45 protein-coding genes and 2 pseudogenes (1 of these 47 running past the window's edge) are annotated in these 57,671 nt (G+C 55.3%); 17 read left to right on the top strand and 30 right to left on the bottom strand.

Going from position 1 to position 57,671, the window contains the following annotated elements:
* The 3 genes in view from AC0Z7K_RS00235 to AC0Z7K_RS00225 are tightly spaced (at most 12 nt apart) and all read right to left on the bottom strand, a layout consistent with a single transcriptional unit that may run on beyond the window.
* Positions 1-96, bottom strand: partial view of a DUF2891 domain-containing protein gene (locus AC0Z7K_RS00235; protein ID WP_485612230.1) — the beginning only. 918 nt of this gene lie to the left of the window's left edge; 96 of the gene's 1,014 nt are visible here — the first part of the coding sequence; the start codon lies at positions 94-96; its stop codon lies beyond the left edge, outside the window.
* Positions 97-108: 12 nt separating this feature from the next.
* The gene (locus AC0Z7K_RS00230; RefSeq protein ID WP_485612847.1) at positions 109-1,056 is read right to left on the bottom strand and encodes a DUF979 domain-containing protein; all 948 of its coding nucleotides are present in this window, start codon (positions 1,054-1,056) and stop codon (positions 109-111) included.
* Positions 1,056-1,745, bottom strand: a complete 690-nt coding sequence (locus tag AC0Z7K_RS00225; protein ID WP_413528707.1) for a DUF969 domain-containing protein — start codon at positions 1,743-1,745, stop codon at positions 1,056-1,058. Before AC0Z7K_RS00225 ends, AC0Z7K_RS00230 begins: the two co-directional genes overlap by 1 nt.
* 308 nt (positions 1,746-2,053) lie before the next feature.
* Between AC0Z7K_RS00225 and AC0Z7K_RS00220 the strand changes: the two genes are divergently transcribed.
* The 6 genes from AC0Z7K_RS00220 to dsrB all read left to right on the top strand — a co-directional run bounded on the left by AC0Z7K_RS00220 (position 2,054) and on the right by dsrB (position 6,949).
* Positions 2,054-3,064, top strand: a complete 1,011-nt coding sequence (locus AC0Z7K_RS00220; protein ID WP_485612229.1) for an AI-2E family transporter — start codon at positions 2,054-2,056, stop codon at positions 3,062-3,064.
* Between the two features lie 215 nt (positions 3,065-3,279).
* Positions 3,280-4,338, top strand: coding sequence for an NAD(P)-dependent alcohol dehydrogenase (locus AC0Z7K_RS00215; protein ID WP_413528709.1), 1,059 nt, complete (start codon positions 3,280-3,282; stop codon positions 4,336-4,338).
* Between the two features lie 166 nt (positions 4,339-4,504).
* Positions 4,505-4,849 carry a hypothetical protein gene (locus AC0Z7K_RS00210; protein WP_112165041.1) on the top strand — a complete coding sequence of 115 codons (345 nt, stop codon included), beginning with the start codon at positions 4,505-4,507 and terminating at the stop codon, positions 4,847-4,849.
* 181 nt (positions 4,850-5,030) lie between these two features.
* Entirely contained in the window at positions 5,031-5,906 is an 876-nt protein-coding gene (locus AC0Z7K_RS00205) for an ion transporter (RefSeq protein WP_413528710.1), read from the top strand.
* 298 nt (positions 5,907-6,204) lie between these two features.
* Complete coding sequence (gene cspE / locus AC0Z7K_RS00200) at positions 6,205-6,414, top strand: transcription antiterminator/RNA stability regulator CspE (RefSeq protein ID WP_013575246.1); 210 nt, start codon at positions 6,205-6,207, stop codon at positions 6,412-6,414.
* A 337-nt stretch (positions 6,415-6,751) separates the two neighbouring features.
* Positions 6,752-6,949, top strand: coding sequence for a protein DsrB (gene dsrB, locus AC0Z7K_RS00195; RefSeq protein ID WP_112165037.1), 198 nt, complete (start codon positions 6,752-6,754; stop codon positions 6,947-6,949).
* A 94-nt stretch (positions 6,950-7,043) separates the two neighbouring features.
* Here the strand turns inward: dsrB and AC0Z7K_RS00190 are convergent, their stop codons facing one another.
* From AC0Z7K_RS00190 to AC0Z7K_RS00170, 5 genes are all read right to left on the bottom strand, one after another.
* A complete protein-coding gene (locus AC0Z7K_RS00190) occupies positions 7,044-8,741 on the bottom strand; it encodes a methyl-accepting chemotaxis protein (RefSeq protein ID WP_485612228.1) in 1,698 nt (565 codons plus the stop codon).
* Positions 8,742-8,980: 239 nt separating this feature from the next.
* The gene (rcsA, locus tag AC0Z7K_RS00185) at positions 8,981-9,595 is read right to left on the bottom strand and encodes a transcriptional regulator RcsA (RefSeq protein WP_413528712.1); all 615 of its coding nucleotides are present in this window, start codon (positions 9,593-9,595) and stop codon (positions 8,981-8,983) included.
* A 389-nt stretch (positions 9,596-9,984) separates the two neighbouring features.
* The gene (locus tag AC0Z7K_RS00180) at positions 9,985-11,175 is read right to left on the bottom strand and encodes a glycoside hydrolase family 88 protein (protein WP_413528713.1); all 1,191 of its coding nucleotides are present in this window, start codon (positions 11,173-11,175) and stop codon (positions 9,985-9,987) included.
* Positions 11,176-11,214: 39 nt separating this feature from the next.
* The gene (locus AC0Z7K_RS00175) at positions 11,215-12,501 is read right to left on the bottom strand and encodes an oligosaccharide MFS transporter (RefSeq protein WP_485612227.1); all 1,287 of its coding nucleotides are present in this window, start codon (positions 12,499-12,501) and stop codon (positions 11,215-11,217) included.
* Positions 12,502-12,542: 41 nt separating this feature from the next.
* A complete protein-coding gene (locus AC0Z7K_RS00170; protein WP_485612226.1) occupies positions 12,543-14,381 on the bottom strand; it encodes a DUF2264 domain-containing protein in 1,839 nt (612 codons plus the stop codon).
* A gap of 252 nt (positions 14,382-14,633) precedes the next feature.
* On the opposite strand from AC0Z7K_RS00170, the pseudogene AC0Z7K_RS00165 reads away from it, so the two are divergent.
* Positions 14,634-15,404: pseudogene (locus AC0Z7K_RS00165) on the top strand (helix-turn-helix domain-containing protein); the annotation flags it as partial.
* Here the strand turns inward: AC0Z7K_RS00165 and AC0Z7K_RS00160 are convergent.
* Positions 15,302-16,879: a CoA transferase gene (locus tag AC0Z7K_RS00160; RefSeq protein ID WP_485612225.1), complete on the bottom strand. Its 1,578-nt coding sequence runs from the start codon at positions 16,877-16,879 to the stop codon at positions 15,302-15,304. The pseudogene AC0Z7K_RS00165 and the gene AC0Z7K_RS00160 overlap by 103 nt on opposite strands.
* A gap of 416 nt (positions 16,880-17,295) precedes the next feature.
* On the opposite strand from AC0Z7K_RS00160, the gene AC0Z7K_RS00155 reads away from it, so the two are divergent.
* Positions 17,296-18,951 carry a glucan biosynthesis protein D gene (locus AC0Z7K_RS00155; RefSeq protein ID WP_485612224.1) on the top strand — a complete coding sequence of 552 codons (1,656 nt, stop codon included), beginning with the start codon at positions 17,296-17,298 and terminating at the stop codon, positions 18,949-18,951.
* A 118-nt stretch (positions 18,952-19,069) separates the two neighbouring features.
* On the opposite strand, the gene AC0Z7K_RS00150 is transcribed toward AC0Z7K_RS00155, so the two are convergent.
* Complete coding sequence (locus tag AC0Z7K_RS00150) at positions 19,070-19,252, bottom strand: hypothetical protein (protein ID WP_413528719.1); 183 nt, start codon at positions 19,250-19,252, stop codon at positions 19,070-19,072.
* 391 nt (positions 19,253-19,643) lie between these two features.
* Here AC0Z7K_RS00150 and AC0Z7K_RS00145 point away from each other — a divergent pair, with 391 nt between their 5' ends.
* Entirely contained in the window at positions 19,644-20,741 is a 1,098-nt protein-coding gene (locus AC0Z7K_RS00145) for a glycerol dehydrogenase (protein ID WP_485612223.1), read from the top strand.
* A 163-nt stretch (positions 20,742-20,904) separates the two neighbouring features.
* On the opposite strand, the gene AC0Z7K_RS00140 is transcribed toward AC0Z7K_RS00145, so the two are convergent.
* Positions 20,905-22,191, bottom strand: coding sequence for a DUF445 domain-containing protein (locus AC0Z7K_RS00140; protein ID WP_485612222.1), 1,287 nt, complete (start codon positions 22,189-22,191; stop codon positions 20,905-20,907).
* A gap of 150 nt (positions 22,192-22,341) precedes the next feature.
* Here AC0Z7K_RS00140 and AC0Z7K_RS00135 point away from each other — a divergent pair, with 150 nt between their 5' ends.
* From AC0Z7K_RS00135 to AC0Z7K_RS00125, 3 genes are all read left to right on the top strand, one after another.
* Positions 22,342-24,000: a multidrug ABC transporter permease/ATP-binding protein gene (locus tag AC0Z7K_RS00135; RefSeq protein ID WP_485612221.1), complete on the top strand. Its 1,659-nt coding sequence runs from the start codon at positions 22,342-22,344 to the stop codon at positions 23,998-24,000.
* 30 nt (positions 24,001-24,030) lie between these two features.
* Complete coding sequence (locus AC0Z7K_RS00130) at positions 24,031-24,849, top strand: hypothetical protein (protein WP_413528723.1); 819 nt, start codon at positions 24,031-24,033, stop codon at positions 24,847-24,849.
* 150 nt (positions 24,850-24,999) lie between these two features.
* A complete protein-coding gene (locus AC0Z7K_RS00125) occupies positions 25,000-27,429 on the top strand; it encodes a DUF3772 domain-containing protein (protein ID WP_485612220.1) in 2,430 nt (809 codons plus the stop codon).
* 640 nt (positions 27,430-28,069) lie between these two features.
* On the opposite strand, the gene AC0Z7K_RS00120 is transcribed toward AC0Z7K_RS00125, so the two are convergent.
* The 9 genes from AC0Z7K_RS00120 to AC0Z7K_RS00080 all read right to left on the bottom strand — a co-directional run bounded on the left by AC0Z7K_RS00120 (position 28,070) and on the right by AC0Z7K_RS00080 (position 40,277).
* Positions 28,070-31,210 (bottom strand): efflux RND transporter permease subunit, encoded by a 3,141-nt coding sequence (locus tag AC0Z7K_RS00120; protein WP_485612219.1) that lies wholly within the window; start codon positions 31,208-31,210, stop codon positions 28,070-28,072.
* Entirely contained in the window at positions 31,207-32,466 is a 1,260-nt protein-coding gene (locus AC0Z7K_RS00115; protein WP_485612218.1) for an efflux RND transporter periplasmic adaptor subunit, read from the bottom strand. Before AC0Z7K_RS00115 ends, AC0Z7K_RS00120 begins: the two co-directional genes overlap by 4 nt.
* A complete protein-coding gene (locus AC0Z7K_RS00110; RefSeq protein ID WP_485612217.1) occupies positions 32,466-33,719 on the bottom strand; it encodes a TolC family protein in 1,254 nt (417 codons plus the stop codon). The genes AC0Z7K_RS00115 and AC0Z7K_RS00110 overlap by 1 nt, the downstream gene beginning before the upstream one ends.
* Positions 33,720-33,733: 14 nt before the next feature.
* Entirely contained in the window at positions 33,734-33,991 is a 258-nt protein-coding gene (locus AC0Z7K_RS00105; RefSeq protein WP_485612216.1) for a copper-binding protein, read from the bottom strand.
* A 173-nt stretch (positions 33,992-34,164) separates the two neighbouring features.
* Positions 34,165-34,584 carry a hypothetical protein gene (locus AC0Z7K_RS00100; protein WP_485612215.1) on the bottom strand — a complete coding sequence of 140 codons (420 nt, stop codon included), beginning with the start codon at positions 34,582-34,584 and terminating at the stop codon, positions 34,165-34,167.
* A 166-nt stretch (positions 34,585-34,750) separates the two neighbouring features.
* Positions 34,751-35,758, bottom strand: a complete 1,008-nt coding sequence (corA, locus tag AC0Z7K_RS00095; RefSeq protein WP_413528730.1) for a magnesium/cobalt transporter CorA — start codon at positions 35,756-35,758, stop codon at positions 34,751-34,753.
* A 7-nt stretch (positions 35,759-35,765) separates the two neighbouring features.
* Positions 35,766-37,337, bottom strand: a complete 1,572-nt coding sequence (locus tag AC0Z7K_RS00090) for an efflux transporter outer membrane subunit (protein WP_485612845.1) — start codon at positions 37,335-37,337, stop codon at positions 35,766-35,768.
* Between the two features lie 187 nt (positions 37,338-37,524).
* Positions 37,525-39,093 (bottom strand): DHA2 family efflux MFS transporter permease subunit, encoded by a 1,569-nt coding sequence (locus AC0Z7K_RS00085; RefSeq protein WP_485612214.1) that lies wholly within the window; start codon positions 39,091-39,093, stop codon positions 37,525-37,527.
* Complete coding sequence (locus tag AC0Z7K_RS00080; protein WP_413528733.1) at positions 39,090-40,277, bottom strand: HlyD family secretion protein; 1,188 nt, start codon at positions 40,275-40,277, stop codon at positions 39,090-39,092. Before AC0Z7K_RS00080 ends, AC0Z7K_RS00085 begins: the two co-directional genes overlap by 4 nt.
* 263 nt (positions 40,278-40,540) lie before the next feature.
* On the opposite strand from AC0Z7K_RS00080, the gene AC0Z7K_RS00075 reads away from it, so the two are divergent.
* Positions 40,541-41,452, top strand: coding sequence for a cation diffusion facilitator family transporter (locus tag AC0Z7K_RS00075; protein WP_413528734.1), 912 nt, complete (start codon positions 40,541-40,543; stop codon positions 41,450-41,452).
* Positions 41,453-41,526: 74 nt separating this feature from the next.
* Here AC0Z7K_RS00075 and AC0Z7K_RS00070 read toward each other — a convergent pair whose 3' ends face one another.
* The 10 genes from AC0Z7K_RS00070 to narX all read right to left on the bottom strand — a co-directional run bounded on the left by AC0Z7K_RS00070 (position 41,527) and on the right by narX (position 51,839).
* On the bottom strand, positions 41,527-41,673 hold the full coding sequence (locus tag AC0Z7K_RS00070; protein ID WP_413529014.1) for a DUF2474 domain-containing protein: 147 nt from the start codon (positions 41,671-41,673) through the stop codon (positions 41,527-41,529).
* Between the two features lie 39 nt (positions 41,674-41,712).
* Entirely contained in the window at positions 41,713-42,720 is a 1,008-nt protein-coding gene (gene cydB / locus AC0Z7K_RS00065) for a cytochrome d ubiquinol oxidase subunit II (RefSeq protein WP_485612213.1), read from the bottom strand.
* Between the two features lies 1 nt (position 42,721).
* Complete coding sequence (locus AC0Z7K_RS00060) at positions 42,722-44,146, bottom strand: cytochrome ubiquinol oxidase subunit I (RefSeq protein WP_413528736.1); 1,425 nt, start codon at positions 44,144-44,146, stop codon at positions 42,722-42,724.
* A 329-nt stretch (positions 44,147-44,475) separates the two neighbouring features.
* Positions 44,476-45,582 (bottom strand): iron-containing alcohol dehydrogenase family protein, encoded by a 1,107-nt coding sequence (locus AC0Z7K_RS00055; protein WP_485612212.1) that lies wholly within the window; start codon positions 45,580-45,582, stop codon positions 44,476-44,478.
* Positions 45,583-45,646: 64 nt separating this feature from the next.
* Positions 45,647-46,501 (bottom strand): MurR/RpiR family transcriptional regulator, encoded by an 855-nt coding sequence (locus AC0Z7K_RS00050; RefSeq protein ID WP_413528738.1) that lies wholly within the window; start codon positions 46,499-46,501, stop codon positions 45,647-45,649.
* A gap of 3 nt (positions 46,502-46,504) precedes the next feature.
* Complete coding sequence (locus AC0Z7K_RS00045) at positions 46,505-47,824, bottom strand: MFS transporter (RefSeq protein WP_413528739.1); 1,320 nt, start codon at positions 47,822-47,824, stop codon at positions 46,505-46,507.
* A gap of 221 nt (positions 47,825-48,045) precedes the next feature.
* On the bottom strand, positions 48,046-48,369 hold the full coding sequence (locus AC0Z7K_RS00040) for a hypothetical protein (protein WP_413528740.1): 324 nt from the start codon (positions 48,367-48,369) through the stop codon (positions 48,046-48,048).
* 116 nt (positions 48,370-48,485) lie between these two features.
* Entirely contained in the window at positions 48,486-49,247 is a 762-nt protein-coding gene (gene fhuF / locus AC0Z7K_RS00035; RefSeq protein WP_485612211.1) for a siderophore-iron reductase FhuF, read from the bottom strand.
* A gap of 154 nt (positions 49,248-49,401) precedes the next feature.
* Entirely contained in the window at positions 49,402-50,052 is a 651-nt protein-coding gene (gene narL, locus AC0Z7K_RS00030) for a two-component system response regulator NarL (RefSeq protein WP_112169481.1), read from the bottom strand.
* Positions 50,049-51,839 carry a nitrate/nitrite two-component system sensor histidine kinase NarX gene (gene narX / locus AC0Z7K_RS00025; RefSeq protein WP_485612210.1) on the bottom strand — a complete coding sequence of 597 codons (1,791 nt, stop codon included), beginning with the start codon at positions 51,837-51,839 and terminating at the stop codon, positions 50,049-50,051. Before narX ends, narL begins: the two co-directional genes overlap by 4 nt.
* Positions 51,840-52,215: 376 nt before the next feature.
* On the opposite strand from narX, the gene AC0Z7K_RS00020 reads away from it, so the two are divergent.
* The 4 genes and pseudogenes from AC0Z7K_RS00020 to AC0Z7K_RS00005 form a co-directional block, all read left to right on the top strand.
* Entirely contained in the window at positions 52,216-53,634 is a 1,419-nt protein-coding gene (locus AC0Z7K_RS00020) for a NarK family nitrate/nitrite MFS transporter (RefSeq protein WP_485612209.1), read from the top strand.
* Positions 53,635-53,919: 285 nt separating this feature from the next.
* The gene (locus AC0Z7K_RS00015) at positions 53,920-54,081 is read left to right on the top strand and encodes a hypothetical protein (RefSeq protein WP_485612208.1); all 162 of its coding nucleotides are present in this window, start codon (positions 53,920-53,922) and stop codon (positions 54,079-54,081) included.
* An 86-nt stretch (positions 54,082-54,167) separates the two neighbouring features.
* On the top strand, positions 54,168-56,750 hold the full coding sequence (locus tag AC0Z7K_RS00010; protein WP_485612207.1) for an autotransporter family protein: 2,583 nt from the start codon (positions 54,168-54,170) through the stop codon (positions 56,748-56,750).
* Between the two features lie 571 nt (positions 56,751-57,321).
* Positions 57,322-57,570 (top strand): annotated as a pseudogene (locus tag AC0Z7K_RS00005) (Arm DNA-binding domain-containing protein); the annotation flags it as partial.
* Positions 57,571-57,671: the final 101 nt, after the last annotated feature.

Genomic DNA, 57,671 nt, shown 5'->3' with positions numbered 1-57,671 from the left:
GTGCATAAGTTTATTTGGAAACTCGCGCGTTAAATGATTGAGCGCCAGCGAGGCAAAACGTGACGCCATTTCTGGCGTCAGTTGCGTTGTCGTCATCGTCTTTCCTTATCAGAAGCGGAACACAAAGAAATACATGAACGCGGTATTAACCAGCAACAGCAGCACGCCGGTTTTCCACTGCGCCTTAATCACGCCGTTTTTATCCTGTAATTCGAGCAGAGCGGCGGGGACGATATTGAAGTTTGCCGCCATCGGCGTCATCAGCGTACCGCAGAAACCGCACAACATCCCGATAGCGCCCATGATTGCCGGGTTACCGCCCAGTTGATTTACGATAAGCGGCAGCCCGATACCGGCCGTCATCACCGGGAACGCGGCAAATCCGTTACCCATGATCATGGTGAAGAGCGCCATACCGAAGGTGTACGCCACCACAATCGCCAGCGGGGAGCCAAGCGGAATAATGTTTTTCACCAGATCCGCCACCACGCTGCCGACGCCGGCCATCGCAAACAGCGCGCCCAGCGCAGCAAGCATTTGCGGCAGGATTGCCGCCCAGCCAACGGTGTCCATTGTCTGTCCACCGGCTTTAATGGCTTTCACCGGCGAATCGCGCAGCATAATCAGCGCGGCAAAAAAGGCGACCAGTGTTCCGATCACCAGAGAAATCAGCGTAACGTTTTTAGCTTCCACGAAAGGCGTGTATTTCAGGGTCAGCGTGCCAATAAGCGTCACAATCGGGATCAGCAGGGCGGGAATGAACAGTTTGCTGCTAAAACGTCGGGCGCCCGCTTCGCGTTTTTCAATCATTTCCGGTTGTTCGCTGTCGGTTTTGCCTTTACCCAGTTTGCCGGTACCGGCAATGACTGCCAGCAGGATCGCCAGACAGCCGGTGACAAAGTGCGGCAGCTCTCCGCCAAACAGGAAGGTTACGCCGTAAACGCCCCAGAACAGCGCGTTCACATAACGGCGGGAATTGCTTTTATCGCGCAGGTTGAAGAAGGCATAGGCGCAGAACATCAGGCCTGCGAGGATATACACTGACTGAAGGTTGATCATTTCGCTGCGCTCCCGTGTTGGCTGTCAAAACGTTTAGCCAGCGAGCGGTCAAGCAGCCATAAACGGATAAAGTGAATAATCAACGCCGCGATGGCGGTCGGGATCGCCCATACCGACAGGTGCAGCGGCTCGACGTCGATACCGTACTGCGCGAGGAAACCTTTGATAAGCAGGATGGACTGCACGGCGATAAAGATATCTTCGCCGAAGAACACCGCCACGTTGTCCGCAGCGGCCGAGTGGGCGCGGATCTTCTGGCGCACATCGTTGGGCAAATCACCGTACTTGGTGGTTGCGGCGGCTTCAGCCATTGGGGCGATCAGCGGGCGCACCATCTGCGCGTGTCCGCCCAGCGAGTTCAACCCCAGCGCGGCCGTCATCTGGCGCAGGAAGAAATAGAGCATCAAAATACGGCCAGTGGTCGCGACGTGAATTTTGGAGATGAGGTGTTTCGCCTGTTCTTTCAGGCCGTTGCGCTCGAGTAACGCGATAACCGGTAATGTCAGCCAGATAAGCCCCATATACCGGTTTTCGGTAAAGGCTTTGCCGAACGCACTGATGATTTCAATGGTCTGCATACCGCCGGCCAGTCCGGTCGAAATCCCGGCCACGGTCACCACCAGCAACGGATTAAACCGCAGTGCAAATCCCAGCACGACGATCGGAATACCAATTAACACCCACATATGACTACCTCTGAACGAATGAATACGATGTTGTGTTTTTTTGTTTTAAGTGCGGTTCAATGCGAAATACACCGGAAATAACGGTGGGTTATTTCTTATAGCGATTTCGCATAAATAAAACCGAGAGGCGGAAAGTAACAAGCGTTCTACTGGAGCGCAAGATGCAAAACCGGCGGAGATCATAGGAAATTGCTCTGCAAATCAGAAACTTTGTTATTGGACAAAATAAAAAAACGGCTGATGTTCGATGCTATGATATTAACAATATCCGGGGCGAATCCCGGTCACGCAGTTAAAGGATGCAGGCAATGCAAATTATGAGATCGAATCACATTCGCTGGCTCAGTTTGTTGATTGTGATGGGCGGGTTATTGTTGATTCTTCCTCTTCATTTACTGGCGTGTTTTATCGCCGGTTTTGTGGTGTACGAACTGGTCAATGCGCTGACGCCACACTTTCAGAAAATTATCAGTGGTGAACGGGCGCGCTGGGTCGTTGTGGCATTTATCAGCACCGTGGTGGTCAGCTGTCTGATCATCTTTGTCGCAGGTATCGCGGATTTCCTGATGGAAGACATGAAAAACCCGGTGGCGTTTAACGCCATGGTGTCACGGCTGCTGACCGATGCGCAGAGCCGGTTATCGCCGGTGTTACTGCATTATCTTCCGGCCAACATCGAGGAGTTGCAGCGCACTTTCCTGCAATGGCTGCGTGAGCACATCGTGATGATTCAGACATTCGGCAAAAATGCCGCACACGTGTTTGTTACCATGCTGATCGGTATGATTCTGGGCGCGATTATTTCGCTTCAGCGCCACACTAAGGGCGAACACCACGCCCCGCTGAAAAAAGAGCTGCTGGATCGCGTGAACTTGCTGAGTGCCGCGTTTCGCAACGTGGTGTTCGCACAGTTCCAGATTTCGCTTATCAATACCGTGTTGTCGGGCCTATTCCTGTTTGGCATTCTGCCGCTGTTTGGCATCCATCTGCCGCTGGCGAAAACGCTGGTCGCGCTGACCTTTGTTTGCGGTCTGCTGCCGGTGGTGGGTAATCTGATTTCCAATACGCTGATTTTCATCGTCGGGCTGTCGCTCTCGCTGTGGGTGGGGGCGCTGGTGCTGGGTTATCTGATAATCATTCATAAAGTGGAATACTTCCTCAATGCGCGCATCGTGGGCAACCGCATCAAGGCAAAATCCTGGGAAGTACTGCTGGCAATGGTGGTATTCGAGGCGGCGTTTGGCATACCGGGCGTGGTCGCGGCACCTATCTATTACGCTTATCTGAAAAGTGAACTGAAAGACGCCGGTTTGATTTAATCCTTTCCACATCTCTTCTCAAAAATGGCGCTGCCAGTCGGCGGCGCCACCTTCTGGCTATCGGAATGTCCTGATTTAAAACTCCTGAAAAAAACAGATTCAGGCAAGTAATGGCGAGGATCGTTATATTTGTTCTTCGCCTGAACGCGTCATACTTCTGCGGTGCCTGCCTTTTGCAGTGCGCAAGTATTCCGTCAGCCCTTCAGGAGAAACAAATGACTCTTAACGTTCGTGGTTTCGCTGCACTTTCAGCGGATGCGCCTCTTGCGCCTCATAATTTTGTTCGCCGTGACCCGCGTGATACCGACGTTGTGATCGACATTCTGTACTGCGGCGTGTGCCACTCAGATATCCACCAGGCGCGCAACGAATGGCACCAAAGTATCTATCCGATGGTGCCGGGACACGAAATTATCGGCCGCGTGAAGCAGGTCGGTGCAAAAGTCAGCAACTTTAAAGTCGGCGAGTTTGTCGGTGTCGGTTGTATGGTCGATTCTTGTCAGCACTGTGAGTCCTGCGCGGAAAGCCTGGAACAGTACTGTGAAGAAGGCGCAACCATGACCTATAACAGCTACGATCGTCATGACAACATGATGACCTACGGCGGTTATTCCGAACAAATCGTGGTAGCAGAAAAATTCGTTCTGCACGTTTCCGAAAAACTGGACATCAAATCCGCCGCACCGCTGCTGTGTGCCGGTATCACCACCTTCTCCCCGCTGAAGCATTGGAAAGTCGGTAAAGGCCATAAAGTGGCAGTTGTCGGTCTGGGCGGTCTCGGGCACATGGGTCTGAAATTCGCTAAAGCGCTGGGTGCAGACGTGACATTGTTCACGCGCTCTAAGGGCAAAGAGCAGGAAGCTTACCGTCTTGGCGCTGACCACGTTGTGTTGTCTACCGATGAAGAGCAGATGGCGGCCGTGAAAAGCCACTTCGACTTCATTCTCGACACCGTGCCAAACGCACATGACCTGAACCCGTATCTGGATACCCTGAAACGCGATGGTACCCACATTCTGGTTGGTCTGATCGAGCCAATCGAGCCTGCGCTGCACAGTGGCAAACTGGTCATGGGCCGCAAAACCGTTGCCGGCTCCCTGATTGGCGGTATCGCTGAAACTCAGGAAATGCTGGATTTTTGTGCTGAACATGGCATCACCAGTGACGTGGAAATGATTGACATGCAGGATATCAACGGCGCTTACGAACGTATGCTGAAAAGCGACGTGAAATACCGCTTTGTTGTTGACATGGCTTCACTGAAAAACGCTTAACCCCCTGATTTTGGTTAAATAGCGACCTGATGCGCCTGCCAGCCCGCGAAGCAATCCTCACCGGCAGGCGCATTGTGGCGAAATTTGAGCATAACTTCTTTCTGTGGCTTCTCGGCTTGTAACGGCAGTGGTATCCTGCTGCCTTTCGCATGGCGAAGGAAAACCAGTGGCTAAGAGTTTTGATGAACTCATCAGAGATATGGATCTGATGATTGAACATGTGGACAGCCTGAAAAGCCTGCCTCCGCGGGCTGCAGAGCCAAGTTCGAGGGCGGCTGAGAAACCGGCATACGACTCCTTTGGCGAGATTTTTGCGCTGAAGGCCGTGATGCGCGCCTTTATCTCGTCCGTCGATACCATCGTAAAAGTACAGATTGCGAAGAAAGTTGAGCAGGACATCGGTCATCTGGAAAACACCGTGCGATCTATTGGCGGGGGAAGTGCGAATGCTGAAGACGTCGCGCAAATCACTGCTTATGTGCGCAACGCCGTTTCTGAATTAATGGACTAACGGCACGGGTCACCGCGTCAGCGAACGAAAAATTTCTGCAATGTTCTGCAAATACAGGCCAATAAACGCCGATCACCTTGAGTGACCGGCGTTTTTTTTGGTGGAAAGGGTGAGGGCAGCCGATAGGCGCGCGGACGAAAAGCGTTTATTCTTCGCTTATTCTTCATTGCTGGCGTTTGTTATGGCTCAGGACTATCGCTTTTTCGCGGCAACCCGCCGCCGATGTTTTGCCCTTTTGTTTGAACACCGCACCCGCAGCGGCCGCCGGATGGAAGCATTCTGGATCGCCGCGTCATTACTGAGCGTGGTGGTATTGTTTTTCGAATCCAGCGCGAGCGATCTCTTTCCCAATACGCCGGACATTCTCTGGCGCTTCGGTTTGCTCGAGCTTGGTTTCACGGCGCTGTTTAGCGTGGAGTATGTGCTGCGCGTGCTGTGTTCGCCGCGCAAAACCCACTATCCGGTGAGCTTCTTCGGCATTATCGATCTCTGTACTGTTTTACCGATGTACATCATATGGATGATGCCGTCACTGGCCGGAGCTACCGATCTGGTGGTTCTGGTGCGGTTGCTGAGGGTTCTGCGCGTCCTGCGCGTCCTGAAACTCCTGCGCTATATGAACGATGCCGGCATCCTCTGGCGCAGCATGATGCGCGCGCGGCGCAAGCTGGGCATCTTCTTCGGTTTTGTGGCGATCATTCTTTGCCTGTTCGGCGGTCTGATGTTTGCGGTGGAAGAGGGCAAGGATGGCTTTACGTCGCTGGGCGCGTCAGTGTACTGGGCGGTGGTCACGCTGACCACGGTGGGTTACGGCGATATCACCCCGCATACGGCGACGGGCAGAATGCTGGCTTCTGTCCTCATTCTGTTAGGTTATTCCATCATTGCTGTACCGACCGGAATTCTGACGGCTTATATGTCACAGGAGTTGGAAAAGGGGCGTGCGGCCCGTTCTTGTCAGAATTGTCTGCATTCCGGGCACGAATCTGATGCAAAATTTTGCGCGCATTGTGGTGAAGCTCTTCAAGCAGAAAGATCTCAACCTGTTGATAAATAGACCTATAATTGCTCAATGATTGTACTAGCTGGTTCATAAAAAGACTATTTTTCGGCTTTCCCTCGACATTGCGTTAAAAAGAGTTGCTATTAAATGGCAGTCATGAGTAAATACGTCTCGGCCTGTGGTACAGACCTATTTATGCACGACATCCTGAGTAAAGTTGTTCCAATTTAAAGCGTTATCCATGATAACCCTGCTCTGACGAATTTCCTTCTTAGTGCCTCCATAAGTAACGACTGAAATCCGGCTATAACATGCCCATGGTGGCGAAATTTATTTTTAAAAGGTAATTCTTATGTCAATGATGAAAGGTCAGGTTAAGTGGTTTAACGAGTCTAAAGGCTTTGGCTTCATCACTCCTGCTGACGGCAGCAAAGATGTGTTCGTACACTTCTCCGCTATCCAGGATCAAGGTTTCAAGACCCTGGCTGAAGGCCAGAACGTACAGTTCACTATCGAGAACGGTGCTAAAGGTCCGTCTGCGGCTAACGTTACCGCTATCTAATTTTGCTTCCTCACTGTTTCAGTGACAAAGCAAGATGACAAAAACCCGCTCATGCGGGTTTTTTTACGTCTGTCGTTTGGGCAACGGGCAAAAAAATGCCCGCGACGTGGCGGGCAAAAATATTTCTTATGACATTCATTACGTACTCCCTCGGGGGTGAGCACGTTAGAAGTATAAAAGAAATAACCGTCAGGATTCTGGCGCTAAATGGTTAAGAAATTGAAAATGAGTTTCCCTGCGTTATCTTCGGGTTTTTCACCCGCTTTCACCTCCCACCGTGCCTTTCTCCGGCTGTCTGTACTACAATAAAGACAATTGAAAACCATGGGATAACCTGATGAAAGTTAATGATCTTGTCACAGTAAAAACAGACGGCGGGCCGCGTCGCGAAGGTAAAGTACTCGCCGTAGAAGAGTTTTACGAAGGTGTGATGTATCTGGTCGCGCTGGAAGATTATCCGGCAGGTATCTGGTTCTTCAATGAGGGCGATACCAAAGACGGTACCTTCGTCGTACCGCGAGACAGCGAAGCCTGAACCACACCGTTTGCGTCACTTCCATAAAAAAACACCGGAGCCATTGCTGCCGGTGTTTTTTTTGACGTTCAGTAAAGCACAGTGCCGTTAAAAATCAGAAGGTTTCCCAGTTCGCCTCTGCGCTGACCCCTTTGCCTGAACGCAGTGTCGTTCCCGGCAGGGCACGTGCGGTGGAAGTGTGATGCACTGACGGACGCTGTGCAGCATCAATCTTAAACACCGCCACCGCCTGCGTCAGGCGCGCAGCCTGTTCTTCCAGTGATGCCGCAGCGGCAGAGGCTTCCTGCACCAGCGAGGCGTTCTGCTGCGTGACGCCATCCATTTCTGACACCGCCAGGCTAACCTGACTGATCCCCCGGCTTTGCTCATCGGATGCCGAGGCGATTTCGCCCATAATGTCGGTGACGTGGCTGACTGCCGTCACAATTTCAGACATTGTAGTGCCCGCATCGCCGACCAGAATGCTGCCTTCGCCAACAAAATCCACCGATTCTTCGATCAGTGATTCGATCTCTTTCGCAGCCTGGGCGCTGCGTTGTGCCAGATTACGTACTTCGCTGGCGACCACCGCAAAACCGCGACCTTGCTCACCGGCGCGCGCCGCTTCTACCGCAGCATTCAGCGCCAGAATGTTGGTCTGGAAGGCAATGCTGTTGATCACGTTGGTGATTTCGGCAATTTTGGTTGAGCTGCGGGAAATATTTTCCATGGTGCTGACCACGTTGGCGACAATTTCTCCGCCTTTCTGTGCTTTATTCGATGCCGCTGCGGCCAGTTTACTGGCGTGATGTGCGTTCTCTGAGTTCTGTTTCACGGTAGCGGTGAGTTGCTCCATGCTGGCGGCGGTTTCTTCCAGCGCGGCAGCCTGTTGCTCGGTGCGGGAGGAAAGGTCGGTGTTGCCGGAGGCTATTTCGGTCGACCCCTGATAAATAGACACCGCGCCTTCGCGCACGGTCAGCACGGTGCTGGCCAGAGAATGCTGCATGTGATCGACGTTGCTGCTCAGCACGCCTATTTCATTGCGTCCGTTGTTCTGCGCGGGTTGTGTCAAATCGCCTTCGGCTATCTTCTGGATACGTACCACCAGACGGTTCAGCGGATTGATGATCACTTTACGCATCACCAGATAGGTGATGAAAGTCAGCACCAGTGCCATAAGGAAAGCCCCACCCATCAGGGCATAACCCAGCGTGGCATTACGCTGTGCTTTATCATTGATTTTATTGGCAGTTTCAGTGCGGTAAGCAATCGCAGCCAACAGCGGAATATTGTTGGCCAGATCCAGTTCGCGTACGGTTTCTGCTTCCTGAGAAATCACTTCCTCAAAATGTGCCTGCTGCGCAGATTCCATCATCGGCACCATGCCTGACGTCATATAGGCCTGGTAGGATTTTTTCAGCGGTTCATCGAGCGCCAAATCGGTGGCATTTTTGCCCGGACGGTTGATGTAAGTATCAAATGCCGCCTGCGATTGTTTAAGACGGCTGGCGGCGTCGGTCAGGTTCTTTTTGAAGACGTCCTGGTCGCCGACGCGCGCAGCCGCAGCCGCCTGAATCAATAGCAAACGTGCCGTGCGCAGGTGGTTGGAACTGTTCGACAGCGCCAGACGGATTTGCAGCTCCTGCGTGGCATTGGATAATGCCGCATTACTTTGTTTGAGGAAGAAGCTGGAGGTGCCGATGGAAACGGCAAACAGAAACAGGATCCCCACCAAAATCTGGCTGATCAGAGTGATGAGGCGAATATTGCTGATAAAAGAGGTTCTGGTATTTAAATTTAAAGGAGTATCCATTTTTTTCCGCTCTGTTAATCCTGTTCACCGGCGGTAGAGAGTCGGTGAGTGACAGCGATATAGGGTCTGCCTGCGGGCAAGTCCTGTCGTGACGAAAACACGCCATATAAGGACATCGGCAAATCAGCGCGGAGATTGAGTTTATATTTGCGACGCGGATCTCATTTCGTAACTTTGTGTAGCCTTCTACAGGCTATGCAAATGCACAGCCTGTGGGAATAGCAGCAAAAGGGCGAAGACTATCTGACATAAATTCCGTCGGTAAGTTGATCACATAAACGAACGACATGATAAATAATATGTTTATTCGGTGATTTGATTTTCCGCTTTATATTTCCTTTATATGACGACACCGTTTTGGTTTTTATCTGCAACTTATCCGAGATTTCAATGGTGCCATCGCCCGACATCCACATTCTCAGCATCGCCGATTCAGACCGGCTCAGCATCACGGGGCGAATATCCAGTACGCCGCTGCTGGCGGGGTTCTGCGCCTGCGGTAGTCGCGGATGATTCAGCAGTTGTTTGAGGGTTTCAGCCTTAATGGATTTCGAGGTGATAATCACGTTCTTGCGAACGAAAACGTATTCTTCAAAATGAATACGTGTGCTGGACATAAATATAAAAAAAAGCGTGTCGGAATATTCAGTAATCAGCGCTCGCAGGCGAGATTTACTGTCCGCATGGGGTTGCATGCAATCTTCATTAATGAACACCACTGACGGATTCAGCTTACTGCAACTTTGATGTAACTGATCAAAGTGGCTGACGTAACTGATGTCCTGGTCGTGGGCGAGAAATTGCTGCAATCCAATGCGGGTAAAACGGCAGGGATCCAAGATTATCGTTTGCATAGTGAGTCCTCACAGGACGTCCTTGTTCGGCATAATGATTGGATTCGAACGTAAAAAATCTTAAAAGCACACAGTATGTGCTGGCACTCTTTTTCTCATGAAAAAACCGCCGTTTCAAAGTTTTTTTTAGCGTTTAAAGACAGTTAGCGAATTAGATTAATTTGGTTTATGTCAGGATTTACTTTGTGACTGAACAAAGATGCGGGGTAATTAAGACTAATCCTAAAGGATGTAAGGACATAGCAGGAATACTTATGAGCAGCGGTGTAATTATAACGTCTGGGAATACTTAGCAATCATATGAAGAGCCGCAAAATGCTTCAAAACAATTCACGCATTGTAAACGGCAAGTTAACAGGACGCGATGCTGGGCACCGCGTCCACAAAACTTACCAGTACGACTGCCAGCACTGCGTCAGGCGTACCAGGGCTTCGACGTAAAAATAGTCGCCCCAGCTGCAGCATTCGTCCACGCCTTTACCACTCGCCATGTGATAGACCGAATGCTTAAGCAATCCGTCACAATCTTCTTCATCACGGGCGAGATAATTGTCGGTCAGTGAATCCATGATGCGCAGCGCCATTTCTTCATAACAGGCACGCTTATCATCGGTGGCGGGCAGGGTAGTGGCCAGATCCAGCAGTCCGCAGACAGCAATCGCCGCGGCCGAACTGTCGCGCACGGCATCGGTGCCGAGCAGGGCTAAATCCCAGTGGCACACGTCGTCTTCGGGTAAACGATTGAGGAAGTAATGTGCCAGCCGCCGCGAGAGCTCGACCTGACTGTCATCGCCAGTGTAGCGATAGCTGAGCAGGAATCCGTAAATTCCCCACGCCTGTCCGCGCGACCAGCAGGAGTCATCTGCGTAACCCTGATGCGTATTGCCGAAACGCGGTTCGCCGGTCACGGTATCCATGTAATACGTGTGGTACGTCGAGGCGTCCGGGCGAACGATATATTTCGCTGCCTGTTCAGCATGTGCGCGTGCGGCCTCGGCGAAGCGTGGTTCGCCGGTCTGCTCACTCGCCCAGTACAGCAGCGGGAGGTTCATATTGCAGTCAATGATCATTCGCCCGGCCTGTTCCGGATCCTGCAAATCGCCCCATGCCTGAATGATTTTAGCTTTGCTGTTGAAGCGTTCCATCAGGGCTTCAGCGGCCAGCAGCGCGAAGCCGCGTGCCTGACGGTTACCGGTCAGTTTATACGCGCTGACGCAGGATAAACTGTAAAGGAAGCCCAGATCGTGCGTCGCGGTATCAATGCGGTTGGCGATCCGATTACCAAATGACGTCACCTGTTTTTCCGCTGCCTGACGATAGCGATCGTCGCCAGTCATCTCCCACGCCAGCCAAAGCTGACCGGTCCAGAAGCTGGTAGTCCACTCGACGTTGTCGGTCAATTTATAGTGGCCGTTTTCGCAGGTTTCTGCCGGGAACTTGTCACCAAATTTTTCCAGATTGCGTGAAATTTTGCTCAGTACCGTCTGGCGCGCCCGCTGCATTTTTTCTGCAAAGGCGATCCTGTCTAACTGATTCAGTTCGACCGGCAATAAATTTTCTTTCGCGATGTTCATCGTCATACTTTCTCCCTTTTTCTTTTCATTCAGAAATTCGATGCTTCAGTGTTTGGCTGGCGTCAGTTCGGTCAGATCATCCGGTGATTTTACCGGGGCCGGGGTGCCGTCGCGGCGGCTCTGGCATGCGGATAACGTAAAGGCTGATACCAGTGTGAAGAACAACGCGATGCCGCCCATAATCAGATAGGTGTGTTCAAACCCGATGCGCTGATACAGGTAACCGGCAGGCGGAGCTATTACAATCGAACCGACATAAATCATCGCCTGATAGCCCAGCAGATACATGGTGGCATTGACGCGTTTGCTGAAATGCTCGGCGATATATTTGAAGACCGAAATCAGCAGCAGTGAAATCTCCAGCCCGTAAAAAGGTTTTATGATGGAGATAAGCAGCGGGTCGTTAGTCAGTCCGGAGGCAATCAGGCGAATGCCCACCAACGCGCCGACCATCAGCAGGCCTTTTTTGGCGCCAAAATAGTTCACCAGGAACGGGATCGCCATCATCATCAGGAATTCAAAACCAGACTGCACGGTGCTCAGATAGCCGTACCACGCATTGCCTTGTTCTTTGGTCTCAAAGAAGGTGACGAAGTAGCGAGAGAATTGCTGTTCGGCCACAAACATCATCCAGGCAACGCCGGCAACGTACAGCGAGAACATCCAGAATTTGCGGTTTTTTAGCAGCAGGATCACATCACTGAACACGATTTTCTGTTGTGCGATCACATCGTTATTTTTCAGCTCTTCACTGCCTATTTTCAGCGAGAGAAGCACGCCCAGCATGACCAGCGACGTTGCGCTGCTCAGGCCGAAGTTCCACGCCGGAGAGAGGTTAAACAGCACGCCGGAGAATGACGCGGCCAGCGCCCAGCCGAGCGATCCCCACATACGGACCTGCCCGAATTCCATGTGATACAGACGGCTGAAGCGATCGGCGTAGGACTCGGACGCGGCGACACCCGCGTACCAGCCGAGGCTGAGATACAATGCGCCGACGATAATGCCGACCGTCAGATGGCTTTCAAGCAGCGGCTGATAAACAAAGATAAAGAACGGCGCCATCAGCGCGGATACAAGCACGACAAAATAGAGCAGGGATTTGCTCATGCCGATCTTGTCCATAATGTAGCCGTAGACCGGCTTCATGATCACCGCGAAAACGCCGTTGATGGCAAAGACGGTACCGATGCTGATGCTGTCCAGACCGGCCTTTTGCCCGAGCCACAGGGCGTAGAGCCCGAAGCTTGAAGACCATGTGAAGAAATACAGGAATATAAAGCTACTCATTTTATAGTAAGCCGATTTACTGGCTGTTTTTATGGCTTTCATAGTGACTCCTGAAACGACCTGCCGTTATTTACTGAAGAATGTCAGACCAGAGAAACCAGCCCGCTCTGCCCCTGATATTGCCAGTGCAACCGATCGCCCTCTCGGGTGATTTCCGGCACGGCAAGCGTGCTGATGTCCTGACTTGCCGAGGCGCATACCGCGCTGACCAGCCAGTGCGAGCCCGCAGGGTAAGACGCTTTGAGCTGCGGAATGACGGCCGTTTCAGCAAACATCATGCTGCTGTTTGGTGGCGTCACGACCTTGGCGGCCTCGCGCGTTGTCCTGTCATCTGCGCTGACTATCCGGCTGATGCCGTTGTGCGCGGTCACTGTAATCGCCTGCTGATCCGCAGAAATTTCAGTTTTCGTTGTGTGATCCTGGATCACCGCAAAGCCACCTTCGGCGGTATCGAGAGGACGCTGGTTTTCCAGGTGGTGAATACGCAGATGCCAGTCGCCGCACGGAACCAGCCAGGTGCGCACTGAAACGTCATGCCACGGCAGCCAGCGGGAATAAATCATTGATGCATCAATGCGTGTTTCCTCACAACCACGACGCCCGCGGAAATACCCGTCACCTTCGGACAGCATAAGCATCGAGTCGCACCCGGCGTGATTCAGTCCGTAACGGCCGCGATCGATCGTGAAACCGAACTGGCTGGAATAGGCAAATTTGGTGTATTTGGCTTCGGTGTTGACGAAGTTATTCAGCTCCAGCTGCCCGGAGGTAAGCATCACCACGTGCTGACTTTCGTCGTCGCGCATCAGGATCTGATTCGCGTGAGGAATGCAGTGCGTACGCGGAAGTTCTGGCAGCGGCGATTCCTCCGCCTGCCAGAAAGCATTCTCCTGAGGCAGCGCGAGGATCAGGAACAGTTTGCACGCCCAGTAAGGTGAGCCAGGCGCGTTATAGTCTTCAGCCATCACCAGATTCGGCGTGTGATAGCCAATGCTGAGCACACCGTCACGGTCGAAAATCGGCTGTTTCAGCCAGTGGCGCAGATGACGCAGGATGAGCCCTTTGATGACGCCCGGCGTAAATACCTCGAGCTGGCTGTAAGCCGCCGCACTCCAGAAAGCCGCTTCGGCAAAGCGATAGGTCAGGCTGCGGCCAAACGGCACTGCCGCACCGCCTGCGGAGAACAGGGTGATGAAGTCATGGGCAAACAACTGAGCACGCCCGCGCAGCAGTTCTGCGCGTGGCGCATCCACATCCGCCATATTTTGTGCGTACAGCAAGCCGTAATAGTGGAAGGCCATCGAAATATAGTAATCGCGCGGACGACCCGGACCGTCAGAGTACCAGCCATCGCCCAGATAATAGGTTTCCATCAGCTCGAAACGGGCGGCGACAGCCTCGCTGTCCCACGGCAAACCAGACTTTTTAAAGCCCATCTGCACCATAATCGGGAAGAAGTTCCAGTTGTTATTTGGGATCACTGCATCACGCCCCTGATTCAGCCATTGCGCCAGATTTTGCTGTTCCTGCGGCGTAAAATGCTGCAACAAACGCTTATCCAGTAGCGCCAGCCCGACGCCAAATGCGGCCATTTCGACGCAGCGCTGATCGAAATCGCGGATTTTTCCCCAATACTGCGGATGTTTGGGATCAGTACCGTAACGGATAGCATCGAGATAGAACGGCAGGTCGGCGCATTCACCGCCGCCGGCCAGCAGCGGGAAAATTCCCCACAACATGCGCGACAGCGCTTCCATTTTGGCAATCTCTTTGCCGTAGTGAGTGGTGGAATTACCAAGGTCGATGCCGCTTTCACCTTTTTTGGTATAAGGCGACACCGCCGAGAGCAGGTCATTCAACAGATGTTGTACGTCATCGCGGGTACGCAGCGGATTATCGGTATTCACTTTATTTTGCGTCATAAAAACTCTCCCGGTGAGTAGGTAAGGGACCGGTGATTAAGGTTTTTTATTATTTGAAATATTATTTCAATTCTCTGTGTCGCGATTGAAATATAGAGAAATGGAAAATGCTGATTGTTACGGGGCTCACAGAATCATGCGAATTTTTAAATTGCCATGACGGATTTGGCGGCAAAACGGCTTAAATTATAAAAAGCAGACCGAAAATTGTGTTTTGTTGTCATCCGCAATATCGATGAAAGGAATGAACGAATGCCGGTATCAGATTATCTGGAACGTATTGCCCTTAATGAACGTCAGGTTTCTTTTAACCGCATGAGCCGTGGCAGCGCGAATTATTTCCACTGGCATCAGTGTCTGGAATTGCTGTTTGTCAGCCGGGGCTATGGCATCGTGATCGTCGATAATCAGCAATACACGCTGAGGCCGGGCAGGCTGTTTGTCTTTCCGCCGTTTAAGCTGCATAAAGTATTTGTCGAAGCGGGCGGCAACAATGCCTACGAGCGCACCACTATTCATCTCGACCATCAGTTACTCGACGGCTGCCTGCAATCTTTCCCGCAGCGCCGCGCCCGTTTCGCGCGGTTATGGGATGCGGATCGTACCGCGCATATTTTTGACCTCTGTGAATTCGCTCCGCACATTGAAATCATCCTCGAGCAGTTCAATCAGCTTTCCGAGCAGCAGACGCATCAGTGGGAAGAGATCGCCATGCTGGTATTACAGCTGATGGCGTTTATGCCTGCGCAGGAGGACACGCCGAAAACCATCAGCCGTACCACGGCGTCAAAAGTGATGCAGTGGATCGAAGAAAATTACCAGCAGAAGTTTGCGATGGTCAATCTTTCGGCGGCGGTGGGGCTGTCAGAAAGTTACATTTCGCGGGTGTTCAGCCAGGAAACCGGAGGATCGATTCAGGATTATCTCGCCACCCGTCGGGTGAAACGTGCCTGCGAACTGCTGCGAACAACCGACCAGTCGGTCGAAAGCATCGGTCTGCAATGCGGATTCGCCGACGCGCCGTACTTCATCACCCGTTTCAAAAAGATGATAGGAAAAACGCCGCTGCAATATCGCAAAGCGGCGTTTTCGTTGTTGCAGTGAGATAAATACACTTTCTGCCAGCTGGCCGGGGAAGAGCCGAGCGGAGACGCTGGCAGACTCCAGCGCCATAAGGTTCCGGTGAGCGAAACAGGGGAAAGCAACCGCCAGCCTGCGCCCCAGACGGTGTGCTCAGGTTGCGGCGAAAAGTCATCTGCACGTGCTGCGTCAATCAGCGGTTGCTGCGCAGCATCATCCACATCGAACGCCGTCAGTTCACGCGCTGTCCGCGCCAGCGATAACCGCGTTTCACTGCCCTGATGCGTTTCAACGCGCTGCGCCAGCCCCTTAATCACCGCCGCCGCCATCAGGTATCCTGTAATGTGGTCCAGTGCCTGAACCGGCAGTGGCACCGGTTTATCTCTGCCCGATTCCCGCATACCGTGAGCCGCAATTCCGCAGCTCATTTGCACCAGACTGTCGAACCCGCGACGTTCGCGCCACGGGCCGTTCCAGCCGTATGCGTTCAGACAAACATCCACCAGACCAGGCGACAGCGTACGCCGCTGCTCGCTGCCGTAGCCGAGTTTGTGCAGCGCCCCGGCGCGGTAACCGTGAACAATCACGTCGGCCTCACGCAGCAACGCTTCAAAGCGATGTCTGTCCTGCGGATTATGCAGATTCAGCCGTGCGCAGTGTTTACCCAGCGTGACGTCCGCCTCCTGACCCGGTTCGTCCCAACCAAAGGGATCGATCCGCAGCACATCCGCGCCCAGCCCGGCCAGAAAACGTGTGGCGACCGGACCGGCGATAATTCGTGTGAGATCCAGAATGCGAACGCCCGCCAGCGGCCGCTCGCGATCTAATGCCCACTTTGGCGAAGCGGCGGGTAGGGAAAGGGAACGCTGAAACAACGGCTCAATTCCCACAGATTTTCCTTGTACATGCTGTTGCCATTCCTCTGTGCTAAACATCTGCGCCGCACAACCTCCGGCCTGTACCACAGCCTGTTCCAGCTCCGCTTTCTTCCACTTCGCCACCCGCGGCTCCAGCTCCTCGCGGTTGTTCGTTTTACCCAGCACCGTTTCCACCACTTTGCGATGCGCTGGCGCGTTGGTGTGCAAACGGATCCATCCGTCGGCGGTGGCGTAGTCCCCCGCCAGACTGTCCCACGCAGGAGGAAGCGCCCAGCCATCAGGTTTCAGGCTGCTCTTACACCACAACGACGCCAGCCGCCGGTCAACGGTTACGGCATCCGTGCTGCCGTCGCGAAGGGACAGTAAATGCGATAACGCCTGTGCTGCCACCGCGACCGAAGCAGAGACCAGTGGCGTCACCGGATAGTAAGACGGCAGACTTCCATCGCCGGTGACAGCCAGTGCGGCGGGCAGGGACTGCACACCGGTCAGCTGTGCGTAAAGTTCGCGGGTCTTTTCCCGGATGATCTCACTGGACATGCTGGAACTCCTGAGTGCGGGGCAACTGTTTTGAGAGATTTGCATTTACAAATTTATAACATTTTGAGCAGTGTGCGCCAAATAAGGGAGTGAGTAGTTAAGAATTAAGCGGTAGATCCCGGTGCCCACCACAGAATGCTCCTAAAACACCCGCTTTCTCCGCACCAAAACAGCGCACATGAGATGCTTTAAACCAGCGTTTCTGAAAATACGCTCAGCCCCTGACGCACGGGGGCTGAGCGCTGTGTGATGCGCTTACTTTTACAAGCAAAATATTAGCTGAATGCATTCAATTTCTTATACTCGGCGTGTGAATTTTACGTTAGCCTTAGGGTCGAAATTTTCGAACACCGCGGGGGCGGCGCCCTGAGGCGATGTCCCCAGATTTTTTGCCCAGTACAGGAAACGATTCTGGCATGGAACGAAGAGCATTTATTCAAGCATCAATGGCATTTGCCGCCTGGTGCGGTGTGCCGGCTATGTCCACACTGTTCACCCGTTCCGCTGAGGCGGCAGAGGCGAATGTGGCTGACGGTGGCGAACTGCCGTTTGATTTCAACGCCCTGCAAAAGATGGCGAAGGACTTAGCAGACAAACCTTACGGCGGTGCGCCGCTTCCTTTACCTAAAACGCTGGCCGAGCTGACGCCGCAGGCGTACAACGCCATTCAGTACGATCACGCCCATTCGCTGTGGAACGGTCTTCAGGACCGGCAGCTGGACGTCGAGCTGTTCCACGTGGGTATGGGTTTCAAACGCCGTGTGCGCATGTATTCTGTCGATCCGGTGAAGCATCTGTCGCGCGAAATCCATTTTCGCCCTGAACTTTTCAACTATCACGATGCGGGCGTAGATACCCAACAGCTTGAAGGTTTTTCCAACCTCGGCTTTGCCGGTTTTAAGGTGAACAAAGCGCCTGAACTGACGCGTCGCGACGTAGTGTCTTTCCTGGGGGCCAGTTATTTCCGTGCGGTGGACGATACTTATCAGTACGGTCTTTCGGCGCGCGGCGTGGCGGTGGATACCTTTACCGATCAGCCAGAAGAGTTCCCGGATTTCACTGCATTCTGGTTCGATACGCCGAAACCGGGCGACACCACCTTCACCGTGTATGCACTGCTGGATGGCCCGAGTATCACCGGTGCCTATAAATTCGTGATCCACTGCGAACCTACCCGCGTGGTGATGGAAATTGAAAACCATCTTCATGCTCGTGAAGACATCAAACAGCTGGGTATCTCGCCAATGACCAGCATGTTCAGCTGCGGCACCAGCGAGCGCGGTCGCTGTGACACCATTCATCCGCAAATCCATGACTCTGACCGCCTGCAAATGTGGACCGGCAACGGTGAATGGATCTGTCGTCCGCTAAATAACCCGAAGCGTCTGCAATTTAATGCCTTCGCCGATAACAGCCCGAAAGGGTTCGGTCTGCTGCAACTCGATCACGAGTTCAACAATTATCAGGACGTGATTGGCTGGTACAACAAGCGTCCAAGCCTGTGGGTTGAGCCGGTGGGTGACTGGGGGAAGGGCGCTGTTAACCTGATGGAAATCCCGACCACTGGCGAAACGCTCGATAACGTCGTGTGCTTCTGGCAACCGGAAACACCGGTCAAAGCCGGAGCCGAGTTCAGTTTCAGCTATAAACTGTTCTGGAGTGGTACGCCGCCGCACCGCAGCCCGCTGGCGAACGTACTGGCAACCCGAACCGGTATGGGCGGATTCCCCGAAGGCTGGGCACCGGGTGAAAACTATCCGGCGGTCTGGGCGCGTCGTTTTGCCATAGATTTTGTGGGCGGTGAGCTGAAAGCCTTTGCCGACAAAGGTATTGAGCCGGTGATTAACGTTTCGCACGGTAAAATTCAGAATATCGAAATCTTATACGTGCAGCCGTTTGACGGTTATCGGATCCTGTTCGACTGGTATCCGGACAGCGATTCTGTCGCGCCGGTTGAGCTGCGCATGTTCCTGCGCTCCGGTCAGACCGCGCTGTCTGAAACCTGGCTATATCAGTATTTCCCGCCAGCGCCGGAAAACAGAAAGTATATTGATGACCGACAAATGCGCTAAGGCGTATTGAGTTCGACAAAAACAAAAAAGCCCCGATTCGCTCGGGGCTTTTTTGCTTTCTACCTTCTTGTCTTTGGGTAAAACAAGAGCACTGCACTGACTAAGGCGAAGACGGCAATCAGAACGCCTTAACCAGCATGCCTGTTTGCGGTTGTTGCTGAGGATTTCTCAGCGCCGCGTCGAAAGACTTTTCGACTTCTTTCAGTTGTTGCAAGAATTCGTGTGGCGAGAAATCGTGTGGTTTGCTGCTCATATAGGCCAGGGCCAGTTCTTTGGCGTTGTAACGCTGAAAGTTATACATGCTGTTCCTCATTCATTTCAGAAGTTAATAAAGGTGTGGCTAACAGCAAGCTGGCTGACTTGAAACGACTTACCCTTGCTTACGACGTGCTGCCAATGAAGTGCATTCTACGGGAAAGATTGATAAGTGAAAGTGGGTGGTGTTTATGCATTTGATAGTTAAAACCTAACAAAGTAAGTCATATTGGTTGCAAATTCGAATAGTCCTTTTTGGTGATTAATTCATCAGTTGGCTATTCTGAGCAGCGGCATAAATCATCCTGATAACAGATAAATTTTCTTTGCGAGTCATGCTGTTAATGTGAATTAAAAGGGTGGGCGCGGCGCGCGGGCTGCGGTACTCTCGGAAGAGTCATTCACATCAACATTGTCTACGAAAAGAGGTTTTTATCATGAGTAAATTTATCTTTTCTTCGCCAGGAAAATACGTTCAGGGAAGTGGTGTGCTGGATGAGTTAGGAAGATATCTGCCAGCGCTTGGCGGCAAATCTTTCCTGATTGCTGATGACGTGGTCTGGGGCATTATCGGCGAGCGCGTCAAGGCGTCACTGAAAAAAGAGCAGGTCGAATTCCATTACGAGCGTTTTAACGGTGAAGCCTCTGCCAGCGAAATTACCCGCCTTGCCGGCATTGCGCGTGATGCCGGTACGCAGGTGGTGGTCGGTCTCGGGGGCGGTAAAACCCTTGATACCGTAAAAGCCATCGCCGATGAGCTCAAACAAAACGTGGTGATCGTCCCGACCGTCGCCTCCACCGATGCGCCATGCAGTGCGCTCTCGGTCATTTACACTGATGAAGGTGTGTTCGACTCCTACCGTTTCTACAATAAAAACCCGGATCTGGTGCTGGTCGATACCCACGTCTGCGCGCAGGCTCCGGTACGTCTGTTCGCCTCCGGTATCGCTGACGGCCTGGCGACCTTTGTCGAGGCGCAGGCGGTATTACGTTCCCATTCACACTCAATGGTGGGCGGTGACCCGACCATTGCCGGCATGGCGATTGCCGAAGCCTGTGAAAAAACGCTGCTGACTTATGGCTACAGCGCCTATACCGCTGTCGAGCAAAAGCTGGTCACGCCTGCGGTGGAAGCGGTCGTCGAGGCCAACACGCTGCTGTCGGGTCTGGGCTTTGAAAACGCCGGTCTGGCTGGCGCGCATGCGATCCACAACGGATTTACGGCGATTTCCGGTGATATTCATCACCTGACGCACGGTGAAAAAGTCGCTTATGGCACGCTGACGCAGATGGTGCTCGAACAGCGTCCGGATGACGAAATCGCGAAGTACGTGCGTTTCTACCGCGCGATCAAAATGCCGACCACGCTGAAAGAAATGCATCTGGAAAACGAATCTTTCGCCAATCTGGTGAAAGTGGGGGCGCTGGCTGGCGGGGATGGCGATACGCTTGGCAACCTCAATCACAACCTGTCACCGGAAGACGTCGCCAATGCGATTCTGGCCGTGGATGCGTTCAGTAAGTCTGTGAAGTAGATTTACGGGCTTTTAAAAACTCACCCCGAAAGTGAAGACAGGCAGAAGAGTAAAGCGTCCGCGCCATGGATGGCGCGGTTCGAGCCATCAGGGATGATTTCACGGCGTCTTTACGGTCTGCCTGTTTTCACCGCAGCGGACACGCTATGTGTGACTTCAATGTCTAAAATCTTGCCATCACCCATGGCAATACCACCGGCAGCTGCGAGAGCAGATACAGCACCAGCCCGATAAATGCACCGACCAGCGTGCCGTTAATGCGGATAAACTGTAAATCCTTGCCGATGTTCAGCTCAATCTGGCGTGACATATCGCGCGGATCCCAGCCTTTAACCGTATCACTGATGTGGCGGGTGAGGAATGCGGCGAAGTCCGGCGCGACTTTCCCGGCGATGGTTTCCATTTGCAGATTCAGCGATGATCGCAGTTTTTCATCCTGCGCCAGCGCGTTACCCAGCCACTGGCCGGACTCGGTGACTTTGGCCAACACCCGCGAATCCTCACTTTCTAAATCCTCTTTCAGCCAGTTGCGCATATCGCCCCACAGTTGCAGTACGTAGGCGTTCAGCTTCTCATCATCTTTCAGATATTGTTTAATTTCCTCGGCTTTCTGCGCGGTCGCCGGATCGTTTTGCAGTTTCCAGATAAAGCTCTCAACCGAGCGATCAAACCCTTTGCGGAAGGCGTGGGTTTTATCGTTACCCATATCGTCGAGCACCGAATTCACCGCATTAGAGACCATATCCGCGCCGTTGCGCCCCAGCCAGCCGGTCGGCAGAAGTTTGGCCGTCAGCGGATGTTCGCGTTTCATCCAGCCTACGATCTGCGCAGAAATAAACGCCCGTGTACTGTCTTTGGCCAGCAAAATCTCCAGCTGATCCATTGCCTGATCCAGCAGTTCCTGATGGCGGCCATTTTTGGTCAGGCTTTCCAGCAGCGTGGCAATGGAGGCCGAGAGGTCGATTTTGTCGATCACACGATATATCGCGCGGCGAATGAGCTGTGCGATGCGCTGGTCATCGGTAACATCCAGAAAGCCACGGATCATCTTCACCGCATATTTGGCGAAACGCTGCGCGTTGTCCGGCGCATTCAGCCAGTCGGTGAGCATCTGCGCCGGGTCATGCTGGCGTATCAGATTAATCAGGGTCGCGGGCGCGAGGAATTTTTCCTGCACGAAGACCGCCAGATTGTCGGCGATTTTGTCTTTATTTCTGGGGATGATCGCCGTATGTGCTGAGACAAACGGCACCGGCACACGGCGAAACAGCGCCACAACGGCGAACCAGTCGGCCATGGCGCCGACCATTGCGGCTTCGGAAATGGCTTTCAGCCCGGAAACCCAGAAGTTCGGCGGTAAAAAGAGGGTGATGACAAACAGGGCCGCAGCAATCAGCAGCAGCCCCAGTGCGTTACGTTTACTTCGGCGAAGTTCTTGTTCTTTATCCATTGCCCCAGTGTAGGAAGCGAAAAGCGGGCTGTCAGCTTTTTTTCCGGATGTGGCAGTAAGTTGATAAAATGAGAATTATTCTTGATATGACACAAGGTCTCATTAAACTGCCTGCAATCCGTTTTCCGGCATTTATAATGAGAGCATTTCATGGAGTTGTTACGCGTCGTTTTTAAGCAGTATCGCTGGCCTTTTTTAGGCGTCATGTTGCTGAGCCTGCTCAGCGCCGTACTGGGCATTGGCCTGATCGCTTTTATCAATCTTAAACTGATTGAAACCACGAACGCTTCACTGATGGTCTTACCGGAGTTTCTCGGATTACTTTTGTTGCTGATGGCGGTGACGCTCGGCTCCCAGCTTGCCCTGACCATTCTCGGACATCACTTCATCTACCGCCTGCGCGGGCAGTTCATCAAACGTATTTTAGATACCGATATTGAGCGCATTGAGCAGATCGGCAATGCGCAACTGCTTGCCAGTCTCGGCAGCGATATCCGTAACATCACACTGGCATTTGTGCGTCTGCCGGAGCTGGTGCAGGGGATTATCCTGACCATCGGCTGTGCGGCGTATCTCGCGTGGCTGTCGCCGGAAATGCTGCTGGTGACAGTCGTCTGGCTGATCATCACCATTGTCGGCGGCTTCAAACTGGTCTCGCACGTTTACAGCCATCTGGCGAAAGTGCGCGATGCGGAAGACAAACTGCAAACCGATTACCAGAAGGTGATCGAAGGGCGCAAAGAGCTGGCGCTGAACCGCGAGCGCGCCCGCCACCTGTTTGATGATGTCTATCGTAAAGACGCCGAAGAGTATCGCCATCACATTATCCGCGCCGATACCTTCCACCTGAGTGCCGTAAACTGGTCGAATATCATGATGTTGGGCGCGATAGGCCTGGTATTCTTTATGGCCAATACGCTCGGCTGGTCGAATACCGACGTCGCTGCAACCTATTCCCTGACGCTGCTGTTCCTGCGTACGCCGATGTTGCAGGCGGTGGGCGCACTGCCGACGCTGCTCAGCGCTCAGGTGGCATTCGGTAAACTGAAAGCCCTGAAGCTGGCGGAGTACGACGAAGCGTTTACGCCGCCGTTAGCGCCTGCGCGCTGGCAGTCGCTGGAGCTGCGCGATCTGGTCTTCAGCTATGAAGGCAAAGAAGAAAGCGCCGGTTTTGGCGTCGGCCCGCTCAATCTGACCATTACTCGTGGTGAACTGGTATTCCTGATAGGCGGCAACGGCAGTGGAAAATCGACCATGGCGATGCTGCTAACTGGCCTCTATCAGCCGCGTTCCGGGCAAATTCTGCTCGACGGCGTGCCGGTCACGGCGCAGAACGTCGAACAATATCGCCAGATTTTCTCAGCGGTGTTCACCGATTTCCACCTGTTCGGCCAGCTGATGGGCCCGCAGGGGCAGACGCCGGATCCGCTGCTGGTCGAAGACTGGTTGCAACGCCTGAAAATGAAAGAAAAACTCCAGTTCAGCGGCAGCGAAGTGACCAATCTGCAACTCTCCGCCGGGCAGCGTAAACGTGTTGCGCTGTTGCTGGCAGCGGCAGAAGGGCGTGATTTCCTGTTGCTCGATGAATGGGCCGCCGATCAGGATCCGCAGTTCCGCCGTACGTTCTACCGCGAACTGTTACCTCAGTTGCGCGATATGGGCAAAACCGTACTGGCAATCAGCCACGATGATCACTATTTTGAACACGCCGATCGTCTTCTGGAAATGCGACAGGGCAAACTTAAAGAGCTGCACGGGCAGGATCGCGCTGACGCCAGCCGTGATGCAGTCGCACAAATCGGCCTTTAAGCGCCGTTTTTTCGACATAAAGGAAAAGTCATGAACTGGAATGAAGTGATGGTGTGGGGCATCAGCGGTGTGGTACTGGGATCGTTGATCAGCCTTTTACACAAAAAAGGAAAAATAGGTCGCCTGCCCGGTATTATCCTGTTTTTAGTGCTCATCATCGGCGGCAATATTCTGTGGGGTGCAGTGATCAAACCGCGCGTTATGGGGGAAAGTGAAGAGCAGAAAATCGATCAGGCACTCGCTGAACTGCCGCTGTACGGCACCATCAAAGCGCAGGAACCGGCGCTGTATACGCAGATCCGCAGCCACATTCTGACCATGAAAAAAGACGGCAAACCGCAGCAGGAAGCCATTGATACGGTAAAACCGATGGTGTCCGAACTGCTGTCGAAACGCATTGCTCATGCGCCGGATGCCGCTGTGAATGCGGCCATGCAGGTCAATCTCGAAGAGATGCAAACCCTGCTGGCGCGCAAAGACGGCACCTGCTTCAAGTTTCTTTATCCGCAGGTCAGCGGCGGGGTGAACACGGCAGAAGTGCTGCCGCCGGCGTTATTCCGTAAAGATCTCAGCACCATGAATGATTTACTGCTGGCGACCGGCCCGGATCAGAAAGAGTTCCCTGCCGCCGTCAGTACCGAAAAAGTCATCCTGATGATGGCGCCGGTGCGTCAGGCGCTCGGAAACATGTACGGCGACCAGTTGCAGATGTTCAGCGACCTGACTAAGCCGGATGTTGATCGTGAGAAAGTGTGCGAGATTTCCATCAGCCTCTATTCCGGTATTCTGGCGTTACAGCCTGCCGATTCCGCCGCGATCTTAAGACAAATGTTGGGTAAACCGAACTGATCCGCACGGACAGTGCGCGCCTGCGTGCTGTCCGCTTAATTATCAACGCTGACAAACAGACAATCCCTACTACTTTTCCCACTAAGAACAGGTATTCTTAGCCGCAGAGTCAAAAACAATAATCCCCCGAACTTCCGGAACCCTTTTTCTATGCAAAAATTGTTAAGAATGCCGCTGTTACTGGCATTGTTGTCATGTCTGATGATGACCCCCGCGCTGAGTCAGGCTGATGAAGCGACCGGGCAACCGGCGGCGGCTCAACCGGTCAAAGTGAACGCCAGTACGGCGTTGCCTGCGCTGCAAAAACGCCTGGATCAGCTGAAACAACAGGTCTCGGCAGCCAAAACCGACAAGAAATTCACCGGCCTGAACGACGCCGCGCAAAAGCTCGCCGAAGATGCTGACAAACTGGCCGTGGCGCTGACCCCGCAGCTCGAAGAAGTGCAGGCGCAGCTGGACGTTCTCGGTCCGGCTCCGGCGGCAGGCACACTGACTGAAACGCCTCAGGTGGTCAGCCAGCGAAACAAGCTCAATAACAGCAAGACGCTCCTGACCACGCAGATCGAACAAACCAAAGGCATCGCGACCGGTGCGCGGAACCTGTCTTCCCAGATTTCCGGCATGCGCCGTGATGCGCTGAAAACCCAAATCGCACTTAATACCGGCAGCATTCTTGGCGGTAATTTCTGGTCACCGCTGATTACGCCTAATGATGACGATGCCGCGCGTTTCGATGATTTCGGTTCACAGGTGCATGACGCCTGGACGCAGGCATGGAGCGAAGACTGGCGGGTGGGCACCGGTATTTATCTGCTGCTGGCACTGGTGATTGGCCTTTTCGGACGCAAGACGCTGGATCGTCCGATGAACTGGATCCTGCCGCGCTGGTTGCCGCACGGGCGTTTTCGCCGCAGTTTCCTCGCGTGTTTTACCACGCTGAGCACCACTTTTACGCTGGGCATCAGCGTGCAGCTGCTTTGTTACATCTTCACGCGTCTGCCTGATACTTCACAATGGGTGAATGAGTTTGCCGAACAACTGGTCGAGCTGACCTATTTCTCCGCGGTGATCGCCGGTCTGGGGATCGCGTTGCTGTCGAACAGCCATCCTTCATGGCGTTTGCCAGGTATTGCCGATCCGCTGGCGAAAACGCTGGGGTTATTCCCCGTCCTGCTGGCGTCCTTTATTTTCCTGTTCGGCATTATTGAACAGCTGAATAATCTGGTCGGGGCGAGCATTGCTGCCACTTTGTTTGGCAACGGCTTAGCGGCGTTGCTGGTGGCACTGAACTGTCTGATTGCGCCAGTTCGTGTGAACCGGATGCGCCGCAAAATGCGTGCTGAAGGAGAGCAGACGGAAGCACGTTCAACGATCGCCGGGCTTATCCATCTGCTGATCAGCCTGACTGCGTTCGTCATTCTTATCGCGCTGCTGATTGGTTACATTCCTCTGGCGCGTTTCGTGACCTTCGAACTGCTGTGGATCGGTCTGGTAGTCAGCAGCCTGTATCTTCTGATCCACTTCTGGGTGGATTTGTGTGAAAGCGTATTTTCCGACACCACGCACAGCGGCAAAATCCTTAAAGGCACGCTGAGCGTTAACGACCGTCATCTGTCGCTGGCTGCCACGCTGTTCTCGGCGATAGGTAAAACCGCACTGTTGCTGATGGCCGCCGTCGCGCTGCTCAACGGGACTTTCGGGACGACCACGCCGCTGGAATTGTTGAGTAAAATCGTCGACATTTGGGGCGGTAAAGGCCTGGAAAGCCTGAACATCATTCCGGCCCACGCCGTGAATGCCGTGCTCTGTCTGGTGGTTGGGTGGTACGTGCTGCGTTCGGCCAAACGCTGGCTGGACAATGATTTCCTGCCAAAAACCATGATGGATCGCGGCATGCGCGCCTCGCTGGTGACGCTGTTCACCAACGTGGGTTACGTGCTGATCATCATGCTGACGCTGTCGTCGTTGGGTATCGAGTGGAATAAACTGGCGTGGATCGTCAGCGCCTTATCGGTCGGTATCGGTTTTGGCTTGCAGGAAATTGTGAAGAACTTCATCTCCGGCCTGATCCTGCTGACCGAGCGTCCGGTGAAAGTCGGGGATTTGATCAGCATCAGCGGTGTGGAAGGGGATATTCGTCGGATCAACGTTCGCGCCACGGAAATTCAGCTCAGTGATAAATCCACGGTTATCGTCCCGAACTCGCAGCTGATTTCGCAGAACGTGCGTAACGCCACCATGGGTAACGCGCAGGGCGTGGCGACCATCGTGCTGACCTTCCCGCTAGACATCGATCCTGAACAGGTACGCACGCTGTTACTTGAAGCCTACAACCTGCACGAATCTATTCTGGAAAATCCGCCACCGTCTGTGAGTTTTAAAGAGCTGGGCCCGACCGGCATTGTGTTGAGTGTCACCGGCTACGTAAACAGCCCGCGTATGGTAGGTGGAACGCGCAGTGACTTGTTGTATGAAATTCTGAAGATGTTGCGGGCTGCGGAGATCAGTTTGAGTCAGACGCAGACGATGGTGCTGGAGCAGCCGCTAGCGCGGGTTACCGCGGCGGCGGAGGAATCGTAGTTTAAATTCAAAACCTTGGGCTGCCGCCCAAACCGGCCTTAAGGTCAACACCTTGGGCTGCCGCCCAAACCGGCCTTAAGAGGCGCCTATCGCCGCGCCTCTTAAGAATCTCCGGCTCTTTAAAACACGTGCCATGCATCCCGGCTCTGTTTCAGAAATTCCTCCTATTGCCGCAAAATCCCGCCGCTGCGCGGTACCCTCCGGTCGGGTTACAACCCGCGCAGAAAGCCGCGCGGTTTTCCACCTCTTCCTCCGGCGTGATTTTTGAAAGCGGCCACAGGCTTTGTAGGTCACAACTTCACCCGCTCGGATCATTTCAAAAAACCAAACACTTTGCTCAATCTATATTTGTTTTCAAAAATGGTGAGATGGCGCGATCAAAAAATCCTGCTGAACGAAGCGGCTTCGAGACCTATGGCTCGAAGACCGAGTGAAGGCACCGCGCAGCGGCAGGGTTTTGCGCCACATGCGGGCGCTACAGAACATGTCCATCGACCCAGCGATAGCGCGTGTTTTAAAGAGCCTGGGGGGTCTTGGGGGGTGGCGGCGATAGGCCGCCCCCCAAGTCGGTGTGGGACGACGCCCACGGTGTTGACCTTAAGGCCAGTTTGGGTGGCAACCCCAAGGTCTTGATGTTGATTCAACCCCGCCCGCCGGCACCCCCCCGATGCCGATGTATCAACAAATACACCGCCGGTACTACCAGCATCGACAGCAGCGGTGCACTCAGCATCCCGCCGATCATCGGCGCGGCGATACGCTGCATCACTTCCGAACCTGTACCGCCGCCCCACATGATCGGCAATAAACCGGCCATAATGGTCGCCACCGTCATGGCTTTTGGCCTGACGCGCAGCACCGCGCCGTGGTGAATGGCGTCGCACAGTTCAGCTTCCGTCAGTTCGGTTTTGCCTTTCAGCTGGCGCTGCACCGCCTGATTCAGATACAGCACCATAATCACCCCGAATTCCGCCGCTACGCCAGCCAGCGCGATAAAACCTACGGCGGCAGCGACCGACAGATTGTAACTGAGCAGATACAGCAGCCAGACACCACCGGTGAGTGCGAAGGGCAGCGTCGCCATGATCAACAACGCGTCCCGCACGCGGCCGAAAGTGACGTACAGCAGCACGAAAATGATCGCCAGCGTAAATGGCAGAACGATTTTAAGCTTAGCCGTCGCGCGCTCCAGATATTCGAATTGCCCCGACCAGCTCACCGTCACGCCCTCCGGCAGTTTCACCTGCTGATTTACCGCCAGCTGCATCTCTTCGACGGCGGATTTCAAATCCCGGCCGCGCAGATCGACATAAATCCAGTCTGACAAACGGGCATTTTCGCTTTTGAGCATCGGGGGGCCGTCGGTGACGTTTACCGTCGCCAGCGCCGAGAGCGGCACCTGTGCGCCAGAGGCCGTCAGCACCGGTAAATCCCGCAACGCCTGCACGTTGTCGCGTAACTCAAGCGGGTATCGAAGATTAATGGGATACCGCTCGCGGCCTTCCAGCGTTTCTCCGATATTTTCACCCCCCACCAGAGTGGAAACTAACGATTGCAACTCGGCAACCGTGACACCGTAACGTGCCGCCTCACGCCGGTTGATATCAATATCGACATAGCGCCCGCCCTGAAGTCGCTCCGCCAGCGCGGAGGTGACGCCCGGCACGGTTTTGACGATGTGCTCAATCTGCTGCGCCACGGCCTGGATTTGTGCAATGTTATTGCCATTCACCTTGATGCCGACCGGGCTTTTGATACCGGTCGCCAGCATATCCAGCCGGTTACGGATCGGCGGCACCCAGACGTTGGCAATACCCGGTAACTTCACCGCGTTATCCAGCTCGGTGATGATTTTGTCCGGTGTCATGCCTGGCCGCCACTGGTCACGCGGTTTAAAGCGGATGGTGGTTTCAATCATGGTGAGCGGCGCGGGATCGGTGGCGCTGTCAGCGCGTCCGGCTTTACCAAATACGCTGGCGACTTCAGGCACGGTTTTGATCAGACGATCGGTTTGCTGTAACAGGCGCGCGGCTTCGCGGGCGGAAATACCCGGCAGCGTGGACGGCATATACAGCAAATCCCCTTCGTCGAGCGCAGGCATAAATTCGCTGCCGAGCTTTGCCAGCGGATACAGCGAGACCAGCAGGAACAGACCGCTGAAGAGCAGCGTAGTTTTCGGGTATTTCAGCACCGCTGAAAGCACCGGCTGATAGGCTGCAATCAGCCAGCGGTTGATTGGGCTGGCGTTTTCATCAGGAATTTTACCGCGAATGAAATAACCCATCAGCACCGGCACCAGCGTGATCCCAAGCCCGGCGGAAACCGCCATCGCGTAGGTCTTGGTGAACGCCAGCGGTGAGAACATCCGGCCTTCCTGCGCCTCCAGTGATAACACCGGAATAAACGACAGCGTGATGATAAGCAAACTGCAAAACAGCGCCGGACCGACTTCCGTAGCGGCGCGCTCCGACACCTGCCAGTAATCGGCAGATGTCGGCTTTTGCCCCGGATGGTCGTGCCGCCATTGTTCGAGCACTTTGTGCATATTCTCGATCATCACAATCGCCGCATCGACCATCGCACCGATGGCAATGGCAATACCACCCAGCGACATAATGTTGGCGCTGACGCCCTGATAATGCATGACGATGAACGCGCCCAGAATGCCGAGCGGCAGGGTGATGATCGCCACCAGCGCCGAGCGGAAGTGGAACAGGAACAGCGCGCAGACCACGGCGACCACCGCGAATTCTTCAAGCAGTTTATGTGACAACGTCACGATGGCGCTTTCGATCAGCGGCTGACGGTCGTAGACCGGCACAATTTCCACTCCGGCGGGAAGCGTGCGCGCCAGGGTATTCAGCCGCCGTTTCACCGCTTTCAGCGTTTCCAGCGCGTTCTTACCCGAGCGCATCACAATCACGCCGCCGGCAACTTCGCCTTCACCGTTCAGCTCCGCCACGCCGCGCCGCAGTTCGGGGCCGGTGCGAACGGTGGCGACGTCAGACAGCAGCACCGGAATGCCGCCGCTGGCCGTCACCACTACGTTGTTAAAATCCTCAAGATTTTTCAGATAACCGGAGGTGCGCACCATGTATTCGGCTTCACCCATCTCCAGCAGCGAGCCGCTGCTTTCCTGATTGGCGCTTTGCAACGCTGTCACCAGCTGCTGATGGGTGACGCCACGGGCGCGCATCCGCTGCGGATCGGCGACCACCTGATACTGGCGTACCATGCCGCCAATGCTGGCGACTTCCGATACGTTGGGTACGGTTTTCAGATCATAGCGCAGCGTCCAGTCCTGCAACGCGCGCAGCTGTTCCAGACTGTGTTTACCGGTTTTATCGACTAACACGTATTCGTAAATCCAGCCGACGCCGGTGGCATCCGGCCCGAGCGACGCTTTGGCACCGGCCGGTAGCGTGGATTGCACCTGACTGAGGTATTCCAGTACCCGCGACCGCGCCCAGTAAGGATCGGTACCGTCGTCGAACAGCACGTAAACATAAGCGTCGCCAAACATCGAAAAGCCGCGCACGGTTTTGGCGCCCGGAACGGAGAGCAGCGTGGTGGTGAGCGGATAAGTCACCTGATCTTCAATGATTTGCGGTGCTTTACCGGGATAACTGACGCGCACGATCACCTGCACGTCGGACAAATCCGGCAGGGCATCGAGCGGTGCTTTCTGCAAAGACCAGATGCCCCAGACGGCCATCATCAGCGCGGCCAGTAAGACCAGCAGCCGGTTGCGCAGCGACCAGCGGATCACGAAAGCAATCATAAATGACCTCCGTGCGCAGGGACGTTTTGCCCGGAGGCGGCTGGCTCAGAAGCGGAAGCCGCAGGCAGCGCGCTGCGCAGGCTGGCTTCGGAGTCGATCAGGAACTGTCCGGAGGTCACCACTTTCTGGCCTTCTTCAAGGCCGGAAAGGATCTGCGTCCAGCCATCGCGCGTCGCGCCGATATTTACCTCCTGCGGCGTGAAATGCCCGTTGCCGTCGTCGAGCAGCACTGTGTTCCGGCTGCCGGTTTGGATCAGTGCTTCCTGCGCAATAGCCAGCACCGGTGCTTGTTGCCCGGCGGCCAGCGTGAGAGTGAGATACATGCCAGGGCGCAATTTTTGCTGCGGATTATCCATCACCACGCGGGCTTTCAGCGTGCGGCTGACCGGATCGACATCCGGCAGCAGTTCACTGACCGTGCCATGAAAGAGATCCCCCGGCTGGCTTTCTGTTCCGGCGGTAACGGTACTTCCCGCATGAACCTGACTGGCGGCCGACGGCGGATAATCCATTACGATCCACACCTGTTTCAGGCTGGTCAGTTCGAACAGCGGCTGGGTGGCGCTGACCTGCGCGCCTTCACGCACGCTCAGCAGGCTCAGGTAACCGTCTTCCGGCGCGGTAATGTCGATACGGGTTTGCGGTTGGCCGGTGCTGTCCAGGCGTTTAAGTACGTCTTCCGGCATAAACTGTAACGCCAGCCGCTGACGGGCGGCGGCGCTCAGGGCGTGATCGCCGAGCTGACGTACGGCCAGATATTCCTGCTGCGCGGCAGTCCAGTCGGGGATCCACAGCGTTGCCAGTTTCTGACCCTTCTTCACCTGCTGCTGGCTGGCCGCGACGTAGAGTTTTTCCACCAGACCGCTGGCGCGGGCGGCGACGGTGCGCAGGCTGCGTTCGTCGGCGGTAACCGTGCCATACACGTTCAGCGGCGCAGAGATTACGCGGCGTTGCACGGCTTCGCTGCGCATTCCCAGCTTTTGCTGCTGGCGCGCGCTGACCGTCACGCCGCCGTCGTCCGTTACTTCATCGGCGTAACGCGGCATCAGATCCATGTCCATAAACGGGGATTTACCGGGCTTGTCAAAGCGCTGATCCGGCGTCATCGGGTCATACCAGTACAGCACTTTGCGTCCGGCGGGCGCGTCGGCGCTATGTGCCGCAGCGGGCTGGCTGTGACGCCCGAGAAGATAACCGGCGGCGAGGGCAGCCGCGATGGCCACGGCCAGCAGGCTGTAAGTTTTAGCAGAGGTCATCAGTGATTCTCCTGTGGCGCGAGATAGCGCAGGGCTGCCCAGTAGCGGGCAACCTCAAGTTCGGCATTGCGCTCTGCCAGCTGGCTGTCGAGCAGGCTACGGCGGGCATCGAGAACATCATTCAGGCTGCTTTTTCCGGCGCTGTACTGCGCCTGAATCACGCTGATGCGCTGTTGTTGCAACGGCACGACGTCATTTTTTTGCCGCTGCCACAGGGTGCTGGCCGCCTGATACTGCGCGATAAGCGTGGTCAGCTGCGCCTGATGATCCCGTACCAGCTGCGCCAGCCGGTCGTTACTTTCCATAGCCATCGATTGATCGGCGGCGTGGTCTTTGTCCTGCCGGGAGGCGGTAAACAGCGGCAAATCGACGGTAAACATCACGCCCGCCATATCGTCATAGTCATCGGCACGGTGCGCGTAATACACCTCAACGCCGACGTCGGGCAGTGCGGCAATCGCAGATTCCGACGATTTCGATTGTGCGACTTCCGCCTCGCGCCGCGCCTGCAGGATTTCCGGATGCTGATCAACGCTGTCTGCCCGCTGAACTTCCGCCGGTAGCGCGCCGACCGGCGGAACAGCGCCGTTGATTTCCGGCTTGTCGATGCCCGTCAGCTGGCTCAGGCGGGTGCGCGCCAGCTGGACGTCGCGCTGCGCTTCGGTGAGTTTGTCCTGCATGCCGATGAGCGTCAGGCGCGCGTCGAGCACCGAGGCAGGCAGTGCGCTGCCGCTGCTGACCCCGCCGCGTTGCACGCCAATCTGCCGCTGGCTTTCATCCACCAGCCTGCGGATTTGCAAAATGTTCTGCTCGCCAATCGCCAGCGCCATCCAGGCCAGCGCGGCGTCCCTTTGCAAACGGGCACGGATACTTTGCGTGGAAGCCGCCACCTGCCGCGATTCAGCACGCAAGGTATCGGCTTTCCGCTCGCGCTTACTGCTACTGACGTAATCCTGCATGATGCCGATGCGTTGCATGGTCATGCCTTCGCGGGTAAAACGGCGGTCGTTGTTGCCGCCGACCGGCAGGTTTTCGATACCAAATTTCAGCTTCGGATCCGGCAACTGCATGGCCGAATCGGCGCGGTTATCCAGCGCATTAATCTGATGGCGGCTGGCAGAAAGCTCGGCGGAATAATCCTGCGCGGCGACCAGCGCCTGCGGCAGAGAAACCGGTGTGGCAATGGCGCTGACGGGCATAAAAGCCAGCAGCCATTGCCACGTCACCAGGGGGGGACGCGGTAAAATAAACATGGTGAATCTCCCGGTCAGCGTGTCAGCGGCGTCAGCGTCTGTAACTGATAAGCGGACTCAGTTTTGACAAAGGTGAACGCCACCGGCGTGCCAGCGGGCAGGGAGTTGGGGCTGATTTCGGGCGGCAGACGGAAATTCATGGTCATCGCCGGCCATTTCAGTGCCGGGATGGCGTGATGAGAAATACCGACGCGGTCGGACTGCCATTGGGTAATCACCCCTTCGGAACCATACGTTTGCAGGTTTTGCATCGCCATGTGGTCGTGTGCCATTGGCATGGCATCGGCAAGAGAATAAGAAGATATAAAGAAAAGACTAAACAATAATGATGTAAATAAAATACGCATGGGAAATACTCCAACTGTCGTTAGATGAAAAATGACATTATTTTGATAAATAAATTTCATTTAATTCGGATGCAGAAAAACATCCGTGACAGCGGGACTTATTCTCTAAATCGACAGAACCGGACTTCGGCTGGGGGGGCGGTGACAGGCGGGGCGATCCAGTCGGCGGTGGTGACGGCGGCACGCGCATCCACGGTGGTCAGGGCGAGTGCTTGCACGACGGGCAACGCCAGCAGTGGTAAGGAACTGCCGTCGGACTGGGTTCTTTCCGGTACGCAATGCTTCTCGCACAGCACCGACTGACTCTGCATATGCTCCGTTGAATCAGGCATTTGCATAAATTCGTTGTGCTGCATCTGCGTATTTTCCACCGGCGGACGCATGTCACACTGATGGCTGGCGAGCGCCAGTTGGGCATTCAGCATGAGCCAGCATAATGCGAACAGCAACGCACTGACCCGCTTGCCGGGCAAGCGAAGTGAATGCATAAACTGTGAAATCGCGAAGCGGACTGACATGGCTGAAATATTTTCCGTCGGGAAAGATGCGGATGAGTATATAAGGAATGGAGGGGAGCAGGGAAGCGAAAATATAATAAAGACAGGTTTACATAGTCAGGAAAATTAAAGGCAGCGAATAACAGATGAATATGTTATTCGCTTGTGAACGTTATTCGATGATTATTTATAACCAGCCGGACTTTTTCAACTTCCAGTACAACCACACGCAGCCGACAAAGGTCACGCCGAGCGTCACCGGATACCCCCACCAGTCATCCAGCTCCGGCATGTTTTTAAAGTTCATGCCGTACAGGCTGAAGACCACGGTCGGGATCGCCAGAATTGCCCCCCAGCCCGCCAGCCGCTGCACCACTTCGTTCTGATGTACCGACACCAGCGCCAGATTCACATGCATGGCGTTGGAGAGCATTTCGCGCATGTCGTCAGTGGTTTTGATCACCTGATTGGCGTGGTCCTGCACGTCGCGGATATAGGCGCGCAGGCCTTTTGGCACCAGTTCTTCGTAATGATGGCTGAGCTGGTTACAGATATCTTCCATTGGCACGGCGGAGTTACGCAGTGACAGCAAATCGCGACGCAGCTTGTACACCTGCTGCACTGCCTGCTGGTTGAAGGTGTTCTGGAACATCAGCTTTTCAATGGCATCAAACTCTTCGGTGTACTGGTGCAGAATTTCCAGATAGTTATCGACGATGGAATCCAGAATGCAGTACAGCGCATAGGCCGGGCCTTTCACCAGCATGTCCGGGCGTTCTTCGGCGTGATTGCGCACCTGCAAATAGCTCGACGATGCGCCGTGGCGAATGGTTATCAGGAAGTTTTTACCGAGAAACATGTGCGTTTCGCCGTACTCGATGGTTTCCTTCACCTTCTGCGCGGTATGCGCGACGATAAACAACGACTCGCCGTACTGCTCGATTTTGGGCCGCTGGTGGGCGGTCAGTGCATCTTCAATTGCCAGGTCATGCAGGCCAAATTCCTCCTGAACGCTGCGCATGTAGCTGTCTTCCGGCTGCCACAGCCCAAGCCAGACAAAAGTGTCCGGCTCTTTCAACACTTCGCTGATGTCCTCAACGGTCACATCCTGCAACCGCTTGCCGTCGCGATAGGCAACGCTGTTGATCACTGAATCGCAGCTGGGCTTTTTCTCTTCTGTTGCAATATCGTTCATGCTGCGGTTATTCCCCGGCTGTGGTTTTTATTTTTACGTCCGGCGTCGCCGCCGGGCCAAACACGGTGTAGGTCGGTAAATCCACGTTCTGATACGGTTCCCAGCCGCCGCCCAATGCTTTGTACAGCGAGACCAGATCGGTGCTGGTTTTCACTTTCGCTTCGGCGGATTGCTGATGCGCCTGCGCCAGCTGGCGCTGGGCATCAAGCACGTTGATAAAGGTCGAGAGCCCCTGACGATAGCTGTCGCTCGCCAGATCAAATGCCGTCTGCAAGGCTTCGGTGGTTTGATCCAGTCCGCTGACCTGATCCTGATCGGTACGGTAGCTGACCAGCGCATTATCCACGTCCTGCAAGGCGGTCAGCACCGTCTGGCGATAGTTCAGTGCGGCGTTGGCCTGCTGGGCGCGGGAGAGATGCACGCTGGACACCAGCCGTCCGCCCTGGAAGATCGGTACGGTGACGGAAGGGCCGACGGAGTAAAAATGGCTGCTCCAGTTATCGAGGTAGCTGGCGTCGGTGTTACGCATACCAAACTGGCCGGTGAGCGAGATGCTCGGGAACAATTGCGCAACCGAGACGCCGATATTGGCCGTCGCGGCATGCAGATCGGCTTCGGCTTTGCGTACGTCCGGACGACGGCGCGCCAGCTGCGAAGGCACGCCAACCGGCACGGCGGCGGGCAGCGTAGGCATCGGTTTCGGCGCGGCAAGTTCGCCATCGAGGGAACCCGGCGTCTGGCCAAGCAATACTGCCAGCCCGTTCATCGCCTGACGCTCCTGCGCCTGATACTGCGGCAACTGGGCGCGCAGGGACCCTAACTGGGCACGGGCGTTTTCTACGTCGAGCTGTGGCGAAAGACCGTTTTGCTGACGATTTTGCGTCAGATCCAGCGTCTGCTGCGCGACGTCGATCTGTGTTTGAATCGACGCGGTAATACTTTGCGCACCGCGCAGTTGCAGATAAGCGCGGGCTACTTCGGCCTCCAGCGAGACCAGCGCATCGTTACGCTGCTCGACAGAGGACTGGGTCTGCGCATTGGCGGCTTCGACCTGACGACGGGTGCCGCCGAACAGATCCAGCTCCCAGCTGGCGTCGAAACTTCCCTGATACAAATCCACCGGCCGCGTGGCGGTGTCGATAGCTCCCGAGGCTTCCGGGCTGAGATCGTTAAGCTGCGAAGAAGCACCGCTGGAATCCAGAATACCTTTCAGGCCGAGCTGCTGCCGGGTGACTTTGGCGTTGCCCTGTACCGACGGCAGCCACGCGCCTTTGGCCTGTGTCACCTGTTCGCGCGCCCCGGCGATGCGTAACACCGCCTGTTGCAGGGAGATATTCCCGGCAATAGCGCGGGTCACCAGACTGTCGAGTTGCGGATCGTTAAAGGCTTTCCACCACAGCGGATTTGGCTCGGAAGGCAGTGCCACTGAGGCGCCGTCGGCGTCTTTCGGCTTGCTCAGATCGTTAAATGCTCCCGGCGTCGCGGTCTGCGGTTTCTGATAGTCCGGGCCAACGGAGCAGGCGGTGAGGGCAAGAGTCAGGGCTGAAAAAGCCAGTAAACGGGAGCCGGTATGCAATATCCCCTCCCAGCCTCCAACTTCACAGGGGGAGGCGCGAAATGCCGAAGTGCTCTCGCGGGAAATGCAGAATGACGGAGCGCTCCCTCCCCTGCGAAGGGGAGGGTTGGGGTGGGGTATAGCCGATTTTCCCCAAACTATAATTTGCAACAATGAGGTGTTTTTCTCTAACTTCCGGGTCGTATTCAACTTAGTGTGCTCCGGCATTACCTTCGCTCTTAACTGGCGAAAGCAGGAAACAAAATGGGATCAAAATAACGGCGACGATTGCGCAATAGCCGAACACATCGATGTAGGCCAGAATGCGCGACTGCGACACCATCTCCTGATACATCCGCGCGGTGGCAAGCTGCATCGGGTCGCCCAGCACATGGGCAAAATCGCGGATAGCGGCGGCGCTTTTGGTCACGGCCTGGTTAAACTGTTCGTTGAGCGGCGACATGTTGTGCACCATGTGCGCGCTGTGCGCCTGCGTTCGCTCGGTCACTCCGGCGGTCGCCAGCGAAATGCCAATCGATCCGGCGACGTTACGGAACATGGTGAACAGCGCGGCGGCATCGGCGTTCATGCGCTGCGGAATGGTGATAAACGCGATGGTTGTCAGCGGCACAAACAGGAACCCGAGGCCGATTGACTGCGCGCTGCGGAACAGCACCAGCGTTTCGAAATCAACGTTTGGCGTCAGCCGCGCCGAATAAATGAACGACGCAGCCAGCAGGAAGAACCCGAAGGCGATGATATAACGCGTCTGAATAATCGGCATCAGTTTCAGCACCAGCGGGATCGACAGCACGATCAGTATCGCGCCGGGCGACATCACCAGCCCCGAAAGTGTTGCGGTATAACCCAGCTGTTGCTGCGCCAGCTGCGGGATCACCACCGAGCTGCCATAGAGAATCATCGCCATACCGGCCATCAGCAATCCGGCTACTGCAAAGTTCTTATCCTTCAGACAGCGCAGGTCGACCACGGGCTTTTTGGCGTACAGCAGCCAGTAAATTGCCCCGACGATCCCGGTCGCCGCCAGTACCGCGAAAGTAACGATAAAGCCGGATTTAAACCAGTCGTCATCCTCGCCGCGGTCCATCATCACCTGCAAACAGCCCAGCCCCAGCGCAATCAGCCCGATACCGATGTAATCAATACTCAGTTTACCTTTGGCTTTACGCTCCCACGGCGGGTCTTCCAGCAGTTGATAAATCGCCAGCAGGGCAATAATTCCCACCGGAATGTTGATCAAAAACACCCAGCGCCAGCTGAAGTGGTCGGTGATGTAACCGCCGAGCGTCGGGCCGACTACCGGTGCCACGATGATGGCAATCGAAGAGAGCCCAAACGCCTTACCGCGATCGGCCGGTTTGAAGTAATCAAGCAGCACCGATTGTTGGATCGGCTGCAAACCGCCGCCGAAGAAGCCCTGCAAAATGCGGAACAAAATCATTTGCCACAGTTCGGTGGCGATCCCGCACAGGAATGAACAGACGGTGAACATCCCGATACAAATCAGGAAGTACGTTTTACGCCCCATCACGCGGCTAAGGAATGCGGAAATCGGCAAAACGATGCCGTTGGCGACTAAGTAGGAGGTCAGTACCCATGTCGATTCGTCGTAGCTTGAGGAGAGCGAACCGGCGACGTGCGGCAGCGCCACGTTGACTATCGTGGTGTCCAGAATTTCCATGAACACCGCGATGGTGACAACGGCAGCAACCGCCCAGGGATTAGCCTTGGGTTTCCAGTAACTGCGGTCTTCGGTCATTCGACGGTCACCGTCGGATCAACAGACAGGCCGAGTGGCAGAGGTTGTTTCGGATCCAGACCACTGTCGATGACGATTTTGACCGGCACGCGCTGAACGATTTTCACGTAGTTACCGGTGGCGTTTTCCGCCGGGAAAGCTGAGAAGCGTGAGCCGGTACCCTGCTGAACGCTGTCAACGTGGCCCTGCAATTTGATATCGGGATAAGCATCCACGGTGATTTCAACTTTATTGCCCGGACGCATGCGCTCAAGCTGAGATTCTTTAAAGTTAGCCGCCACCCAGATGTCTTTAGAAACCACCGAGAACAATGACGAACCGGCCTGCACCAGCGTGCCGAGCTGCACATTACGCTTGGTGACGTAGCCGTCGAACGGTGCGCGTACCTGCGCATAAGACAGGTTCAGCGTGGCGCTTTCCAGCTGAGCTTTCGCCTGTTCAACCTGTTGCTGACGGGCTTCGACGTTGGTTTCGGCCTGACGGATTTGCAGCTGAACCTGAGCGGCAACCTGCACCTGCGCTTTGGCATTCTCTAAATCTGCCGCCGCAGAACGCACCTGCGCATTAGAGGAATCGATATTCTGTTGCGTGGTGGCACGCGGATCGACGCCGCGCTGACGGCGGAAATCGGCGGTGGCATTCATCAGGCTGGCTTCGGCGCGCGTTTGCTGCGCTTTGGCCTGCGCGAGCTGTGCGGGATATTGTACTTTTGCCAGATCAAACTGAACCTGCGCCTGATGGAGTTGTGCGACGGCCAGCCCGAGCTGAGCCTGCGCCTGATCGCGCTGCGCGGTGGCGTCACGCGGATCAATTTCCACCAGCAGATCGCCTTTTTTGACGAACTGGTTATCTTTCACCGACAGGCTGGTCACGTACCCGGCGATTTTCGGCGCAATGGTGACGGCATCGCCTTCGATAAAGGCATCATCAGTGTTGACCTGATCTTTGGTCATCAGCCACCAGACCAGCGCGACAATCAGCATGATCACCACGACAATTCCGAGAATAATCAGCGGTTTTTTACCGGGACCTTTCCCTTTTGCCTCCGACTCATCGCTGTCTTTAGCGTCTTTTTCGTTGTCGGGATCTTTGCTGTGGCCTTCTCCCGATTTAATCTGGCTGGAATCATATTCAGTGTGTGCGTCATCCGACGCGGAAGATTGTGGCTGGTTATCGTTTGTCATAATGCTCTTCTGATTATCGGCGGGGCTGACCGGAACAAGGAAATCTTGTTTTAACCTAGAGTGTATTGATGTAAATGCAAGTAAATATAGGTCAATAAACCTCAGTGAGGGCACGAAGATCCAAACCATAGGGAAGCTCCGAAAACGTCAAAAGGATGTATAATGCAGGGCTGGTATTTGTATTTTTCAAATAAAGTTGATTCTCTGCTTCAGGAACTTCCTGTGATGACTTCCCAAACTGCTGTACTTCCGTGGGGCAAACTATGAGCCGTCCTGCACCTTCTTATAAAGGACTGACACGTATTGCGTCGCTGGTGTCGCTGTGCGTGGCGCTGATTCTGGTCTGCGTAAAAGTGTGGGCCTGGGCGGCGACCGGCTCGATTGCGTTGCTTACCTCGGCGGCTGATGGACTGGTGGACGTGCTGGCGTCGATGGTGACGCTGATTGGCGTACGCTACGCGCTGCGCCCGGCGGATAAGGGTCACCGGTATGGTCACGGCAAGGCTGAGGCCGTGGCGGCGTTTGTACAGGCACTGCTGCTGGGCGCGGCGGGGCTGGTGCTCGGCGGCGAATCCATCGGCCGTATCATTAATCCGCAACCGCTGGCGCAGCTTGGTTTAGGCATCTGGGTCATCATCGGCAGCTCGATTGCCGCGACCGGTCTGGTGCTGATGCAAACTTACGTCGTGAAACGCACTGGCTCGACGGCCATCGCCGCTGACCGTGCGCATTACATCACGGATGTCGCGGTGAACATCGCGGTGCTGGTGGCGTTGATCCTCGAGCGTCATCTCGGCTGGACCCGTTCGGACTCCATCGGTGCACTGCTGATTTCCTTTTATATGATCTGGAACGCGCGCGGCATGGCGGCGGATGCGCTCAAACAGTTGCTGGACCGCGAACTGGATATTGTGGATCGCAAACGGGTGAAGGCGGCGGTGCTGAGCGTTGAGGGCGTGCGCGGCGTGCATGATATCCGCACCCGTAACGGTGGTGACCGCGTATTCGTCGAGTTCCACGTTGAAGTTGACGGTGCGTTATCGGTCGATATCGGCCATGAAATTGGCGACGCCGCTGAAATGGCTGTCAGTAAACTGTTTAAATCCGCTGACGTTACTGCCCATCTTGAACCTGACGGCATCGACGATGACCGGCTGGATAACGTGCTGCTCTGATTCACTCTGTGCCTCACTGAAAACAAAAACCTCCGCCAGTGATGACGGAGGTTTTTTTATCTTACGAATTTCACTCAGTGCGTGCGCATACCCGCTGCCGCCATCAGCAGCTTAAACACTGAGGCAACGGCAAACAGCGCCAGCACGCTGCAAAGCCAGATCATCGCCATCCAGCCGACGCGTTTCCAGAACGGTTGTTTGATGACGGTATCCTGGTCCATTTCTCTGATCAGCTTTTTCATTTTTTCACCTCGCTTTCATCAATGATAGCCCTGATCCGGCGTCACTTTTCCGCGGAATACGTAATAGCTCCAGAAGGTATAGACCAGAATAATAGGAATGATAAACAGCGCGCCGACCAGCATAAAGCCCTGACTCTGCGGCGGCGACGCGGCTTCCCAAATGGATATCGACGGCGGGATAATGTTTGGCCAGATGCTGATCCCAAGGCCGGTATAACCGAGAAATACCAGCGCCAGCGTCAGCAGAAAAGGCGCGTGGTGAGCCTGACGGTTTACTGCCCGCAGCATCCATACCGAGACCAGCACGACCAGCACCGGCACCGGCAGGAACCAGAACAGATTTGGCCGTGTGAACCAGCGATCGGCGATGTCGCCATGCGTCAGCGGCGTCCAGATGCTGATAATCGCCAGCACCGCCAGCAGGGTGAACAACAGCGGTTTGACGCGGCTGTGCATATTCTCCTGCAACGCTCCTTCGGTTTTCATGATAAGCCAGGTACAGCCGAGCAGGGCGTAAGCGACCACCAGACCCAGTCCGCAGAACAGATTGAACGGCGTCAGCCAGTCCAGCGCGCCGCCCGCGTAAGCACGGTTGACCACCGGAATGCCGCTTATCACCGCTCCCAGCACCACGCCCTGACAGAACGTCGCCAGTACCGAGCCGCCGATAAATGATTTATCCCACACATGGCGTTTTTCCGCGCTGGCCTTGAAGCGAAACTCAAACGCCACGCCGCGAAAAATCAGGCCAAACAGCATCAGCGTCAGCGGGATCGCCAGCGCGTCCAGAATCACCGAATAGGCCAGCGGAAACGCGCCGAACAGCCCCGCACCGCCGAGCACCAGCCAGGTTTCATTACCGTCCCAGACGGGGGCGACGGTGTTCATCATCACGTCACGCTCATGCTCTTCTTTGACCAGCGGAAACAGCAGGCCGATCCCCAGATCGAAACCGTCCATCACTACGTACATCATCACGCCAAAGACGATGATCAAAAACCAAATCAGCGGCAGATCGATACCCATATCAGACTCCTTTACCTTCATCGTCGAGCGATTCTTTGATGGCCGAGAGCGGACGCGCCGGTGTGCGATGCTGCCCCGGGCCGCCGTGCTCACTGCTTTGTCCTTCATGCGGTTGCGGGCCTTTGCGGATCAGTTTCATCATGTAGATGTAGCCCACGCCGAACACTGACGAGTAAATCACCACAAACAGCAGCAGGCTGATGCTCATCTGCATCGCTCCGTGATTCGATACGGCATCTTTGGTGCGCAGCAGGCCGTATACCACCCACGGTTGCCGCCCGATTTCTGTGGTAAACCAGCCCGCCAGCAACGCGATAAGCCCTGAGGGCCCCATCCATAAGGCAAAATGCAGGAAGGCTCTGTTCTCATACAAATTGCCGCGCCAGCGCAGATACAGGCTCCACAGACCCAGCACGATCATCAGCATTCCCAGTCCGGCCATGATGCGGAAGGTATAGAAGATGATGGTTGAGTTCGGGCGATCTTCTTTCGGGAAGGACTTCAGCGCCGGAATTTGCTGCGACAGGCTGTGGGTCAGGATCAGGCTGCCGAGATAGGGGATTTCGAGGGCATAACGGGTTTCCTCGCGGTTCATGTCCGGATAACCAAACAGGATCAGCGGCGTCGGTTCGCTGTCTTTATTCTCCCAGTGGCCTTCAATGGCGGCGATTTTAGCGGGCTGGTATTTAAGCGTGTTCAGCCCGTGTGCGTCGCCAAGAAACGCCTGGATCGGCGAGACGATCAGCGCCATCCACATCGCCATTGACAGCATGGTGCGCATCGCCGGCGTATTGCGGCCTTTCAGCAGATGCCAGGCGGCAGACGCGCCGACAAAGAACGCCGAAGACAGAAACGCGGCGGTGGTCATGTGCAGCAGCCGGTAGGGGAAGGATGGATTGAAAATCACCTTAAACCAGTCTACCGGGATCACCTGGTTGTTAACGATTTCATAACCCTGCGGCGTGTGCATCCAGCTGTTGGACGCGAGGATCCAGAACGTCGACATCAGTGTCCCGAGGGCCACCATACAGGTTGCGAAGAAGTGTAGCCCGGGGCCGACGCGGTTCCAGCCGAACAGCATGACGCCGAGAAAACCGGCTTCGAGGAAGAAGGCGGTGAGCACTTCATAAGTCAGCAGCGGGCCGGTAATACTGCCCGCGAACGAGGAGAAAAAGCTCCAGTTAGTGCCGAACTGGTAAGCCATCACCAGCCCAGAAACCACGCCCATCCCGAAGTTCACGGCAAAAATTTTCGACCAGAAGTGGTAAAGATCGCGATATTCCTCTTTCCTGGTTTTCAGCCACATCCCTTCGAGCACGGCCAGAAAACTGGCCAGCCCGATGGTGATAGCCGGAAATATAATGTGGAATGAAACGGTGAAGGCGAACTGTATACGTGCCAGCTCAAAGGCATCCAGACCAAACATAAAACCTCTTTTTTTGCAGGTGAGCCCTTTAACCAATCATAGGTGGTTGAACCAGGATGGTTAAAATTTATTCAAAATAGGGAATTTAATGAGGGGAGAGATTGAAACATGGAGAGCGGTTGTATAACAGATACAGTATGGTGATGAATATATATAACAGTTTGGAGGGCTCGCCGACTTTTGGACTCGCGTCTTTTTCCACTTCTTCCTCCGGCGTGATTTTTGAACGCGGCCAAAGGCTATGTTAAGCGGTACTCGGCCAGCATTTAAAACCGCCAGTATCTGGCGCTGATATGCCGACGCTCAAAATCTTGACGTTGATCTTGAGTTTAATCTCCGTCCTTCGCTGCGGCTCCCCGCAAAGATAACTGTTCGACCCTGTCTATTGCGCGCCGAATTGCGCCAAATTCAATCTCCCCCGGCATGTTCCCCATATCCGGAGTGCTCAGGCTCCGGTCAATAATTACTGCCAGGTCCTCCTCCGTGATCCCCCCGGCAAGCTGAGATAACTGCGTCGGAACGGCACTGGCCTGCGCGAGGGCAATCGCGGTCAGCAACTCTTCGTCGCTGCGGCCCTCCAGCGCCAGCAGGCATAAATTCCCATAGCCGACCAGCAGACCGTGTGCGACGTGGCGGGTTTTGTCGCAGGCGGTGAAACCTTCGTATAAGGCATGTGCCGCGCCGGTGTGCGCGCCGTTGCTCATGATTGAGGTGAGTCCTGCATAGAGAAAAATCGCGTCAAGAACCTGCTCGAGCGCGTTGTTGGCTTTGCCTTCCTGCACGGCAAAACAGGCGTCAGCGGCGAAGTGTTCGATGAGGGTGTAGCAAAGTTCGCTGTTGGTGCGGGCAACGCCCGCCAGGCCGGTGAGCTGGCTGAGATCGCTGATGGCGCGGTATTCGTACCACTTCGCCAGCGTATCGCCGATGCCCGCTGACAACCAATGTAGCGGGGCGGTGGCGAGAAGATCGGCGTCGATAACCGCAGCGGCAGGGCCGCAGGGGAGAGGGTACATATCGCGAAACTGGCCGTCCTGATGATAACGAAACGTCAGCGACGTAACGGCGGAACAGGTCCCCGCAATACTCGGCAAAGTGACGACCGGGACATTGCAGGCAACGCCCGCCGCTTTGGTGGCATCGATGGCTTTGCCGCCGCCGGTGGCAATGATCACTTCCACCCCTTGCGTGCGGAAAATGTCGGCCAGCCGGTTGATCTCTTCCTGACAACATTCGCCGTTAAACACTTCGTTGCCAAGATAACTGACCATCTGCTGTTCCAGCTGGTCGGCGACTTTCGCCTCGACGCTGGCAATCGCGCGTTTGCCGCCGACCAGCATGGCGCGCTGTCCCAGACGTCCGCACATCGCGCCCAAATGCTTAATCGCCCCGCGCCCGCGCAGGACGCTGGCAGGAAATACCAACCGGTGGGTGAACATAGAAGCCCTCAGAAAACGCAGTGTTTTAAGAAGTATAGAAGGCCTCTTAAGGATCGCCGGAAATTCAGCGGCGGCGCTGACGGACGGCGTCGTGGGTTTTGCGCAGGGCATCGCGCGCGCCCGGTAACCGCTGGGCGATACCGATGTAAAGACAATCGATGATCAGCAACTGGCTGGTGCGGCTGGCCATAGCGGCGGCGCGGAAACCCAGCTCGCGCCCGCTGGTCAGCAGCACGGCGTCGGCTTTGCGGGCGAGGGGAGAACGTCCGCCCGCGGTGATCGCCAGCGTTTTGGCACCGGCGGATTTCGCCTGCAAAAGCGCATCGAGAACGCCGGTGGTTTCGCCCGAGTGGGAAATCGCCAGCGCGACGTCGGCAGAGGTGAGCTGACAGGCGCTGACCAGACTTTCATCGGTGCTGCCGTAAGTCTGGGCGATGACGCCAACGCGGCGCAGCTTTTGGCAGAAATCCTGGGCGACCAGCGCCGATGCGCCTGCGCCGTACACATCGATGCGTCTGGCCTGCGCCAGCACGCTCACCGCCTGCTCCAGCGTTTCACCGCTGAGCAACTGCGCCGTGGCACTTGCGCCTTCCACTTCAAATGCCAGCAGTTTATGCAGGATCTGTTTCGGCGTGTCGTCCTCGCCGATATCCGCCACCAGCGGCTCACCGGCAGGCGCTTTGCGTGGAAGTTCGGCGGCTAATGCCAGCCGCAGCGCGGGATAACCTTCGAAGCCTAACCGTCGGCTGGCGCGCACCACAGTGGCGGTGCTGGTCGCAGCACGTCGGGCCAGTTCCGCCACGCCGAGCCGGGAGATGCCCGGCGGATCGCTGATAATAAGGGTGATCACCCGCTGTTCAGCCTGTGAAAAACTTCCCTGTAGCGCCGCTAAGCGCGACTGTAAATTCATCACGCTCATCGGTTATTTATCCAGTTCGCGCAGATGGTCATCTTTGCGCAGCGTCATGAGCGCAAACAGGCTGACGATGCAGGTTGCGACCACGTAATAGGCCGGAATATCCAGATTGCCGGTTTCTTTGATAAGACCCGTGATGATAAGACCCGCGCAGCCGGAGAACACCGCGTTTGACAGCGAATAGGATAAACCAAGGCCGGTGTAACGCACGCGGGTCGGGAACATTTCCGCCAGCATCGCCGGGCCGGGTCCGGCAATCATGCCGATAGTTGCCCCGGCGATCAGCACCGCAACACCTTTCGCCAGCAGGCTGCTATCCGGATTTTGCAACAGATGCAGCAGCGGGAAGCTGAGGATAATCACCGCCAGCACCGCCGCCATCATCACTTTTTTACGGCCAATTTTGTCGCTCAGCCAGCCAGAAGGGAGGATTGCTATAGCAAAACCGACATTCGCCAATACCGTCGCGACCAGCGCCTGTAAAAACGTGGCGTGCAGCGAGGTTTGCAGATAAGAAGGCATTACGACGAGGAAAGTATAACCGCCCGCCGACCAGCCCATCATGCGGCCAATCCCCAGCGCGATGGCTTTGGCGGTGGCCACGGCAGAGGCTTTCTCAGCAGCGGTTTTTTGCGCTTTCACTTCCGGCTTTTTACTCGCCACAAAACTTGGCGTTTCATCGAGTTTGAGGCGCAGCCACAGCGCTACCAGCCCCATCGGCAGGGCGAGCAGGAACGGAATACGCCAGCCCCAATCTTTCATCTGCGCGTCGGGCAGTGTCTGAACCAGAATCGCCACCAGCCCGACGCCGGTCAGTAAACCTAAGGAGACGGTGAACGACTGCCAGGCGCCGTAAATCCCGCGTTTGCCTTTCGGGGCGAACTCGGTCATCAGCGAGACTGCGCCGCCGAATTCACCTCCGGCGAATAGCCCCTGAAACATCCTCATCAGCGTCAGTAAGAGCGGTGCCGCGACGCCGATCTGGGCATAAGTCGGCAGCAGGCCAATGATGGCGGTGGCGACGGTCATCAGTAAAACCACGGCGATGAGCGTCGGTTTACGACCAATGCGGTCACCGATGCGGCCAAAAATAATCGCGCCAATCGGACGGCAGAAAAATGCCAGCGCGAAAGAGGCATAGGTGAGCAGCAAGCCGGTCAGGCCGGTCTGGCCTTCCAGCGTAAAGAAATTACCGGCGATAAGCGTCGCCAGATAACCATACACACCGAATTCGTACCATTCGATAAAGTTGCCGACGGAACCGGCAACAAGTGCCCGACGGGACTGACTGGCGCTGGCTACAGCAGGGGAAGTCTGGCTGGTCATCAATAACCTCAGGTCATGAGCAGATAGGAAATGTAAATAATTTTCTAAATTCAGGTGATCATTATGTCAATAATTTTCATCTACTGAACAAAATAAAAGCGAAATCTGTGGGGTTGAACCGAATTTAAAGAGGAATACGCAGATGAAACAAAACAGGCGATGCCCGGAAGCATCGCCTGTCTGCGGAATGTTTGTGCAATAAAAGGGGGGAGTGAAAAGGGTCAGAGCGTGTGGATGTCGATCCCATCGCCGATGTTACTTTTCTGGTAATAAGCGCGTGGCACTTCTACCTGATACTGCTTGTCGGCGTACGCGACTTCCAGTATGAAACGCTCGTTTTCATAAGATTCCACCGGGATAAACCCGAAGAATCCCTCCGCCACGCTGATGGTGCGCGAAGACGGAACGGCATAACGGTGAACAATCCTTGCTCTGAGCGGCTGCTGAGTGCCAGTTAACATATTCCATACGCGGTTAACGGGTTGCGACAGCGTGTCAAGCACGTCTGAGGCCAGCGAGTTGAGCGTCGATTTCTTCATAGTCATGATGAATACCTCCTTGGTCTATATAACCTAATTCTTATAATTATCTGCGGTTAAGATCCAATGATTTTTAACGCTAAGCTTAGTCAGGTTTTGTAAGCCTTTGGCGGATTTAGAAATTACTCCGCCATCGTTTTGCGTCTTTTGCCGGATTTACGTTCTGCTAGCAATAACGGGCAGGAAGGACACATCGCGTGATCTGCCAGATCGTAGCGCAGACAGCACTGTTTACGGTATTGCGGGCTGTCGGGATCGGCAGGGTTTTCCGGGCGCAGCGGCTGGAACAGCGGATTTTTACCGCCCCAGCGCAGCTCACGGGATTCCATCAGCGCCATGCCGTCAGAGATATCCGCGTTCGCCAGCTCCGCCTGTTTAACGCCCCAGCCGACGCGGATCGCCGCGTTACTCCAGTAAATACCCGGCTTGAGACCGGAGAATTCTGCCAGCGCTTCACACACAGGGCGCAAATGCTGCTCGATCATCACATCAAACCGCGCCATTGGCTCGGCGGACGTCAGCGCTTCGCCCTCGCCGTCGAGATAAATTTGCGCCGGTAATCCCTCTTCCTGCATGCACAAATAGACATTTTGCGCAGCGATAGGCAACTGCCAGCCGTGGCGCAGGGAAACGATGACCCAGCTCGGCAACAGGGTGGCGAAGTACCATTGTGACCACATCGAAATCCGCGCACGGCGTTTGTCGCACTGCGCGGCGTCGGCAGCGTTGGCATCCAGATAGCGTTTGAGCACGCTGGCGCAGCCTTCGGCCGTGGTCAGGTGCGACATCGGCACTGCGTTGGTCACCAGCGGTGTCAGCGGTTTGAAGGTGTCCGCCACCCAACTGACGGGCGTATCGCGGAAACTGTCGAGAAGTCTTTGCATTGTCGGTGTCGAATGGGATTCGGCGCTATAAATCATGGGGGTAGAGTAGCGAATATTGAAGCGGAATAGTAATGATTTCGATTTAGATTGCACAAAACGCCACACCGCGCACGCAGCGGGGCGCAATGGCTGTGCCCCGCCGTAAAGCAAAGGCTTACAGCACGTTACTTTGCAGTACCCAAACTGCCGCCTCGACACGGGATTTAAGTTTCATTTTTTTCAGCAGATGCTTAACGTGGACTTTCACCGTGCTCTCAGTGATGTTCAGACGGCGGGCGATCATCTTGTTCGGCAGACCTTCGGCAATCAGCTTGATGATGTCACGCTCGCGCGGCGTCAGTGACTGAATATCCCTGTCTCCGCTTGGACGGCTTTCGCGCAGGCTGGCGGCCAGCACTGGCGTCAGGGCTTCGCTCAGTACCATCTTACCGGCGGCGGCGTTGTGCAGCGCGGTCAGCAAATCTTCCGGCTCCATGTCTTTGAGCAGATAACCGTCGGCACCGCGCTTGAGCGCCGTCACCACGTCATCTTCATGATTCGACACGCTGAACACCACCACACGCCCGGAAAGCGAGGTCTGGCGCATCTTATCCAGCGTATCCAGCCCGTTCATGCCGGGCATGTTTAAGTCCAGCAAGATCAGGTCGGGATCGAGCTGTTTCGCCAGCTCGACGCCCTGTTCGCCGTTGCTGGCTTCGCCGATGACTTGCAGGCTGGTGTCGAGTGCTATCAGCTGTTTGACGCCGTTACGCAGCATAGGATGATCGTCAATCAGCAAAATGGTGGAAGGGGTGATGTCGTTCATACTTGCTCCTGGGGATTGATGGGCAGGGCTTCCGGGCGGAAACGCACCACAACTTCAGTGCCGCCGTCCGGGCGCCGGTCAAACCGGCAACTGCCGTGTAAGGTACTGGCGCGATCCTGCATGATGATCAGGCCATAATGATTTTGCCGTTCGGCGTGTTGATCAATGCCCTGACCGTTGTCGCAGATGCGCATGGTGATCTCTGTGTCATCGCAATGCAGGGAAAGCGAAACCTGCGTTGCTTTGGCGTGTTTGTGCGCATTGTTCAGCGCCTCGCGGGCGATGTGCAGCAGATGTATGCCCTGATTGGCGGGTACGGAACGTGGCGGTATCTGATAATCAAAACCGACCGTCAGCCCCATGCGGCGCGAGAATTCATCGACGGTATGTTGCAGCGCGGCACGCAGGCCGGGCGTGTTGAGCGTCAGGCGGAAGGTAGTCAGCAGTTCACGCAGCTGACGGTACGCGGTGCTCAGCTCATCACGCATTTGCTTTAACAGATTTTTGTCGTCTTCGGAAAACGATTCGGCGTGCATCTGCAGGCAGGCGACCTGAATTTTCAGGCAAGACAGCGACTGCGCCAGCGAATCGTGCAGCTCGCGGGCGATGGCCGATCTTTCTTCCATCAGCATCAGTTGCTGCTGATGTTCTGCCTGCCGCGCCAGCATCAGCGTACTGGTCAGCTGTTCGAGCAGGGTCATCACCAGCTGTTGCTGATCGTCGTCCAGATGCTGGCCCGGTGGCAGCTGCGCCAGCAACACGCCGTAGTTCTCGCGCTCATCGCGCAAACTCCAGCTCAGTGATTCGCCGTTTTCATCCGCGTGTTCCCCGACCTTCGGGCTGACCGGCTGGCGCGGCGATGCGTTACTGAATTCGTTAAAAACTTCGGCGCTGTTGTTCTCATACTGACGCAACTGAACTCCGCTCAGCGGGGTCAGAGACTGCAACTCTTTCAGCACCGGCTCCATCCGCACGTCCAGCGGTTCGCTGGTGTGCAGCTGGCGGCTGACGCGGTACAGATAATCCAGCACCTGATTTTTTTGTTGCAGATCGGCGGTTTTTTCCGCCACGCGCTGCGCCAGATTATCCACCATTTCCGCCAGCGCCAGGGACATGCTGTTGAGCGAGTCGCCCAGAATATCCATCTCGTTGTGCGCATCACCATTTGCCACGCGTTTGCGTTGATAGCGATGGCTGAAATCGCCGGCGGTGATGGCGCTGGCCTGCGATAACAGGTTGCGCCACGGCATCAGCAGGTGGCGGCGCAGGAACCAGATGGTGACGGCGAGCAGGAACAGGGTCACCGCCACCAGCGCACGCTGGATAAGCGATATCTGCTGTAAATGGTATTCGGTTTTGTGTTCGAGAGTGGCGACCAGCACATCGAGCTGGCCGACAAACACTGCGACGTTGGCGGAAATATCCTGCGGACGTTTGGCCGTCAGCACCTGATCGCGCAGCGTGGTTTGCCAGTAATTACGCAGTGCAAGAAACTGTGGTTGCAGGTTTTCACGTTCGACCGCCTGCAACAGATCGGCGCTGTTCTGATCGACTTCCATCTGACGAATGTAAGCGGTGTTTTTCCCGCTGAGCGGTACTTCCGACAGCAGCCGGTAACTCTGCATACGCAACGATCCGGCCTTATTGATAGCGTGTGCGTTGCCTTCGATACTGCCCGCCATCCACGCTGCCATGCTCATGCCGCCAATGCCCAGCAGGCCGAGCAGCAGCATCAGCAATGTAATCTGGCTGACCAGCGACAAAGAAGGCAGGGCGCGTTTAAGCATGGATCGGGTTTCCGGTGGCTGTAAAAAGCGTTAAGTAATTGGTTATATACCGCTTAGTGCTGAGATAACCGCAGTGTAATGGGGGGCATTTTTTATGATCCGGATGACTTTCCCTATACCTCTTTGTGATTACTCCTTTATTTCCCTGCAAGTGCTGCCTGAGGGGGCAGGCAAAGGATTAAGTCATCAACTTGATGAATAGTAGCAGTTTATTGGAAAGCAGCCCGATACTCACAAAGGGTCTGGGATGATTTTAGCGCCTTTTTCCACCTGCTGTTGCGTTGATTTGCATCAACATCCCTAAGCGGTGCTCTACCTAGTGTGTGCGACATAACTCAACCATTACAACAATAACGCGCTTCAACTCGAGGTTCTTATGTCACACACATCCGCTTCACCGACGAAAAAACCGTCCCGCCTGTTGCAGGACTGGCGTCCGGAAGACCCGGCATTTTGGGAAAAGACCGGCCATAAAGTCGCCAGCCGAAATTTATGGATTTCCGTGCCGTGCCTGTTACTGGGTTTCTGCGTCTGGATGCTGTTCAGCCTGGTTTCCGTAAACCTGAACAAAGTCGGGTTTAACTTCACCACCGATCAGCTGTTTATGCTGACCGCCATCCCGTCCGTGTCCGGCGCACTGCTGCGCGTGCCTTATTCCTTTATGATCCCGTTGTTTGGCGGACGTCGCTGGACGGCGCTTAGCACTATCTTCCTGGTTCTGCCTTGCGCATGGCTGGGCTTTGCGGTGCAGGACATCACCACCTCCTACAACACTTTCTTAATCATCGCACTGCTGTGCGGCTTCGGCGGCGCGAACTTCGCCTCCAGCATGTCTAACATCAGCTTCTTCTTCCCGAAAGCCAAACAGGGCGGCGCGCTGGGTATCAACGGCGGTCTGGGTAATCTGGGCGTCAGCGTGATGCAGCTGGTTGCTCCGCTGGTTATCTCCCTTGGCGTGTTTGCTGCGTTCAGCGATAAACAAACGCTGGCTAATGGCTCAGATATCTGGCTGCAAAACGCCGCGTGGATCTGGGTACCGTTCCTGGTTGTCGGGACGATTGCCGTGTGGTTTGGTATGAACGATCTGGCGTCTTCAAAAGCGTCGATCCGCCAGCAGCTACCGGTGCTCAAACGTGGTCACTTGTGGATCATGAGCGTTCTGTATCTGGCGACATTCGGCTCGTTCATCGGCTTCTCCGCCGGTTTCGCGATGCTGACCAAAACCCAGTTCCCGGACGTTAACATCTTGCAATTCGCCTTCTTCGGTCCGTTCTTCGGTGCACTGGCGCGTTCTGCAGGTGGCATGTTGTCCGACCGTCTGGGGGGGATCCGTGTGACGCTGGTGAACTACATCCTGATGGCCATCTTCGCCGGACTGCTGTTCCTGACCCTGCCGGTCAACGGCGTGGGCGGTAACTTCCCGGCCTTCTTCGCGGTATTCATGGTGCTGTTCCTGACGGCCGGTCTGGGAAGTGGTTCAACTTACCAGATGATTGCGGTGATCTTCCGTAAACTGACCACCGATCAGGCGAAAGCGCGCGGCGCAACTGACGACGAAGCCCTGCGCGAAGCCGTGACCGATACCGCTGCGGCACTCGGTTTTATCTCTTCCATTGGCGCGATTGGCGGGTTCTTTATCCCTAAAGCCTTTGGCACCTCTCTGGCGCTGACCGGCTCACCGGCTGGCGCGATGAAAGTCTTCCTGGTGTTTTACGTGGTGTGTGCGCTGATCACCTGGCTGGTGTACTGGCGTAAGCTGAATAAAGGTTTTGCGACCAAACAGGTCAAAAACTGAGTCAGCGAAAGCGAAAGGAAAAAATAACTTAAAGGGGCTTCGGCCCCTTTGTTATGCCACACAAATCCCGCCTGTACTCTCCCACCAACGTATTATTTTTTTACTATCCTTAACGCAAATTAGACAAAGCTGTCGTGTTTGGCGGGGGTAGGGAATGAAGAAGCAAAAGATTTCTTCGGTGAACTGTTGCAGGACGCTCCTGACCAGCCTGATAAGCCTGGGCTTTTCCGGGACGGTCTTAGCGGGGTGTGATATCACCCAGCCCACGTCCGGCCAGAGCGTGACGTGCTCGGTCAGCACGCCGAATCCTTCTGTGACGGGGTCACGGCGGCGTTGGGAAGTGACAATGTCACGGTGAATATTGGCATTGGCACTATTCTGAATTTAAGCGATCAAAACGGTGTGCTGATCTACAGCAACAGCTCAGTTTTCAACGTGGCACGCTGAATATCAGCAACGACAGTTTTGACGGCATATCCTCCCGCCTTTCCGGCAATGTCATTGAGAATTTCGGCACTATCAACACGCAGGGCGTGGAATCCGAAGCACTCTTTATTTCTGGCACCGACAATCAGGCCATCAATCAGTCCGGCGGGATGATCACCACCTCAGGGGATGATTCCAGCGGAATGATAAGCTTCAGAGCCTCGACCACCGACGTTGGTGATAATCGGCTGACCAATGCGGGCATGATTTCCACGTCAGGCGCGGGCTCAACGGGGATGTTTGCGCAGGGCACCGGCAACCGGCTGACCAACACCGGCAGCATTAGTACCACCGGCGACAACGCCTCCGGCATGCAAGTGAACGGCAACGGGAATCTTCTCGATAACCGCGGAACAATCGTCACGCAGGGGCGCGCGGCGAACGGCATTAACGCAGGCGGTGGCACCGAGCTTGGGAGCGTCACCAACACCGGAGCGATCACGACGTCGGGGTTGTTCGCCAACGGCGTGTATTTCGATAATGCCGGGACGTTCACCAACGCGGCGGATGGCAACATTACCAGCAGCGCCGCGCGCGGCGTGCTGGCGACGGCGGGCGGCACGCTGACTAACCACGGTGAAATCCGTGCGTGGCGCGACGGGATAGACAGCTACTACGGCGTCGCGACTATCACCAATACCGGTTCCATCACCTCTGACAATGAGCGCGCCGTGCATTTCGACAGCGACGACAACGGCACGCTGATTAACAGTGGCGATCTCACTGGCAACGGCGTCGCGGTGCAGTTTTCCGGTGGCACCGACACCTTCATCTGGCAAAACAGCGGTGCGATCACCGGCTCGGTAGAGATGGCCGCAGGCGACGACACCGCAACACTGATCAATATGGACGACAGCAGTTTGACGGCAATGCCCGCTCTCGACGGTGGCACCGGTAACGACCGGCTGACGCTCGATAACGCCCGGCTCAGCCAGCCATCACGTTTTATCCAGTGGGAAAGCCTGCTGCTGCAAAACGCGGCGCAACTGACCCTCAACACACCGCTGGTTATGGGGGATGCGCAGAGCGGAACCGGCAGCGTCAGTATTGATGCCACCAGCGCTTTACTGGCGGGTGGTCAGAGCGCCGCAAGTATCGCCAGTTTTAGCGGCGAAAATGACGTCAGCGTCACGAACGCCGGCACGATAGACCTGACCAACGGCGGCAACAGCACTGCGGACCGGCTGACGATTAATGGCAATTACGTTGGCAACAACGGCGTACTCAAACTGCAAACCGTGCTCAACGGTGATGATTCGGCCTCAGACCGGCTGGTGATTTCCGGCGGGCAGGCGAGCGGCAGCACGCAGATCCAGGTGACGAACGTCGGCGGGACGGGCGCCGCAACGCTGAATTCCGGCATTATGCTGGTCGAAGCCACCAACGGCGCGACCACCACAACCGGCGCGTTTGTGCTGGCGGGCGGCTCGGTATCCGCCGGTGCCTACGAGTATCTGCTGTTTCGCGGCAGCAGCGACGATGCCCAGGGCTGGTATCTGCGTAATTCACTGATCGTCCCGCCGACCACGCCGCCGGTGACCCCGCCTGTGACGCCACCGGTAAATCCTCCTGTGACGCCGCCAACCACACCACCGGTGACTTCTCCTGAAATCCCGCCGGTGACGACACCGGGCACGCCGCCTGAGATCCCACCGGTGACGTCGCCGGTCGGCCCAACCGCGCCGCCGGTGGGCACTCTCGTTCCGCTCTACCGACAGGAAGCGCCGCTGTATCAGGCGGTCGCACCGTTGGCGCAGCAGATAGGTCTGCATCAGATCAGCACATTCCACGAGCGGCAGGGCGAGGTGAACACCCAGGGTCAGGCGGCCGGCTGGGCGCGAACCTTTGGTGTTCACAGTGAACAATCGTGGTCGGGCGCGACATCACCGGCGTTCGACGGCAATTACGCCGGGCTTCAGGTCGGGCAGGATTTGCTGGCGGGCAATCGTGATAACGCCGGTGTGTTCTATGGCTATACCCGTGCAAAAGGCAATGTGAAAGGGTTTGTCAATGGTCGCCACGACGCCTGGGCCGGAGATCTGACGCTGGAAGGCAACAGCGCAGGCGTGTACTGGACGCATCACTGGGATTCACTGGCGTATGTGGATGCGGTGCTGGTTCACACCTGGCTGAACGGGTCAACCACCTCCGGGCGCAGGCTGGACGCAGACATCGGCGGTAAACTCTGGTCGGCTTCGCTGGAGGCGGGCTATCCGGTCCCGATCGCGGATAACTGGTCGCTTGAACCGCAGGCGCAGTTCATCACCCAGCGGCTGAATCTCGATGACAGCTCCGACAGCATTTCAGACATTCATTACAGCGATGACACCACCTACACCGGGCGCGTCGGCGCACGATTGCAGGGGAACTACGGCGAGCTGGGGAAACGCCTGATGCCGTTCGTGAGAGTCAACCTGTGGCACGACTTCAACGGCACCAGCACCGTCACGCTGGGTAATGACACCCTGAGTCAGGACGAAGGCAGTACGGCACTGGAAGTCGGCGTCGGCGTCGCCGCCAGCCTGAGCCGCCAGATTGAACTTTACTCAGCCGTCAGTCATACCAGCGACGATGACAGCGAACACCGGCAGGATGTCAGCGGTAATCTGGGGGTGAAAATAATCTGGTAAGTCCGTCGCGGACATTAAAAAACCGGCTCACTGGCCGGTTTGCATTCGCAAAAACATCAGAACATTGTTGCGTTAAATATTTTAACGCTAACCCCAGACTAGGCCGATGTACGCAGATAGATACCCTTAACGCCATTTAATTTGAGTTATGCGAAAGGGAGATGCGTGAAAAATGCGTTCTGCGACAGGGGTTCTGAGTTATCCGGAAAAACAAATGTCTCCAATGTGGGATATCATGCGTTATGCATTAATTGGAAACGGCCGGGTGAATAGAAATCCGTTCACACTGCATTCCAGATTACTCACCTAACTCAATGAAATAAAAATTTTGGACATCAAACAGCTCATCTATTCATGTAATCATGCGTTAACCACCTCAAAATCATCCCACCTAATTCATCCTCACGAAAACCCCCGCCACATATAGATACGATCACTTATTATCCCCATCAATACCAACTCAAACTCACGATTCATCACTAAACCCACCTGAAAGTTATGTACACCCAGTAGTACATAATCTAATGTTTTCCCCACTCGAATTATTTCTATGTACTAACTGGGGAAGCATATGGCTCTAACGGATAGTTTCTTGCGTTCCGTGCAAGGAAAGGAGTCTGCGTCTGTCACGGAGAAGTCAGATCGTGACGGACTGTCAGCGAGGATAAGCAGCAAAGGGAAGGTGGTTTTTCAGATCCGCTACATGCTGGCGGGTAAGCAGCGCCGACTCGACATTGGAACCTATCCTGGCATGAGCCTGAAGGAAGCCCGCGACGAAAACATAAAGTTACGCAGGGTTCTGGAAGAAGGCGGTAATCCGTCAGAGTGTAAGTATCCCGCTTAACCGAACCATTCACTTTTAGAGATCTTCCGACATACTGATTACGTCACCTGAGGAGATCGCTATGCGTAAGATCCGAT

Source organism: Rahnella sp. 1L-D-7-B-C2 (assembly GCF_057290995.1).
This window is presented reverse-complemented; position numbering and strand designations above follow the sequence as displayed.

Excerpts from the sequence above, each read along its gene's own strand:
- AC0Z7K_RS00225 (WP_413528707.1), bottom strand. The coding sequence starts at position 1,745 with ATGTGGGTGTTAATTGGTATTCCGATCGTCGTGCTGGGATTTGCACTG.
- AC0Z7K_RS00220 (WP_485612229.1), top strand. The coding sequence starts at position 2,054 with ATGCAAATTATGAGATCGAATCACATTCGCTGGCTCAGTTTGTTGATT.
- AC0Z7K_RS00215 (WP_413528709.1), top strand. The coding sequence starts at position 3,280 with ATGACTCTTAACGTTCGTGGTTTCGCTGCACTTTCAGCGGATGCGCCT.
- AC0Z7K_RS00205 (WP_413528710.1), top strand. The coding sequence starts at position 5,031 with ATGGCTCAGGACTATCGCTTTTTCGCGGCAACCCGCCGCCGATGTTTT.
- cspE (WP_013575246.1), top strand. The coding sequence starts at position 6,205 with ATGTCAATGATGAAAGGTCAGGTTAAGTGGTTTAACGAGTCTAAAGGC.
- dsrB (WP_112165037.1), top strand. The coding sequence starts at position 6,752 with ATGAAAGTTAATGATCTTGTCACAGTAAAAACAGACGGCGGGCCGCGT.
- AC0Z7K_RS00190 (WP_485612228.1), bottom strand. The coding sequence starts at position 8,741 with ATGGATACTCCTTTAAATTTAAATACCAGAACCTCTTTTATCAGCAAT.
- rcsA (WP_413528712.1), bottom strand. The coding sequence starts at position 9,595 with ATGCAAACGATAATCTTGGATCCCTGCCGTTTTACCCGCATTGGATTG.
- AC0Z7K_RS00180 (WP_413528713.1), bottom strand. The coding sequence starts at position 11,175 with ATGACGATGAACATCGCGAAAGAAAATTTATTGCCGGTCGAACTGAAT.
- AC0Z7K_RS00175 (WP_485612227.1), bottom strand. The coding sequence starts at position 12,501 with ATGAAAGCCATAAAAACAGCCAGTAAATCGGCTTACTATAAAATGAGT.
- AC0Z7K_RS00170 (WP_485612226.1), bottom strand. The coding sequence starts at position 14,381 with ATGACGCAAAATAAAGTGAATACCGATAATCCGCTGCGTACCCGCGAT.
- AC0Z7K_RS00160 (WP_485612225.1), bottom strand. The coding sequence starts at position 16,879 with ATGTCCAGTGAGATCATCCGGGAAAAGACCCGCGAACTTTACGCACAG.
- AC0Z7K_RS00155 (WP_485612224.1), top strand. The coding sequence starts at position 17,296 with ATGGAACGAAGAGCATTTATTCAAGCATCAATGGCATTTGCCGCCTGG.
- AC0Z7K_RS00150 (WP_413528719.1), bottom strand. The coding sequence starts at position 19,252 with ATGTATAACTTTCAGCGTTACAACGCCAAAGAACTGGCCCTGGCCTAT.
- AC0Z7K_RS00145 (WP_485612223.1), top strand. The coding sequence starts at position 19,644 with ATGAGTAAATTTATCTTTTCTTCGCCAGGAAAATACGTTCAGGGAAGT.
- AC0Z7K_RS00140 (WP_485612222.1), bottom strand. The coding sequence starts at position 22,191 with ATGGATAAAGAACAAGAACTTCGCCGAAGTAAACGTAACGCACTGGGG.
- AC0Z7K_RS00135 (WP_485612221.1), top strand. The coding sequence starts at position 22,342 with ATGGAGTTGTTACGCGTCGTTTTTAAGCAGTATCGCTGGCCTTTTTTA.
- AC0Z7K_RS00130 (WP_413528723.1), top strand. The coding sequence starts at position 24,031 with ATGAACTGGAATGAAGTGATGGTGTGGGGCATCAGCGGTGTGGTACTG.
- AC0Z7K_RS00125 (WP_485612220.1), top strand. The coding sequence starts at position 25,000 with ATGCAAAAATTGTTAAGAATGCCGCTGTTACTGGCATTGTTGTCATGT.
- AC0Z7K_RS00120 (WP_485612219.1), bottom strand. The coding sequence starts at position 31,210 with ATGATTGCTTTCGTGATCCGCTGGTCGCTGCGCAACCGGCTGCTGGTC.
- AC0Z7K_RS00115 (WP_485612218.1), bottom strand. The coding sequence starts at position 32,466 with ATGACCTCTGCTAAAACTTACAGCCTGCTGGCCGTGGCCATCGCGGCT.
- AC0Z7K_RS00110 (WP_485612217.1), bottom strand. The coding sequence starts at position 33,719 with ATGTTTATTTTACCGCGTCCCCCCCTGGTGACGTGGCAATGGCTGCTG.
- AC0Z7K_RS00105 (WP_485612216.1), bottom strand. The coding sequence starts at position 33,991 with ATGGCACACGACCACATGGCGATGCAAAACCTGCAAACGTATGGTTCC.
- AC0Z7K_RS00100 (WP_485612215.1), bottom strand. The coding sequence starts at position 34,584 with ATGTCAGTCCGCTTCGCGATTTCACAGTTTATGCATTCACTTCGCTTG.
- corA (WP_413528730.1), bottom strand. The coding sequence starts at position 35,758 with ATGAACGATATTGCAACAGAAGAGAAAAAGCCCAGCTGCGATTCAGTG.
- AC0Z7K_RS00085 (WP_485612214.1), bottom strand. The coding sequence starts at position 39,093 with ATGACCGAAGACCGCAGTTACTGGAAACCCAAGGCTAATCCCTGGGCG.
- AC0Z7K_RS00080 (WP_413528733.1), bottom strand. The coding sequence starts at position 40,277 with ATGACAAACGATAACCAGCCACAATCTTCCGCGTCGGATGACGCACAC.
- AC0Z7K_RS00075 (WP_413528734.1), top strand. The coding sequence starts at position 40,541 with ATGAGCCGTCCTGCACCTTCTTATAAAGGACTGACACGTATTGCGTCG.
- AC0Z7K_RS00070 (WP_413529014.1), bottom strand. The coding sequence starts at position 41,673 with ATGGACCAGGATACCGTCATCAAACAACCGTTCTGGAAACGCGTCGGC.
- cydB (WP_485612213.1), bottom strand. The coding sequence starts at position 42,720 with ATGGGTATCGATCTGCCGCTGATTTGGTTTTTGATCATCGTCTTTGGC.
- AC0Z7K_RS00060 (WP_413528736.1), bottom strand. The coding sequence starts at position 44,146 with ATGTTTGGTCTGGATGCCTTTGAGCTGGCACGTATACAGTTCGCCTTC.
- AC0Z7K_RS00055 (WP_485612212.1), bottom strand. The coding sequence starts at position 45,582 with ATGTTCACCCACCGGTTGGTATTTCCTGCCAGCGTCCTGCGCGGGCGC.
- AC0Z7K_RS00050 (WP_413528738.1), bottom strand. The coding sequence starts at position 46,501 with ATGAGCGTGATGAATTTACAGTCGCGCTTAGCGGCGCTACAGGGAAGT.
- AC0Z7K_RS00045 (WP_413528739.1), bottom strand. The coding sequence starts at position 47,824 with ATGACCAGCCAGACTTCCCCTGCTGTAGCCAGCGCCAGTCAGTCCCGT.
- AC0Z7K_RS00040 (WP_413528740.1), bottom strand. The coding sequence starts at position 48,369 with ATGACTATGAAGAAATCGACGCTCAACTCGCTGGCCTCAGACGTGCTT.
- fhuF (WP_485612211.1), bottom strand. The coding sequence starts at position 49,247 with ATGCAAAGACTTCTCGACAGTTTCCGCGATACGCCCGTCAGTTGGGTG.
- narL (WP_112169481.1), bottom strand. The coding sequence starts at position 50,052 with ATGAACGACATCACCCCTTCCACCATTTTGCTGATTGACGATCATCCT.
- narX (WP_485612210.1), bottom strand. The coding sequence starts at position 51,839 with ATGCTTAAACGCGCCCTGCCTTCTTTGTCGCTGGTCAGCCAGATTACA.
- AC0Z7K_RS00020 (WP_485612209.1), top strand. The coding sequence starts at position 52,216 with ATGTCACACACATCCGCTTCACCGACGAAAAAACCGTCCCGCCTGTTG.